We start from the raw sequence: 56,642 nt of genomic DNA, 5'->3' as shown, positions 1-56,642 counted from the left end.
TCGGACCGACGGCTGTCCGGCCAGCCAAGACCGCAAGACGCGACTGGCACAACCGTCACCTCCTTCGTCGCCGCCTGGCTCGCTCCGGCGCGCGACCCGCTACCACCCGAACCAATGTTGCAGGCGGCTCGACCTTACCGTGCCCGACGGTCACAAGCTCGGCCGTTCGGGCCCCGCAGGCCCGCAATTGGGACTCCGCCTCGGCGAGCTCGCCGGCGGCTCGCTCCCCCTTCATGGCTATCAGTTCGCCGCCCTCGCGCAGAAGAGGCATGGCCCATTTCAGCAGCCGGTCGAGCGGCGCGACCGCCCGAGCACTGGCGACGTCGAACTCCCGCTCCCCCGCCAGATCCTCCGCCCGCCCGCGCAGCACCTCGACGTTGTCCAGCTTGAGCGCCTCGACGCACTCCTCCAGGAACACCGTACGGCGAAGCAACGGCTCCAGCAGCGTGACCTCGATGTCCTGGCGGACGATGGCCAGCACCAGCCCCGGCAGGCCCGCCCCGGAGCCGATGTCCACCAGCCGCACCTCCGGCGGCACGGCCTCGGCGACCACGGCGCAGTTGAGCAGGTGGCGATCCCAGATACGCGGCACCTCACGCGGCCCCAGCAGTCCCCGGACGACGCCCGGGCCCGCCAGCAGCGCGGCGAACGCGTTCGCGCGATCCCATGCCTCCCCGGCGAAGACGTCCCGCGCTATGTCCGGCGGCGCCGGAAGCTCTTCGCTCACTGGATGCTGGCCCTTTCTCGGTCTCAGGTGGTGTTCGTACTCAGGTTGCCTGCTCGGCGGTGATGCCGGTGGGCTTTCGACGGTGGGTGTCTCGACGTTCTAGGGGCGGTGTCCACCCAAGGCTAGATGTGAGATCACACTGGAAGACTAGCGGGCTGGCATGTGGGTGACGGTCGAGCACGCCGCCGCGTACCCCTCCCGATCCACCCTGGACACCAAATCCCCCATAAACGACATAAAGCGCATATCGCCCGATAGGGCCACTCGGAGTCGCTTTCCCGGATGAATGCCAAGGCCAGCGCACAAAACCGCACGCTCCCCCACTAACAGCGCCGAACCAAAACGCCAGCGCACGAAGACGCCGGAAAACGCTCCAACAACAAGGAACAGGGATTGATGCGCGCAAGCATGGAGGCCAGCCCGCAAACCCGCTAGTGGCCCACTAAGGTCCCGCATCCCGTACGTACAGCTATAGATACGGAAACGGCCGCCCATCAGCGCACCCAAGCGCCGACAGACGGCCGAACCGGCTCACCATGCACGTATCAGGCGGGCAGGACCACCACGTACCGCTGCGGCTCCTCACCCTCGGACTCGCTGCGCAGCCCGGCGGCCGCCACCGCGTCGTGGACGATCTTCCGCTCGAACGGCGTCATAGGGTGCAGCGCCTTCGGCTCACCCTTCTCCTTGACCTGGATCGCAACCTCGGTGCCGAGCTTGCTCAGCTCGGCCCGGCGCCGCTCGCGGTAGCCGGCGACGTCGAGCATGAGCCGCGAACGCTCCCCGGTCTGCCGGTGGACGGCCAGCCGGGTCAGCTCCTGCAGCGCCTCCAGGACCTCTCCCGCGGGCCCCACCAGCTCGTTGCCCTTGAGCCCCACGACGGAGACCATGGCGCGGTCGCCCTCGACATCCATGTCGATGTCGCCGTCGATGTCGGCGATGTCGAGAAGGCCCTCGACGTAGTCGGCAGCGATCTCGCCTTCCTGCTCAAGCGCGTTGAGATCAGGAGCCTTCTCCTGCTCGGCCTCGGTCATCGCCGGCCTCTCCTTCGTGTTCAAGACTTCTTGCTGCCGGTGCGCTTGCTGCGGGACTGGCGGCTGGGCTGCTGCCTAATGATCTTAGGCTCCGGGGCGGCGGGAGGGGCCTCCTCTTCCGGAGTGGTCTTGCGCATCTTGGCCACAAGGCCGGGCTTGGGCGTCACGGGGATGGCGTTGCCCTTGGCGTCGAACTGCGGCATCGGGTGCCGGCTGTAGAACCAGTGCTGCTGGCCCAGAGTCCACAGGTTGGTGGTGACCCAGTAGAGGATCAGGCCCAGCGGGAAGTTGAGGCTGAAGAAGGCGAACAGCGGCGAGATGTACATCAGGATCTTCTGCTGCTGCGCCATGGGGTTGTCCGGCATCTGCGCCATCGAGCGGGTCACGCTCTGCCGGACGGTGAGGAACGTGGTCAGCGAGCTGATCGCCACGAAGAAGCCGATGACGACCTTCTGGGCGATGTCAGGGGCCTCGAAGAACGTGGCGGGCAGGGGAGCGTTGATGATCAGCGCGTGCTTGGCGCTGTCGACCAGTTCCTGCGACATGCCGAACTTGGCCTGGTCGGCGGCGATGGCCCGCAGCACGGTGAACATCGAGATGAAGATCGGGAACTGCGCCACGACAGGGAGGCAGCCACCGAGGGGGTTGGCGCCCGCACCCTGGTACAGCGCCATGACCTCCTGGTTCATGCGCTGCTTGTCGTTCTTGTAGCGCTTGCGGAGCTCCTGGACCTTCGGTGCCAGCTCCTGCATCTTCCGCGACGACCGCATCTGCTTGAGGAACAGCGGGAAGATGAGGATCCGCATGCAGACGGTCAGCGTGACGATGGTCAGCGCCCAGGTCAACCCGCTGTTGGGGTCGAGGAAAGTGCTGTAGACCTGGTGGATCCAGGTGATGACTTGGGCGACGGCCGTGTACAGCCAATTGAGCCAGGACAGCTCCACCGAGCTAGCTCCCTTGCGTTTCGTGGGACCGGACCGGGCGTGGGGGCACCGGGTCTATACCTCCGGGATGGAATGGGTGGCACCGCCCGATGCGCCGGACAGTCAGCCATGTGCCGCGCAATGCCCCATGTACGGCAATCGCCTCGAGCCCATACGCGCTGCACGACGGGTAGAACCGGCAGCGTGGACCGAGCATCGGGCTGATGAAGGCCCGGTAGAACCGAATGGGGATGATCAGCGCCCGGGCGGCGAGGCCCGGCATCCCTTGCGGCTGCTCCGTCATCTGTGTCCACCCGTCGAGGACTCGCGCCGCCTGAGCAAACGATCCAGCGCGGCGTCGAGATCGGCGGCCAGTTGCTCGACGCACGCGGACGCGGCCGGTGGATTGGCGCGTACCACCAGCAGGCTACCTCGCGGCAGCCGGTCGAGACGGTCGCGCATCAGGTGTCGGAGCCGTCGTTTGACCTTGTTCCGGGTCACCGCGCCACCAACGGCCTTGCTCACCACGAAACCAACCAGAGGTGTCTCTTCCCCAGAAAAGTTGAGATGCACCACCAGAGTGGGGCGTCCGGCGCGTTTGCCACGCCGGACGGCCGCTTCGAACTCGTCCCCGCGCCGCATGCGGGATTGACGGGACAGCACCGTATACGCCTAACGCCCGTCGGCGAGGTACACCGACGGGCCGGACTTCGGGCGCGGGTCGATCAGGCCGACAGCTTCTCGCGGCCCTTGCGGCGGCGGGCGGCGAGGATGGCGCGACCGGCCCGGGTGCGCATCCGCAGCCGGAAGCCGTGGGTCTTCGCGCGGCGACGGTTGTTCGGCTGGAAAGTACGCTTGCTCACGGGTGGGCTCCAGGCTTGAAGGTGCGCCCAGGGGCGCTTATACACACATGGCTGGCCTGCCGTGGGAGCGAGGGCACGCGAAATAGCCGTCGCGTGGCAAGCCGACCGTCGTACGTTACGGGCCAACGGCGTCTCAGGTCAAACTGAACGGGTTATCCACTGATCCACAGGCGACTTTTCCACCGCCGGGCCCACGTCCACAGTTTGTGCATCCAGGTGCCACTACGCTGTGGACAACGTCTTGAACACAGCTGTGCACATGGATACTGTCGGCCCTTCTGGACCACCGGAAACACCGTGCACAGCCTGTGGATCTCCTGTGGAGGACCTGGGTACGAAGCCCTGCCGCCACGCTGTGGACGAAGGGGTCGCCGACCGCTCGGGGCGGCCACGGTCATGTGGATAAACGATCGCGGGGGGCCGCGAGAGGAAGGAGGGGAGCCGCACCATGAGTGGTGTCGACCTCGGCACGGTATGGGCGAGGGCCCTGGGCAACTTCCTCAACGAGAACGTGCCCATCCAGCAGCGCACCTGGCTGTCGATGGTCCGTCCGATCGCTCTCGCGGACGACACGATCGTGCTCGGCGTCCCCAACGACTTCCTCAAGGACCTCATCGAGGGCAAGTTGCGCCCGCTGGTGGCCCACGCGCTGTCCCAGGAACTCGGGATGACGATGCGGCTGGCCGTGATGATCGACACCACGGCTCCCGAGCAGCCTTTGCCGGACGCCCATCAACAGCCTGTGAATGTGCCTTATCCCCAGAGTGTGGATAGCCAGCCGCGTTACACACAGCCGGTGCAACCCCAGCACTACCAGGCATCCGAGCCCCCGCAGTTCTATTCTCCACAGCCTGAGCAGCCTCCGGCGTCCACCGAATATCCACAGCCTTCGTTCTCTTTTGAACAGGTGCAGCCGTACACACCGCCTGTGGAGAAAGCGCCGGAGCCGGCGCCGAATCGGTGGGAAGCGAAGAGCAACAAGCCGAGCGAGCCGGCCCGGCTCAACCAGAAGTACACATTTGAGACATTCGTCATCGGTGCCAGCAACCGGTTCGCGCACGCCGCGGCCGTGGCGGTGGCCGAATCCCCCGCGAAGGCGTACAACCCGCTCTTCATTTACGGCGACTCCGGCCTGGGGAAGACGCACCTGCTGCACGCGATCGGGCATTACGCGCAGAGCCTGTACGACGGCGCCCGGGTGAGGTACGTGAGCTCGGAGGAGTTCACCAACGACTTCATCAACAGCATCCGCGACCACAAGGCCGACGGCTTCCGCGGCCGCTACCGGGCGATCGACATCCTGCTTGTGGACGACATCCAGTTCCTGGAGGGCAAGGAGCAGACGCAGGAGGAGTTCTTCCACACCTTCAACACCCTGCACAACGCCAACAAGCAGATCGTCATCTCCAGCGACCGCGCGCCCAAGCAGCTCATCACGCTGGAGGACCGGCTGCGCAACCGGTTCGAGTGGGGCCTGATCACCGACGTCCAGCCGCCCGAGCTGGAGACCCGCATCGCGATCCTGCGGAAGAAGGCCATCCAGGAGGGCCTGGCCGCGCCGCCCGAGGTGCTGGAGTACATCGCGAGCCGGATCTCCACCAACATCCGCGAGCTGGAGGGCGCCCTGATCAGGGTGACCGCGTTCGCCAGCCTCAACAGGCAGGGTGTGGACCTGCAGCTCGCCGAGGTCGTGCTGAAGGACCTGATCACCTCGGAGTCCGACACCGAGATCACGATCGCGGCCATCATGACCGAGACCGCCAACTACTTCGGCATCAGCATCGAAGACCTGTGCGGCACCTCGCGCAGCCGCGCGCTCGTCAACGCCCGGCAGATCGCCATGTACCTGGCGCGCGAGCTGACCGAGCTGTCGCTGCCGAAGATCGGCCAGCAGTTCGGCGGCCGTGACCACACCACCGTGATGCACGCCGAGCGCAAGATCCGGTCGCTCATCGCCGAGCGCAGGTCGATGTACAACCAGGTCAACGAGCTGACAATGCGTATCAAACAGAGCAAGCGTGGATCTTGATGGTCGTACACAGCCTGTGGAAAACACTGTGGACCAGCGGAAACGCGAAAACGGCGCGTCGGTACGACCACCAATGCCGGGAAAAATCCACCCACAAGGGCTGGGGACGAATCTGGGGACATCCTGAGGAGAACCTGGGGATGACTCGTGGATAACGTGTGGACGGCCTGTGAACAGTCGATCTGGGACTCCAGAAGGCCCCCTCTTACCCCGTGGACAACCTGTGGAAACCTCGTGGATAACCGGTGGATGAACACACCATGATCTGGGGACGGCCTGTGGGCGACGAAACTTCATCCCCAGGCGGCGAAGTTTCCCCCAGGCGTCACCCACACCCTCGGTGGATGAAAACAGGGGCACTGAGCTGCGAGAACTTCAGTTGTCCACAGTTCCCACAGCCCCTAGTGTGATGACCTCTTATCTCTCTTACTAAGAAAATCAAAGACCCATAGAGGGGTTCTCCCCGAACCGCGGTGCGGGAGAGTGAACACTTGAATCAACGACGAACCCAGGAGGCTGATCACCGTGATGTTCCGAATCGAGCGAGACGTCCTCGCTGAGGCGGTGGCATGGACGGCACGCAGTCTCCCGGCGCGCCCGTCGGTGCCCGTGCTCGCCGGCATGCGGCTGGAGGTGACGGAGGGCCAGCAGCTCAAGCTGTCGGGGTTCGACTACGAGGTCTCCGCCGAGGTCACGCTCGAACTCCACACCGGTGAGGCGGGGGTCGTCCTGGTCTCGGGCAAGCTGCTCGCCGAGATCACGCGCGCGCTTCCCGCACAGCCTGTGGACTTCGTGGTGGAGGGCGCCAAGGCCGTCGTCACGTGCGGCAGCGCGCGGTTCACCCTGCTGACCATGCCTGTGGAGGACTACCCGTCGCTCCCGGCCATGCCGCCGGCCGCCGGGCGGGTGGGCAGCGACGTGTTCGCCTCCGCCGTCAGCCAGGTCGCCGTCGCGGCGGGTCGTGACGACACGCTGCCGATGCTCACGGGCGTGCGCATGGAGATCGAGGGCGACACCGTCACCCTCGCCGCCACCGACCGCTACCGGCTCGCCGTGCGCGAGCTGAAGTGGCAGCCGGGCCAGCCGGACTTCGCCGCGATCGCGATGATCCCCGGCAAGACGCTCGCCGACACCGCCAAGGCCCTCGGCACCACCGGCGCCGAGGTGGAGATCGCGCTCAGCTCGGCCGGCGGCACCGGCGAGGGCATGATCGGCTTCTCCAGCGCGGGCCGGCGCACGACGACGCGGCTGCTCGACCCCGAGTTCCCCAAGTACCGCTCGCTGCTGCCCACGGAGTTCTCCGCGCGCGCCGACCTGTCCACAGGCCCGTTCGTCGAGGCGGTCAAGCGCGTGGCCCTGGTCGCCGAGCGCAACACCCCCGTGCGCCTGGCGTTCAAGAGCGGCGAGGTCGTCCTCGAGGCCGGCAGCGGCGACGAGGCGCAGGCCGTCGAGGCACTGCCTGTGGATTACGAGGGCGAGGAGATGAACATCGCCTTCAACCACCAGTTCCTGCTTGAGGGGTTGGGGGCCATAGACTCCGACATCGCGCGCCTGCAGATGACGACCTCGACCAAGCCCGCCATCCTCACCGGAGGCAAGCCTGTGGACGAAGGCGCAGGTACGGACTACCGTTACCTGATCATGCCCATCCGCCTGTCGGGCTGATCCCGTCATCGGGGATGATGGAAGCCTGACAAGGGGGTAGAGGAGCGTCATGCAGATCGGCATGGTGGGACTGGGCAAGATGGGCGGCAACATGGCCGAGCGGCTTCGCCGCGGCGGCCATGAGGTGGTCGGTTACGACCGCGACCCCGGCATCAGCGACGTGGCCAGCCTGAAGGAGCTGGTCGAACGGCTGTCCGCGCCGCGCGCGGTCTGGGTCATGGTTCCCGCGGGCAAGCCCACCCAGCAGACGGTCGACGAGCTCGGCGAGCTGCTCGACGAGGGCGACATCGTCGTCGACGGCGGTAATTCACACTATGTGGACGACCAGAAGCACGCCGCCGAGCTGCGCGAGAAGGGCATCGGCTTCGTCGACTGCGGCGTGAGCGGCGGCGTGTGGGGGCTCCAGAACGGCTACGCCCTCATGTGCGGCGGCGAGCAGGCCGACGTCGACCGGCTCATGCCGATCTTCGAGACGCTCAAGCCCGAGGGCGAGGACGGCTTCGTCCACGCCGGTGACGTCGGTGCGGGCCACTTCGCGAAGATGGTCCACAACGGCATCGAGTACGGCATGATGCAGGCGTTCGCGGAGGGCTGGGAGCTTCTGGAGGCGTCCGACGTCGTCAAGGACGTCAGGGGCTCCTTCAGCAGCTGGCGCACCGGCACCGTCATCCGCTCCTGGCTGCTCGACCTGATGGTGCGGGCGCTCGACGACGACGAGCACCTCGACCAGCTCCGCGGTTACGCCCAGGACTCCGGCGAGGGCCGCTGGACGGTCCAGGCGGCCGTCGACCACGCCGTGCCGCTGCCGGTGATCACCGCCGCCCTCTACGCGCGGTTCGCCTCGCGCCAGGACGACTCCCCCGCGATGAAGGTCGTCGCCGCGCTGCGCAACCAGTTCGGCGGCCACGCGATCACCTCGACCGAGGGCAGCACCGGCAAGGGCGCCGACTCGCCCGGCGCCGACGTGACCCCGCCGCGCGAAGCCGAGTAGTCCGGCCGGGTGGTCCACAGGCCGTCCGGGGAAGCCCGAGGTTTTCCACAGGACGGCAAGCCGGTGACACAGGCGGCCCCCGCGGCGGACTAACCTTCGTGGGGTGCATGTCGCCCACCTCTCGCTGACCGACTTCAGGTCCTACGCGTCCGTGGAGCTCGGTCTGGAACCGGGCGTCACGGCTCTCGTCGGGCCCAACGGCCAGGGCAAGACCAACCTGGTCGAGGCCCTCGGCTATGTCGCGACGCACTCCAGTCACCGCGTGGCCAACGACGCGCCGCTGGTGCGCCAGGGGGCCGCGCGGGCCATCGTGCGCTGCGCCGTCCACAGGGACGACCGGCGGGCGCTGGTGGAGCTGGAGATCAACCCGGGGAAGGCCAACCGGGCGCGGCTCAACCGCTCCCCCGTGTCCAGGCCGCGCGACGTCATCGGCCTGCTGCGCACGGTGCTGTTCGCGCCGGAGGACCTGGCGCTGTCCAAGGGCGACCCGTCGGAGCGCCGCCGTTTCCTCGACGACCTGCTCGTGGCCAGGGCCCCGCGGTTCGCCGGGGTCCGGGCCGACTACGACCGGGTGCTCAAGCAGCGCGGCGCGCTGCTGCGCACGGCCGCGCAGGCCCGCAGGGGCAGCAGGAGCGCCCGGCGGGCCGAGAGTGACACCGCGTTCACCGCTGCGGGCGCCGGCGACGTCCTGAGCACGCTGGAGGTGTGGGACGCCCACCTCGCCAGGCACGGCGCGGAGCTGTTGCGGGCGCGGCTGGAACTCATCGAGGCGCTGCGCCCGCTGGTGGCCGGGGCCTACGCCGCGCTGGCCCCCACGAGCGCCCCCGCGACGCTGGCCTACCGCAGCACGTTGTCCACAGGTGGGGACGGCGCGGAGGACGAAGTCGCCGGTGAGCGGGGATCTCCCGATGCGCAGACGTTATCCACAGACTTGGGGAAAACCCTTGAACAGCAGCTCCGCGACCGGCTGTCGGAGGTCCGCCAGGCCGAGCTGGAACGGGGCGTCACCCTCGTCGGCCCACACCGCGACGACCTGATCCTGGGCCTCGGCGACCTGCCCGCCCGCGGTTACGCCAGCCACGGCGAGTCGTGGTCGTTCGCGCTGGCGCTGCGGCTGGCCGCCTACGACCTGCTGCGGGCCGACGGCGGCGACCCGGTGCTGATCCTCGACGACGTGTTCGCCGAGCTCGACAGCCAGCGCCGGCGCAGGCTGGCCGAGATCGTCGCGCCGGCCGAACAGGTGCTGATCACCGCCGCCGTGCCCGACGACGTGCCGAAGGAGCTGGCGGGGGCCCGTTTCGACGTCGCTGAGGGGAGCGTGACCCGTGTCCGATGAGCAGCACAACGCGGCGGCCAGGGGGGCCGCCATGGCGAGGGAGAAGCTCGCGCAGGCGAAGGCCGACGCGGCCAAGCGCGGCCAGCTCCCGCGCCGCGAGCCCAGGCGCAAGGCCGGCCCGCGCAGGGAGGCCGGCGATCCCCAGCTGTTCGGCCGGGCCATCGCCGACCTGCTGGCCGACCGCGGCTGGGAGCGCTCGGCGGCCGTCGGCGCGGTGTTCGGCCGGTGGAAGGAGATCGTCGGCCCCGACCTGGCCGCCCACACCCGGCCGGAGTCCTTCGACGAGGGCGAGGTGCTCATCGCGGCCGATTCCACGGCCTGGGCGACGCAGGTCAGGCTGCTTGCGCGCACCCTCATCCGCAGGCTCAACGAGGAGCTGGGTGACGGTTCCGTGACAAAGGTCAAGGTCAGGGGGCCGCAGAACGCACCCCGGCCCACGGGGGGTTTGCGGGTGACCGGAAGCAGGGGCCCCGGCGACACCTATGGTTAGGCGCCGAGGGCGATCAGACAGCCGCAGACGCGATAGGCCCCCTTTCCGAAGGGGGGATGCTTGAGTGGGGGGCAAATCGAGCTAGGGAGCATCACAGGCGCGTGTATTGCCACCACGGGCTCCGGGAAGCGGTAGAATGAAAAAGGATTCCGGACACGTCCGCTTGCGTGTCACCCCGGCAGCAAGCCGACTCCCCCGGGTGACCGCGCATCGGGGCACTCACGACGGTGACGGGCACGGTAGGGGCAGCATGAAGTTGATGGCCTCCCCCGCCGCGTGTCCGCGGCAGGAGGATTTCGCAGTTGTCCTACGACGCTAGCTCAATCACCGTACTCGAAGGACTTGAGGCGGTTCGCAAACGCCCGGGTATGTATATCGGCTCCACCGGTGAGCGCGGCCTGCACCACCTCGTCTACGAGATCGTGGACAACGCGGTGGACGAGGCGCTGGCCGGTTTCGCCACCAGGATCGACATCACGCTGCTGGCCGACGGCGGCGTGCGCGTCGTCGACAACGGCCGCGGCATCCCCACGGGCATCCACCCTGTGGAGAAGCGCTCGGCCGTCGAGGTCGTGCTGACCACGCTCCACGCGGGCGGCAAGTTCGACAGCCAGTCCTACGCGGTCTCCGGCGGCCTGCACGGCGTCGGCTCGGCCGTCGTCAACGCGCTGTCCACCGCCATGGACGTCGAGGTCAAGCAGAACGGCCACTACTGGCGGCTGAACCTCGTCAACTCCAAGGCGCTGGCCCCGCTGGCCAAGGGCGAGGAGACCGACGAGACCGGCACCACGATCACGTTCTGGCCCGATCCCGAGATCTTCGAGACCACCACCTGGAACTACGAGACGCTCTCGCGCCGCTTCCAGGAGATGGCCTTCCTCAACAAGGGCCTGACGATCACGCTCGCCGACGAGCGTCCCGACCACGTCAACGGCGAGCCCCGCACGGTCGAATACCACTACGAGGGCGGCCTGGCCGACTTCGTCAAGCACCTCAACGCCAAGAAGGAGCCGGCGCACGCGTCGATCGTCGCCTTCGAGGAGGAGGGCGACGGCATCGCGGTGGAGATCGCGATGCAGTGGAACAACTCCTACGCGGAGTCGGTGTACACCTTCGCCAACACGATCAACACCGCCGAGGGCGGCACTCACGAGGAGGGCTTCCGCGCGGCGCTGACGTCCATCGTCAACCGCTACGCGCGCGAGCAGAAGTTCCTCAAGGAGGGCAAGGACGACAACCTCTCCGGCGAGGACGTCCGCGAGGGCCTGACCGCGATCATCTCGGTCAAGCTGTCCGACCCGCAGTTCGAGGGCCAGACCAAGACCAAGCTGGGCAACACCGAGGCCAAGTCGTTCGTGCAGAAGGCCTGCAACGACCACCTGCGCGACTGGTTCGAGCGCAACCCCGGCGAGGCCAAGGACATCATCAACAAGTCGCTCCAGGCCAGCCGCGCCCGCCTGGCGGCCCGCCAGGCCCGCGACCTGACCCGGCGCAAGTCGCTCCTGGAGTCCGGCAGCGGCCTTCCCGGCAAGCTGGCCGACTGCCAGTGGAACGACCCGGAGAAGTGCGAGCTGTTCATCGTCGAGGGCGACTCGGCCGGCGGCTCGGCCAAGGGCGGCCGCGACTCGCGATTCCAGGCGATCCTGCCCATCCGCGGCAAGATCCTCAACGTGGAGAAGGCGCGGATCGACAAGGTCCTGAAGAACAACGAGGTCCAGGCGCTCATCACCGCCCTGGGCACCGGCGTGCACGACGAGTTCGACATCGCCAAGCTGCGTTACCACAAGGTGATCCTGATGGCCGACGCCGACGTCGACGGCCAGCACATCAACACCCTGCTGCTGACGCTGCTGTTCAGGTTCATGCGGCCGCTGATCGAGGCCGGACACGTCTACCTGTCGTGCCCGCCGCTCTACAAGATCAAGTGGGACCGGAAGGGCGAGGACGCCTCCTACGCCTACTCCGACTCCGAGCGCGACGCCGTCATCAACGACGGCATCGCGCAGGGCAAGGCCGACCCGCGGCCGCGCGACAACGTCCAGCGCTTCAAGGGCCTCGGCGAGATGAACGCCGGCCAGCTCTGGGAGACCACCATGAACCCGGCGACGCGACTGCTGCGCCTGGTCACGCTCGACGACGCGGCCCAGGCCGACGACCTGTTCAGCGTGCTCATGGGCGAGGACGTCGAAGCGCGGCGCGACTTCATCATCCGCAACGCGCGCGACGTTCGCTTCCTCGACGTTTAAGAAGGACCTGAACCTGTGACGGACGTGAACACCACTCCCCCGGCTGAGCGCATCGAGCCGGTGGACATCCAGTCGGAGATGCAGCGCAGCTACATGGACTACGCGATGTCCGTCATCGTGTCCAGGGCGCTGCCTGATGTGCGCGACGGTCTCAAGCCGGTGCACCGGCGGGTGCTCTACGCGATGTACGACGGTGGCTACCGTCCCGACCGCGGCTACTTCAAGTGCGCCCGCGTCGTCGGCGACGTGATGGGCACCTACCACCCCCACGGCGACACCTCGATCTACGACGCCCTGGTCCGCCTGGCCCAGCCGTGGTCGCTGCGCTATCCCCTGGTCGACGGGCAGGGCAACTTCGGCTCGCCGGGCAACGACCCGGCGGCCGCGATGCGGTACACCGAGTGCAAGCTCGCGCCCATCGCCATGGAGATGCTGCGCGACATCGACAAGGACACCGTCGACTTCCGCCCCAACTACGACGGCAAGTCGCAGGAGCCCGACGTCCTGCCGGCGCGGTTCCCGCAGCTGCTGGTCAACGGCTCGGGCGGCATCGCGGTCGGCATGGCCACCAACATCCCGCCGCACAACCTGCGCGAGGTCTCGGCCGCGGTCCGGTGGTACCTGGAGAACCCGGAGACCGACGACGAGGAGCTGCTGGAAGCCTCGATCAGGCTGGTCAAGGGGCCCGACTTCCCGACCAAGGCGCTGATCGTCGGACGCCGGGGCATCGAGGACGCGTACCGCACCGGGCGCGGCTCGATCACCATGCGCGCGGTGGTCGAGGTCGAGGAGGACAAGGGGCGGCAGGCGCTCGTCGTCACCGAGCTGCCGTACCAGGTCAACCCGGACAACCTGGCGCTGAAGATCGCCGAGCTGGTGCGCGAGGGCAAGCTCTCGGGCATCGCCGACGTACGCGACGAGAGCTCCTCGCGGGTCGGGCAGCGCCTGGTGATCGTGCTCAAGCGCGACGCGGTCGCCAAGGTCGTGCTCAACAACCTGTACAAGCACACCCAGCTCCAGGACACCTTCGGCGCCAACATGCTGGCGCTGGTCGACGGCGTGCCGCGCACGCTGCGGCTCGACCAGTTCATCCGCCACTACGTGGCCCACCAGGTCGAGGTCATCGTCCGCCGGACGCGTTACCTGCTGCGCAAGGCCGAGGAGCGCGCCCACATCCTGCGCGGGCTGCTGAGGGCCCTTGAGCGGCTCGACGACGTCATCGCCCTCATCCGGGCCTCGGAGTCGGCCTCGCACGCCCAGCAGGGCCTCATGGGGCTCCTGGAGATCGACGAGATCCAGGCTCAGGCCATCCTGGACATGCAGCTACGCAAGCTGGCCGCCCTGGAGCGGCAGGCCATCCAGGACGAGTACGACGGCCTGATGGCCCAGATCGCCGAGTACAACTCGATCCTGGCCAGCGAGGCCCGCCAGCGCGAGATCATCGGCGACGAGCTGGCCGAGGTCGTCAACCGCTACGGCGACGAGCGCAAGACCGAGATCATCGCCTACGACGGCGACATGTCGATCGAGGACCTCATCGCCGAGGAGGAGATCGTCGTCACGATCACCCGCGGCGGTTATGCCAAGCGCACCCGTACCGACCTCTACCGGGCGCAGAAGCGGGGCGGCAAGGGCGTTCGCGGCGCCCAGCTGCGCCAGGACGACATCGTCGACCACTTCTTCGTCACCACGACGCACCACTGGCTGCTGTTCTTCACGAACAAGGGCCGGGTGTACCGGGTCAAGGCGTACGAGCTGCCTGATGCCGGGCGTGACGCCCGTGGCATGCATCTCGCGAACCTTTTGGCCATGCAGCCCGACGAAACAGTCATGGAAGTTCTCGACCTCCGCGACTACGACGTCGCCCCCTACCTGGTGCTCGCCACGCGCAGCGGCCTGGTCAAGAAGACACGCCTGTCCGAGTACGACTCCCCCAGGTCGGGCGGTCTGATCGCGATCAACCTGCGTGAGGACGACGAGGTCATCGGCGCCCGTCTGGTCTCCGAGACCGACGATCTGCTGCTCGTCTCCAAGGGCGCACAGTCGATCAGGTTCACCGCCTCCGACGAGGCACTGCGGCCCATGGGCCGCGCGACCAGCGGTGTCATCGGCATGAGGTTCCTCGAAGGAGACGAACTTCTCGCCATGAATCGGATCGCCGACGGTCAAGATGTGCTTATCGCCACGAAGGCTGGGTACGCAAAACGGACGCCAGTGGAGCAGTATCCAGTTCAAGGACGTGGCGGTAGGGGCGTGCTGACTGCGAAAATCGTGAGTTCCCGTGGCAAGCTGGTCGGAGCCGTCATGGTCAACCCAGAGGACGAGGTCTTCGCGATCACGTCCGCCGGCGGGGTGATCCGGACGAGTGCCGGCGAGATCAAGCAGTCCGGCCGCCAGACCATGGGAGTGCGATTGATGAACCTCGCCGAAGGCGACAGCGTGGTTGCCCTCGCCCGGAACGCGGAGTCGATGGAGACTCCGGTGGAGAATGAGGAAGACGGGGGAGGAGAGTAAATCATGAGCGCCCAGGGTGGCACCGCCAGAGCCCAGGCGGCGTCGGGTAACGGACATCAGCCGAAGAAGTCCACTGAGCCGGAAATCTTCAATTCGGTCGACGGCGAGCAGGACAGGACGCCCGCGAAGGGCGCCGCCGCTCAGCCTCGTTCCAAGGACGAGCCGCAGGCGGAGGGCAACGAGACGGTGCGCATCCGTCCGTCGCTCACCAGTGAGGCACCTCCGCCCGTCGAGATGCCCAAGAAGAAGTCGTCGAACAACGCGGGGTCCAGGCTGCCCCGCAAGGCACACCTGGTGCTGCGCCGCATCGAGCCGTGGTCGGCCATGAAGTTCAGCTTCGTGGTGTCCCTGGTCTGCTTCGTGGTGCTCTTCGTGGCAGTGGCCGTCCTGTACGGCGTGCTGTCCGCCTTGGGGGTGTTCGACTCACTCGTCGACCTGGTCAACCAGCTCGGCAAGGGTGAGCAGGGACAGAGCTCGATCCCGATCAACATCGCCTCGTGGTTCGAGCCGGTGCGCATCCTCGGGTACACCGCGCTGATCGGCGCCGTGAACGTGGTGCTGATCACCGCTCTGTCCACGCTGGGCGCGGTCATCTACAACATCGCTTCCGACCTGGTCGGGGGCGTTGAGGTGACGTTCAGCGAGGCCGAATAGCAGGTTCGGGCGGGGGCTCGTGCCGTACCGGGGTGGCTGGTGCGGCACGAGCAGCCCGTCGGACACGGTAAGCTTTTCTCGTCCGAACAACTGGTTCGCCTCCAACAGGCAAATGCGATACCGTTCGGTGTGCGCGGGGCTATAGCTCAGACGGTTAGAGCGCTTCCCTGATAAGGAAGAGGTCCCAGGTTCAAGTCCTGGTAGCCCCACAGTGTTTTCCCAGTTCAAAGGCCATTTCCCGGAAATCGGGAAATGGCCTTTTGATCGTTTGCCATCAATTTGCCATCAAGATCGTCTGTCATCAGGTGACAGAGATCAGTCCACATCGACAGCAGCTGGATTGTCGACCGTGGTCGGGTGACGGCGGCTTGAACGCGGCGACAGTGACTGGGGCGGCGCCGGGTCAGATGGCGCAGGTGAGGCTTGAGGCCCTGTCGACGGCCTGCGCGGGGATGGCTTGACGATCGTGTTCGACAGCTCCGCCCGTGGGGTGCCGAGCGGCACGCCACCACACAGGCTGCCCGGACCGCGGCATGGCGCACGCTGGGACGCCTGGAGGAGCGTGGCCTGCTCCCTCGGCTCCGACAGAGAGGCGCTCGCCGGATCACCGCCACCCTGCTGCGTGAGGACGCCAGCGGAGAGCCCTACACGCGGCCGGACGGCACCGAGATCTCCGATCGGTTCTTGCGGCTGCTCACGGTCTTGTGGAAGCACGGCCTCGACGAACGGCTGACCCTCCCGGCTTCGGCAGACTGTTTGTAATCGCGGCCGAGAAGCCGTGGTCGTCCTTTCCGCTGACCGCCTAGAAGAGTGGTACGGCTGGTTGCCCGACACCACCCAACGCGGCGTGAAACGTGCTCTCTTTCGACCTCGCCGAACGCCGCGAGGCCCATAAGAAGGGGCCCCTGTCGCCCACAAGATCCACCCTGCTCTACCAGTACCGCCTGGTGAGCTGGATGCGACCCAAGCCGGCACCCGCTCAGACGGGGTCTAGAAGCAACGCCGTTCAGTTAAGGCTCGGGTAGCAGCGTCAAGGGCTGGCCCGGGATCATGTCGATGAGGGGCCACGGTGATTCCGGACAGCCGTCTTATGGTCGTAGAGCCTATGCGGCTGTTGGGGTTGAAAGGGACTCGTTGAGCACCTCGAAGGGTGTCCGGTAGCCGAGCGCCGAGTGCAGGCGCCGGTGGTTGTAGAACCCTTCGATGTAGCGGATGACCTGGCTTTTCGCCTTGGCTCGGGTGGTGAAAACGAAGCGGTGCAGCCATTCGTTCTTGAGGGCGCTGAAGAACGATTCGGCCATCGCGTTGTCGTAGCAGACGCCGGTGCGGCCGACCGAGCGGCGGATGTCCCGGCCGGTCAGAAAGCGGCCGAACTCGTCGCTGGTGTAGTTCGAGCCGCGGTCGGTGTGGAACACGGCGCCACCCTGGAGCACGCCGGTGCCGGCGGCCATCCGGATCGCGTCGGTGACCAGTTCGGTGCGGTAGTGGTCGGCCATCGCCCAGCCCAGCACCGCCTTGCTGTGGCAGTCGATCACGGTGGCCAGGTAGAGGAAGCCCTCCCAGGTGCGGACGTAGGTGATGCGCCGATCAGTTTGGTGCCCGGACGGGCGGCGGTGAAGTCACGGCTGACCAGGTCGGGGATGCCGCGGAAGTCGCCCTGCACCGTTGTGACGGGCCGGAACGCCCGCACCTGAGCCGGGACCAGGCCCTGCTCCCGCATCAGGGCACGCACCAGCTCGGCCGAGCAGTGCTCACCGCGGCGGGCCAGGGCGGCGTGCACCCGCCGGTAGCCGTAGGTCTCGTGCGAGCCGGCGAATATCTCGGCGACCGATGCGGCCAGCAGCGTCCGGCGTTGTGCGGTGGCCGAGGCCGGCCTCTCGCGCCATTCGTAGTAGCCCGAGCGGGACACACCCAGCCACGCACACATCCGCGCGATCGGGTGATGCGCCTTCTCCGCGTCGATGAGCTCGTACTTGGCGAGCGTCATCGAGTCTCGGACGCGAAGAAGGCGGCCTTAGATTCAAACGATCAACTTCTCGCGGAGCTCGGCGTTCTCCCGCTCCAGCTCCCGGATCCGGCCCGATCCGGCCCGGAGACCGGCGGCCGCTTCTCCTGCTGGGCGTTCACGATCCGGTGCCGGTTCACCCAGTTGCCCAGGGTGCTGGCGTTGATGTCGAACTCGCGCGCCACCGACGCGACCGTTCGCTCGCCCTCCAGCACCATGCGGACGGCTTCGTCCTTGAACTCCGGCGAGAACTGCCTGCGACGCCTCGTCACGTACCTACCTCTTCCAGACTTCTGTCAGCTTATGTAGCTGACTGTCCGGAACCTGCTGGGCACCTCAGTTCGGGGACGTCCACCACCGCCACCGCGGCAGCCACGCCGACGGTTCACCTACACCCTTTGAGGAACGCAGCACTCGGCCGAGCTGCTCATCACTCTACCGAGCTGTTCAGCTAGGTAGAGTGATCGTCTCTGCTGTGGATTGACCGGAAATGGGTGGGCATGGCCGAAGACCTGCGTTTTTCGTTGCTCGGCCCGGTGCGGGCCTGGTGCGGCGGGCAGGAGCTGGAGCTCGGCTCGCCGCAACAGCGCCTGGTGCTGGCCGTACTTCTGCTGGCAGAGGGCAGGACCGTGAGCGGCGAGCAGATCATGGACGCGATGTGGGGTCAGACGCGGCCGCGTACCGCGCTCCAGATCTTGCGCACCTACGTCTCGCGGCTGCGCGCGGTGCTCGGCACGGACGCTCTCAGGTCCATCGGCGACGGCTACGCGCTGCGGGGCGGGGCGAGCGACCTCGCCGAGCTTCACGAGTTGTACGGCGAAGGCCGCTACGCCGAGGCGCTGGCCCTGTGGCAGGGCGAGCCGCTGGCAGGGCTCTCCGGACTGTTCGTCGAATCCCAGCGCGTCCGCCTGAGTGAGCAACGACTCGCCGCGCTCCAACACCGCCTCGACGCCGACCTCGACGAAGGCAGGCACGTCGAGGCCGTCAGCGAGCTGACCGCCCTGTGCGCGGAACATCCAACCAGGGAGCGCCTGCGCGGCCTGCTCATGCTGGCGCTGTATCGGGCCGGACGGCAGGCCGAGGCGATCGGCGTCTACACCGACACCCGCAGGCTGCTGGCCGACGAACTCGGCGTGGACCCCTCGCCGGAGTTGGCCGAGCTGTACCAGCGCATCATCAGCGCCGACCCCGAGCTCGGCCGCGCCCCTGCCCGCCCCGCCGCCGCCCACGCGCCGATCACGCACGCGCCACGGCAGTTACCTGCCGACTCGGCCGACTTCACCGGCCGCGCGTGCGAGATAGAGGAGATGGTGACCGCGCTGCGCTCCGGCGAGACCTCCGCCCTGGTCGTCACGGCGGTCGCCGGGGCGGGTGGGGTCGGCAAGACCACGCTGGCCGTGCACGTCGCCCACCAGCTCGCCGGCTACTACCCCGACGGGCAGCTCTTCGTGGACCTGCGCGGATGGGGTGCCGAGCCGCTGGAACCCGCGACGGTGCTCGGCTCGTTCCTGCGCGCGCTCGGCCTGGATGAGGCGCCGGAAGACCTCGCCGAGCGGGCCGCGCTCTACCGCTCGGTGCTCGCCGACCGGCGGATGCTGGTCGTGCTCGACAACGCCTCGGACGCCGGACAGGTCCGGCCGCTCATGCCGGGCTCGTCACTCTGCGGCGTGATCGTCACCAGCCGGGCCAGGCTGACCGGCCTCAGCGACGCCCGCCATATGAACCTGGAGGTGCTCGGCCCCGTCGAAGCGCTGCGTCTGCTGGGCAGGATCGCCGGGGAAGCGCGTGTGGCGGCCGAGCGGCCCGCTGCCATGGACCTTGTCGCCGCCTGCGGCTTCCTGCCGCTGGCCATCAGGATCGCCGCCGCCAGACTCGCCGCCAGGCCGAACTGGAGCGTGGCCGACATGCGCGACCGGCTCTCCGACGAGCGGCGCAGGCTGGCTGAGCTGCGTGCGGGCGACCTGGCAATCGAGGCCACGTTCGCACTGGGATACGAGCAGCTCGACGACACCCACGTGCGGGCCTTTCGGCTGCTGGCCGTACCGGATGGAGGGGATCTGCCGCTCGCGGCCGCCGCGGCGCTCCTCGACCTGCCCGAGCACGACGCGGAGGACGTCTGCGAGGGGCTGGTCGACGTCAGCATGCTCCAGTCACCCTCGCCCGGCCGTTACTGCTTCCACGACCTGCTGAAGATCTACGCCCGTTCCCGCTGTGACGATCCAGAGGTACGGCGGGCCACCCTCGACCGGCTGCTCGACTTCTACCTGGCCTCGGTGTGCGCGGCGATGGGACTGATCATTCCCGGCGACAACCGCCCGGCATCGGCGGCCGCCCGCTCGGCGGGAATGCCCTTCGCTGACGCCACCGCCGCCATCGACTGGATCAACGAGGAAGAACAGGGCCTGCTCGGTTGCGTCGAGCAGGCCGCCCGCACCCCCGGGTGCGACCTGCGCCAGGCCGTAGCCCTGTTCGACATGGGCATCGACGGCCTCGGCTTCGACTCCGACCACGCCCGCATCGACCGGATCGGCGATCTGCTCGTGGGCGCGGCAGAGGAACGCGGCGACCAGGTTCTGCTCGCTCGCGCCCGGGTCACGCGCGGCCTCACCCGGGTGGACCGCAACCACCATGACGCCGCCATGGCCGACGGCATGGCCGGCCGCGACCTCAGCCTCGAGCACGGCGACCTGGCAACCTACGCGAAAGCGCTCAACCTGTTGGCGCTTTGCGCGAATGAACGACGCGAGAGGTCCACCGCGGTGACCTGCTACCTGCAGGCGGTCGAGACATCGCGATCGATCGGCGACCTGGCCTACCTCGCCACCGGGCTCGGCAATCTGGCCCGCGCTCTGTCCGCCGTGGGCCATCACGACGAGGCGCTCGAAGCCGCCGGCGAAGCCGAGCGGATCATGCTCGACCTCAGGGACGGGCAATACGACGCCGACGCCACCTACCAGTACGGCATCGTGCTGTGCCAGGCAGGGCGGCCGGAGGAGGCGGTGCTCAAGCTGGAGACGGCGATCACCGAGTACGGACGGATGAAGATGCCCGCCTTCCAGGGAAGCGCGCTTTTCCGGACCGGGGAGGCGTACCTGGCGGCCGGGATGGCCGAGCGGGCGGTGGAATGCGCGGAAGAGGCGCTGACGATGCTCGTGGAGTCGGGCGATGAGTGGGGGCAGGGCATGGCGCTGACCGTCCTGGGTCGGGCGCTGTGGGAACTGGGGCAGCCGGGCCGCTCCCAAGCCTGCCTGACAGAGGCACTGTCCATCTTCGAACGGCTCTCGCTGTCCGAGGCGGCCGACGTCCGCGCCCTCCTGACGAAGGTGAACGCCTAGTGCTGCGTTCCTCAAAGGTGTGGATTGCCCCTGGCCAAGAGCCTTGAGCAGGAGGATTCTCATGGCAGGAGGGTTCCGCCATGCCGAAGGCTACTGTTCGCGCACGTACGGCGTCCAGCCACGCCGTGACGATCGTAGGACTGCATCCGCGCGGCGGCGGGGCAACCCCGGCCGGTGCGTTCGGTTGGTACGGCGGGGCCAGCGTGCGGTGCCCGGCCCGGTGTCCCGCCGCCGTCCGGGACCGCGTTCGGGAACGGAGGGCCTTCACCCATCCACCGCCACTTCACCGTCGCTGAATCTCATCAACATCACTGCCTCGGCGGACCCCCGACCGTCGCTCAAACCGACGCACAAACGTTCCTGCTTCTCACGGCCGCAACCAGACCGTGGCACGTCACACACCTGCCCTGGCGGGTCAGGCCGTTGGGCTGGCCAGGTCGTCGTCCTCCAGCCCCCGGTACAACGTCGACCGACCCACGCCGAGCTCGCGGGCGCTCTGGGTGACCGGCTGGCCGCGTCCGCGCCGGGCCCGCGCGGCGGCGAGCACGTCGTCGGTGACCGTGGCCGGGCGGCCGCCGATGCGGCCGGCGGCGCGGGCGGCGTCCAGGCCCTCGTTGGTGCGCTCGGGGATGAGATCGCGCTCCATCTCCGCCGCCGTCGCGGCGACCAGGAACAGCATCTTGTCGGCGATGGACTGCCCGGCCGGGCGGTGGATGCCGGCGCAGAGGCCGGTCAGGATGTGCAGGTTGACGCCGCGCGGCGCGAGCTCGTCCTCCAGAAACACCAGCAGCTCCTTGACGCTGCGCGCGACCCGGTCGGGCTTGGCGATGACCAGCGTGTCGCCCGGCTTCAACGCGCTCACGGTAACCTGGAGCGCCGTCTCGCTCGTCCATGTTCCCGAGGTCCTGGTCGAGGCGGCGTTCGAGGATGGTCAGCTGCTGCTCGGCCAGCCGGACCCGCTGGGCCTGCGCGTAGAAGCCCTCAAGCCCGGCGAGCGGCTCGCCCTGCCAGAGCGCCAGCGCCTCGCCGTACCGCATCTCGCCGTGGAGTCGCTCCACCTCCGCGACGTCACGCAGGCCGCCGTGCAGTGCGTAGCCGTCCCCGATGGAGAACACGACGCCGTCGCCGGGCACGCGGCGAAGCCTTGAGACGTAGGTGCGCAGCGTGCTGAGCGCGGTGCGCGGCTGTTCCCGGCCCCAGACGGCGTCCACGAGCTGGTCGTTGCCGACCGCCCGGCCTCCGGCCAGCAGGAGCATGGCCAGGACCAGACGCTGCTGCGGCGAGCCCAGATCCAGCTCCTGGTCGCCGCGCCAGGCGCGCACCGGGCCCAGCAGGGAGAATCTCAGGTCCTGCGCCACGTCGTCCGCTCCCCGTCAGTCCGCTGTCAGTCCTCGGAGAGGACGATCACTCTGTCGCCCGGCTGGAACGCCAGCGGGGCTGATTTGTCGGGGTTGAGGGTGACTCCGTGCTGACGCGCCTGGCCGGCGGCGGCCGTCAGGCGGTAGCCGATCGCGGTCTCGCCGCGGCGCCTGGCCGCCTCGATCACGGTGGCGAACGTGGCGGTGGCGCCCGGGACGATGTAGTCGTTCGCCGGCTTGAGGTAGATCTCCGAGCCCTCGTGGGAGAAGAGCTGGTCGAAGACCTGGCCCAGGTGCCGGTTCTCGGCGAGCTGGGTGAGCAGCAGGCTGACCAGTTTGCCGCCGACCACGAAGTCGTCGGCCTCGGCGATCTCGGCGAGCTTCCTGTTGCGCTCGTCGTTCATCTCGCTGACGATCGCCACGCCGGTCCGCATGTCCCGCAGGTGCAGCAGGGTCACCAGGGTCCTGGCATCGGCCTTCTGAGCGTCGTAGGCGCCGTCGGAGAGCACGATCGCGTGGTCGTAGCCGCCGATGCCGAGCGACTCCAGCGCGGTGCGGCTGGTGACGTCGACTTCCTTGGCGGAGACGAGCACACCGGGTGGCAGTGGCTGGTCGGCCAGGTCGGGCCCGGCGAGATGGATCTCGGAACCGGTCAGCAGGTAGGGCGTCAGGTCGCGCAGGATCCTGGACCGCCGGTGGTTCGAGCCCATGATCAACGTCCTGGTCGGCTCCCGCCGCGGGGCGCCGGGGCGGGCGATCGCCTCCTGACGCACCACGGCCGGCGCCGCCGCCAGGCGGATGGCCGAGTCGTCGGGGGCGATGAGGATGAGCTGATCGCTGTGCCTGATCACGCTCTGGCTCGGCGGGTTGAGGACCACGGAGCCGTCGCCGTGGCGCAGGCCGATCGGCACCGCGCTGGCGTAGGCGAACAGCGCCTCGCCGTACATCCTGCCGACGAGGGCTGGCTCGGCCTGGATGTAGATCTCCTCGCCGTCGAAGTCCAGCAGGTCGCTGTAGACGGTGGACAGTCCTGGTTGACGGCATGACTGCGCCACCAGGCGGGCGCCGAGATCCTGCGAGTCGACGATCTCGACGTGCGTCCCGCCGGCCAGCCGGGCGGCGGGCAGATTGCCGCTCTCGGTCACGGCGGCCACAGTCGGCGGTCGCGTGCCGGCCCAGGGGCGGTTGCCCAGCGCGAGCAGGATCTTGATCAGCTCGGCGTCATCGGTGGGCAGCACCAGGATCGAGTGCGCCGTGTCCGGGCTCACCAGTTCCAGGGCCGTCGGCTCCGCCGGATCGCCGCTGCGCGCCACGATCCGGGTACGCCCCACGTCACCGAGCCGGTCGCGTAGCTCTTCCTCCATCTCGACCTTGTCCCGGTCCGCCAGGACGGCCACGACCGGGCGCTTCTCGCTCTCCTTGGCCTTGGCCAGCTCGGAGACGATCGCGAAGACCTCCTCCGACCAGCCGAGGACGACGCTGTGCCCGCTCTCGACCACGCGGGACCGGCCCTTGCGCAGGTTCTCCAGCTTCGCGTCCAGGCCCGCGGTGAGCACGCCGACCAGGGAGCTGACGATGAAGATCCCGCCGATGGTGACGAAGAGCATCATGAAGACGAAGAACGGGCTGCCCTCGTCGCCGCCCATGGTGCCCGGATCGAGGGTGCGGAGCAGGCTCATCCAGGCGACGTTCCACCAGGGCCCGTTCGTGCCCGCGATGGGCGCGGCGATCACGGTGACGACGCCGACGAGCACCGCCGATGCCACGGCCAACCAGCCGATCAGGGCGGGCGTGCCCTTGGACATCGTGTTGTCGAACCAGTAACGCAGTCGCTCACGGAACACTGCTACTGCTCCCCGGTTGCGGGATCCTGCGCCTCCAGGGCGTAGCCGCAGGCCTTGACCTCGCCGGTCTCGGGGTCAGCGAAGTCCGGGTCGAACTCGATCCTGCCCAGCGTGGTGCCCTCGATGGAGCGGCGGAAGGTCTCCTGCTTGCCGCAGTCGTAGAGCACGTAGGCGCCCTCCTTCTCGCCCAGGAGCAGGAATCTCTCGTCCGGGTTGTCCTTGTTCAGCGGCTTGCCGTCGCCGTCGCCCACGGTGGCCCACTGGTTCTGGAAGCCGACGGTCTGCAGCAGGGCGTTGCCATTGCCGTTGGCAGCGATGTCCACGGCCCCGTGGACCATCTGGGCGACCAGGATCAGCCCCAGCCCGATGCCGAACAGCGCGCCGGTGAGCACCTTCATGCCGGCCCGGCCCGTGTTGCGGGTCCGCATCAGGCGGAACGGCACCAGCAGTCCGAAGACCGCGACGAGGACGACGGCCACCAGGAGCCGGCCGCCGGACAGGTCCCACAGCGTGCCGAAGTAGGCCCAGTAGGCGACGACCGAGACCAGAGCGCCCATCGTGGCCGCGATCCAGGGTTGTTCCCTGAGCCGGCGCGTCAGCCGGCCGACGGATCCGCGGGTGGCCAGGTTGAGCAGCCAGCCCAGCGCGACGAGCAACCCGACTCCGGGCAGGGCCACCAGGAAGAGCTCGATCAGCGTGCCGATGAGCCGGCCGAAGATCGTCGCCTGGTCGAGGCCGGCCTGCTCGGGGGTGATGCCGAACACCACGTAGACCTGGGCCAGGCCCAGGTACAGCATGGCGTACATGCCCACGGCGACCGGCACGGCGACCGATCCGATCTTCTCGAAGACCTCGAGCACGCTGCCCTTGGCCGTCGCCTGCTCGGGGGCGGGGGCCGCGGGAGGTGCCGGGGGCGGAGGAGCCAGGGTCTGTTCTGGCGGAAGAGGCTGATAAGTCATGAGAGGAGAGAATGGGTGGTGCACCTCTACACCTGGTTGACGGGAGATGTACGTCTTCGTTCATCGGGTGTCCACGCGGGTGGCCGTACTCGGGTCCGTGCGCGTCCGGCGGGACGGGGAGGTGCCGGCGGGACACACGAGAACGGCCGACGGCAGATACGATCTGCCGCCGGCCGTGTGCCCGGATGGATTGACGTGCCTGGCTCAGCCCGCCCGGCAGGCGGAGTTCAGCGCTGTCGTCTTCGCGTCCGTGCCCTTCTGCGCGGCGTCGATGCCCGCTTCGTCACCCGCGTCGATGGCGGCGTCGGCGGCGTCGAGCGAGGCGGCCATGTCGTTCATGGCCGACCTGACCGCGCCGTCCGCCTTGCCCGCCTGCTCGGTCAGCACCGCCTTATACGCGGCGTTGACCTTCTTGACCGCCTCCGCACCCTGCGCGGAGCGGAGTTCCTTCTCCCAGGTCGCGCTGGCCGCCGCCGCTGCGTTGCACGCGTCGACGGAGGTGGAGCCGCAACCGGTCAGGAAGGGTACGGCGGTCATCAGGGCGATGGTCATCACGATCTTCATGGCGCCAGATCCTGCGGGACCCACCTTGACGGCTGATGGACGGTCCGTCCACGCGGGGCTCTGCCGCAGGCGGAGCAGGCGCTCGGCGTCCGTCAGGCGGCGCAGGCGGAGTTGAGCTTCGACACGGTCTCACTGGCCTGAGCGGTGTGCTCGTCCGCCTCCTCCGGCGCGCCGATCGCGGCCAGCTCCTCGTACAGGGAGACGGCCGCGTCCTGGGCCTCCTTGACCTTCTCGTCGACGTTCAGCCCCTTGAGCTTCTGCGCGCTCTCGCTGTAGAGCTGTTTCATCGCCTCAAGGTCCCCGGCCTTGTTCTGCAGCTCGGTCAGCGTGGTCGCCATGACGGCTCGCAGTTCCTTGCACCCCTTGGTGTCGGCCACGGCGGCGCTCTCGCCGCCGGAGCCGCAGGCCACTGCACCCAGGGTCAGGAAAGCGAGGGCGGAGACGCTCAGTGCGAGTCTGTGGCTGGACATGTCTTTTCCTCCGTACTGTCGCTATGGGTCACGACAGCCTTCGCCGCGGCCATGGACAGCTGGTCATCAACCGGTGAACCCCTCCCGTCAGTCGATCCCGAGACGGCGGCGGACGGCTCGTCCCTCGGCCATGTCGTAGGGGCCGAGGATCGCGTCGACCTCCTGCCAGCAGCGCCGGGCCCGTTCCGGTTCCCCGAGGTCGGTCCACGCCTGTCCGAGACGCGCCGCGCACCCGCAGCGCGCCCAGCCCAGCGCGTGCAGGACGGCGCCGAGGATAAGGCGACAAAGAGCTCAACCTCGGCTCGCCGCAGCAGCACGCGGCGCTCGGCGCGCTGCTCCTGCACGAGGGCAGGGCGATCACCTGCGACGCGCTCATCGCCGCGATCCGGGGGCAGGACCCGCCGTTGCGCACCCTCAGCACCCTGCGCACCTACGCATACCTCCTGCGCAAGGTGCTGGAAGCCGACAGGTCGAGGCCGGGCGTGGTCGTCTCCGCGGGCACCGGCTACGCCCTGTCCGTCCCCAGGGACGCGCTGGACGTCGCCGTCTTCGAGGACAGGTACGCCGAGGCCGAGAGGGCCTGCGCGGAAGGCGACCTCACCCGTGCCCGCACGCTGATGTCAGCGGCCCTCGGGCTGTGGCAGGGCGACGCCATGGACGGTGCGGCCGGGCCGTACGCCGAGGCTCAGCGCGACCGGCTCGGCGATCGCCGCCTGAGCACCCTGCAGGTCAAGCTCGAACTCGACATCGAGCTCGGACGGGCCACGGAGGCCGCGGCGGAGCTGGCCGTGCTGTCCGCCGCGCACCTCCTTCGGGAGTCGCTGAGCGCTCTGCTGATGCTGGCCCTGTGCCGCTGCGGCCGGCAGGCGAAGGCGCTGGAGGTCTTCGACGGCACCAGGCGTCTGCTCGCCGAGGAACTCGGCATCGACCCGGGAGGCGAGCTCGGGGAGCCGCATCAACGCATCCTCACGTCGGACCCTCAACTGCTGCCCGCCCGGGTCGACCCAGGGCCGTCGCCGGCCCGCCACGAGGACGAGGCACTCCCCGGGTGGCCCAGCTGCCGGCCGACCTGTCCGACTTCACCGGCAGGGACGACGAGGTCGCCCTGCTCGGCGAGGTGCTGCAGGAGCCTCGTCGACCTGGGCATGCTCGACTCGCCCAGCCCGGGTCACTATCGCTTCCACACGCTGCTGTGGCTCTACGGCCGCACCCTCACCGAACCGTCGGACAGGCTCGTCGTGCCACTGGTCATGACCTGAGACGATGGCCCGTCATCGTCGACAGCCGATCGACGGCACATTGACGGAACCGCCGGTGGCGCACGCCGGTCGCGGAGACCATCCGTCCATCGGACACCAAGATCGTGGCTGCAGGATCCGAGGGTCAACTCAGACCTGGAGACATGATGAAGTGGAATCAGCTCACGATGGGCGCCGGCGTGCTGCTCCTCACCGCCATGCTGTCCGCCTGCGGCAGCACGGACCAGCCGGTGGCGGCCAAGGAGGAGGCCCCCAAGGCGACCCAAGCCGCCGGGGGGAAGTTCGTCGCCGAGTACGGCGAGGCCGACACCGACCTCGCCACCGAGGGGCTGCGGCTGCTGAAGCCGGGCAAGGTGCTCGAAGGCTTCGCCACCAGCCTCAACGGCATGCTCATCCTGCCGTACGACGTCACACTGGCCGGTGAGCAGTGCGGCGAGGTGAACGCCTACTACAGCCCGGACGAGAAGAAGATCACCATGTGCTACGAGCTCGTGGCCGACGGCTTCACCCGGTATCGCGACAAGGCCGGTTCGGAGGCGGAGAACGACGAGCACGGCCAGGCCAACCTCGTCGACACGCTGTACCACGAACTCGGCCACGCCGTGATCGACCTCTACGACCTGCCCGCCCTCGGCAAGGAGGACGATGCGGCCGACCAGTTGTCCGCGTTCATGATGTCCCAGAACGACGACGACGACTCCGCGAGCGTCCAGACGATCAACTACTACTTCTCGTCGGCCGGCGACCAGGACCGGGCCGCGCTGCCGTTCTACGACGAGCACTCGATGGACGAGCAGCGGGCCTTCAACTACATGTGCTGGATCTACGGCTCCGACCCCAAGGCCTACGCCGACTGGGTCGGGGAGGACGGCCTGCCGGAAGGCCGCGCCGCGAAGTGCCCGGCCGAGTACGAGAAGCTCGCCGACTCATGGATGAAGCTGCTGGAGCCGCACATCAAGGACTGAGGGCGAACTGCGGGACACCGGCCCGCACGCCTTCGAGCACGGCCCGCCGCACGACGGGCTGGGTGAACCGCAGCGGCGACCCGTCGCCCAGGATCCCCATGCCGACCAGCGCCGACAGGGCGGCGGCCGCCTGGCTGTCCGGCAGACCGGCCAGGTCGGCCACAGCGTGGAACTCCGCGTCGTGGTCGAGTGCCGCGACCGCCTCGGCCAGCGCGGCGGCCCCGGGCCCCGCGTGGCGCAGCTGGCCGGCCACCCACCGCTCGATGGACGTGGACCGCTCCCCCGTCCCCTGCGCCCGCATGTGCTCGGTGAGCAGGAACGTGTTGCCGCCCGTCGCACGCAGGCACGAGGAGATGAACGCGGGCTCCGGTTCCGCGCCGAGCAACTCGCCGGCAAGGGCCTCCGCCGCCTCGCGGGGCAGACCGCCCAGGCGCACGAGCCCGAAGATCGAGCAGAGCGACTCCAGCAGCTGACCGTCGCCGGACGGGACGCCGGTCGCCCTGCTCGCGGCGACCAGGAGGGGCACCCGCTCGATGCGCCTGGCCAGGTAGGCCAGCCAGCGCAACGAGCCGGGGTCGCACCACTGCAGGTCATCGATGAGGATCAGCAGCGGCACCCGCTCCGCCAGCCGCACGGCCAGCCGGTAGAGCGCGTGCAGCGCGTCGGGGCCACCCGACGACGGCCGGTTGTGCCAGACGATGTCGGCCGCAGGCTCGACCGTTCCGCTGAGCAGTTGCCGCCGCTCCTCCGCCGGCAGGGCGTACAGGATGGGCTCGAAGATCTGCCGGGCCACGCCGTAGTCGTACTCGCTCTCCAGCGGATGAGCCTGCGCCTGCGCCACCTGGAATCCGCGCATGTCGGCCAGGGCCTCCACCCCCCTCAGGAGCTGGGTCTTGCCAGCGCCCGGCACGCCGTCGAACAGCAGGCTGCCGCCGGTGCCGGACTCGGCGGCGGCCATGGCCGCCCCGGCGGCCGCGAGCTGGTCGTCCCTGCCGAGGCAGCGCAGGCGGGTGACCGGCTTCCTGGTCGCCACCGGCGCCGGCGGCAGGTCGAGCTCGGAGGTCTGCGCGAGGATGTCAGTCTCAAGTTTGCGCAGCTCAGGCCCCGGATCGACACCGAGCTCGCCGGCCAGGTAGCGGCGCGCCTCGGCCAGTACGGCCAGGGCGTCGCCCTGCCTGGACGAGCGGTAGAGGCCCAGAGCGAGCAGCCGCCAGCCCTCCTCGCGGGTGGGCTGGGCGCGCGCGTGCGCCTCCAGCGCGGGCACGGCCTCGGCGTGCCGGCCCAGGGCGAGCAGGGTGTCGAGTCTGCGTTCCGTCGCCCCGAGCTGGAGTTCCTGGAGCCTGGTCGCCTCTCCCCGCGCCCACAGGGTGTGCGCGAACTCGACGTAGGCCGGACCCCGCCACAGGCCGAGTGCCTCGTCGACCAGGTCGAGGGCGGTACGTGGATCGGCGGCCGCCCTGGCCTGCCGCAGCAGCCGTTCGAACCTGGCCGAGTCGAGTGCCGCCTCCTCCACGCGCAGGACGTAGCCGCGCGGCTCGGTGATCAGCACGGACGGCCTGCCGGGTTCCTGGGCGGGCGGCTCGAGCACGCGACGCAGCCGGCAGACGAACGTCCGCAACGAGGACAGCGCCTGCGGTGGCGGGCACCCTTCCCATAGGTCGTCCAGCAGCTGGTCGACGGGGATGATCCTCCCGGGCGACAGCAGCAGCCGGGCGAGCACCGCCCTGTTGCGTGGCGTGCCCACCTCCAGTCGTTCGTTCCCCCGCCACACCTCGACAGTTCCGAGCACGCCGAAACGCATCGACCGCATCGTTGACCCCCAACGGTTCCGATCTGAACGCAGGCAATGGTGAGGGCGGCCGGTAGACGTTTCATGGACGAAGAATCGACGACCCGTCGATCGCCCGGATCGCCGTCCCATGCCTCAGGTTGCTGCCGTGGCAGGTTCCTGCCGTCTGCTTTTCGTGGCGAATTCCCGGAATGCCGTGCAGAGTGGCTCCCGTCCCCCGGAATTACCGAAAGGAGGAACCATGGACCACTCCATGGGCACGGCCCCGGAACTGACGATCGAGGACCTGAGCCAGGACGTCGACACGGCGCCGTCGTCACTCAGCTCCGTTTTCTGCGTGGGCTGCGACTGATTAACGAAAGGATGAATATGGAAGACACCAGGATGGCCGCGATGGACATCACCATCGAGGAACTCTCGGACGCCGAAGGAATCGCACGGGGCTGCACCAGCACCGTCCTGTGCTTCACCCTTCCGCCGACGTAAACAGCTGTTGATCTGAACGACAGCCGATTCGGCCCCCACGCGGGGGCCGAATCATTTTTCACCCGAAGGAGCGAAATTGCCGGTCGCCATTGGATTCACCAGGTTCGCCGCGGCGCATGTGGTGCCGGAGCACGGCGTGTTTCTCATGTCCGAACACCGTCAGCTCCTTCTGCGCGGCGCGTTGATCGAGAAGATGGCGCCTCTGCTGGACGGATCCCGCACCCGCGCCGAGGTCGTCGGCGAGCTGGCCGCGGCGTACGGGGCGGAGGCCGTGGAGCGGGCGCTCGGGCTGCTGGCCGAGGCCGGGCACGTCGTCGAGATGGATCCGGGCACCGATCGGCGGGCGGCGGGGTACTGGGAGCGTGCCGGGCTGAACGGCGACACGGCCTGCGAGTCGGTGCGCGCCGGCAGTGTGCGGGTGCTCGCGCTGGGCGGCACCCGGCGCGAGTGGTTCACCGGCGCGGCCGACGAGGCGGGGCTGCGCCTGGGCGGCGCCGAGGCCGGCCTCACCGTCGTGCTGACCGACCACTACCTGCACTCCGGGCTGGCCGGCATCAACCGGGCCTGCCTGCGCGAGGGCCGCCCGTGGCTGCTGGCCAAGCCGACGGGCACCACGATCTGGATCGGCCCGCTGTTCCGGCCCGGACGGTCCGCGTGCTGGGCCTGCCTGGAGCACCGCCTGCGCGGCCACCACCCGGTCGCCTCCTTCGTACGACGGGCCGGCGGCCTGCCCGAGTTGCCGCTGGCGGCCACGGACGTCCCCGCCGGCGTGGCCGTCGCGGTCCGGCTGGCCGCGCTGGAGGCGCACAAGTGGCTGGCCGGCGTGCGTACGGAGGAAGAGGCCGTGATCACGCTCGACACCCTCATGTTGACGCCGGAGCGGCACGCGGTGCAGGCGAGACCGCAGTGCCCCGAATGCGGCACCGCCGACACCAGACCCGAGCGCGTCCCCGACGCCGTGCGGTTCACCGACCGCGTCAAGGCGGCCACGTCGGACGGCGGGCACCGGGCCCGTGATCCCGAGCGGTTCCTCGCCGACCACCAGCATCTGGTCAGCCCGGTCACCGGCCTCGTCCCCCGCCTGGTGAAACAGGAGACCGACACGGACCTGCTGCACACCTACACCGCGGGACACAACTTCGCCGCCCGCGCGCGCGACCTGGACGGGCTGCGGACCGGCCTGCGCATGAGCAGCGGCGGCAAGGGCCGCAGCGACGTGCAGGCCAAGGCCGGCGCGCTGGCCGAAGCCGTCGAACGCTACTCGGGGGTCTTCCAGGGGGACGAGCCCCGCGTCACCGGCTCGTTGCGCTCGCTCGGGGACCGGGCCGTCCACCCCAATGCCGTCTGCCGCTACAGCGACCGGCAGATCAGCGAACGCGATTCCTGGAACGCCGGGGACTGCCTGTTCCATTGGGTGCCCGAGGCGTTCGACGAGAACGCCACGATGGAATGGAGCCCGGTGTGGTCGCTGACCGAACAGCGCCACAAATATCTGCCGACCGGCTCGCTGTACTACCAATACCCCGGCGGCGGCGGTGTCGTGAAGGCCGATTCCAACGGCGCCGCCGCGGGATCGAGCACGGAGGACGCCGCACTGCAGGGATTCCTGGAACTCGTCGAACGCGACAGCGTCGCCATCTGGTGGTACAACCGAATTTCCCGGCCGGGCGTGGAGCTGGCCGGATTCGGTGACGACTATTTCGACCGATGGCAGCACGAGTACCATCGGATGAACCGCGAGACGTGGATTCTCGACCTCACCACCGATCTCGACGTCCCGGTCGCCGCGGCCGTTTCCCGGCGATATGACAAACCGGCGGAAGACATTCTCGTCGCGTTCGGCGCGCATTTCGACATGCGCATCGCCATTTCGCGGGCCATGACCGAGATGAACCAGTTCCTGCCCGCGGTGCTACCCATGCGGGCCGACGGCACGGGTTCCTACGCCTATGACGATCCGTACCAGGTGCGGTGGTGGCGTACGGCGACCGTCGCGAACCAGCCCTACCTGCTGCCCCACGCGAGCCTGCCCGCGCGGACGGCCGCCGGCCATCCCTGCGTCTTCCGTCCCAACCTCCGCGACGACCTGCTGGAGGCGCAGCGGATCGTGGAGAGCAAGGGGATGGAGATGCTGGTGCTCGATCAGACCCGGCCGGACACCGGGCTGCCCGTGGTGAAGGTCATCGTGCCCGGGATGCGGCATTTCTGGCCCCGCTACGCGCCCGGACGCCTCTACGACGTGCCCGTGGAGCTGGGCTGGCTGTCTGAGCCGCTCACTGAGGATCAGCTGAACCCCATCGGCGTCTTCGTCTGAGGAGTGGTGAGATGAACCCGGAGCTGTCACCGCGCCTCGCCTTCAGGGAAGGCGTGCAGGTGCTGCCGGAAGGCTCGGTCACGCACGTACGGCACGCCATGGCGGCCTTCCGCCTCCGTGGCGTGCCGCCCGCGCTGCGGGCCGCGCTCCACCGCCTCGTGGGCGAGCGCGTCACCTGCGCCCCGGAGCTCGACCGGCTGTGCGCCCGGCTGTCACCGCTGGTCACCAGCTTCCTCGTCGACGCGGAGGAGCGCCCCGTGCTGAGCGTCGAGCGGCTGACGCGCACCGCGACGTTCGCGCCGGTCCCCCTCGCCGCCGGAACGCGGGTCCGGCTCTCCCGGTTCGCGATGTCCCGCCCGCACCAGGGAGATCTCGTCCTGGAGTCGCCGCTGTCGATGGTCCGCCTGCGCTGGCACTCGGACGAGGGCTGGCCGCTCATGGCGGGCCTGTCGGCCGGCCGGGCGGCGTCCGGGCCGGCCGACGCCTTCCTGCACGCCGCCGGGCTGCTGGAGCTCGACACCGGCGGCGGATTCCACGAGCCGGACGTCCTGCGCCAGTGGGAGTTCCACGATCTGCTCTTCCACTCGCGCAGCAGGCTGGGACGGCACGGCGAGCCGTTCGGGGCCACGTACCCGTTCAGGGGGAGATCCCGCCGCGGCCCGCCGTGAAACGGCCGCCCGCGGGGCCGGTCGTCGAGCTCCCCGCCCCCGACCTGAACGCCGTCTCCGAGCGCGACCCTGCCTTCACCGACGTACTGGAGCAGCGGCACTCGATCCGCGAGTACGGACAGCGGCCGCCGCGGGCGGACCAGCTGGCGGAGTTCCTGTACCGGGTGGCGCGGGTGCGTTCGCTCTCAGAGGCCGAGGGGCTGCCCTACCAGGCCAGCTCGCGGCCCTATCCGTCCGGCGGCGCCTGCTACGACCTGGAGCTCTACCCGCTCGTCGAGAGGTGCGACGGCCTGGCCCCCGGGATCTACCACTACGACCCGCTGGGTCACCGGCTGACCGGCATCGAGGCCCGCCCCGCCGACCTCGCGAGGATCCTGGGCGACGCCCGCTCGGCCGCCGGGCTGGCCCGTTCCCCCGACGTCATGTTCGTGATCACCTCGCGGTTCCAGCGCCTGTCCTGGAAGTACCGGGGCCTGGCGTACGCGGCCACGCTCAAGAACGTCGGGGTGCTCTACCAGACGATGTACCTGGTGGCGACCGCCATGGGGCTCGCGCCGTGCGCGCTCGGGTCGGGCGACTCCGACCTGTCGGGCCGGGTGCTCGGCCTCGACCGTCTCGAGGAGTCGGCCGTGGGCGAGTTCATGCTGGGCAGCCGTCCCTCATGACGCCGGTCGTGGCCGTGGTGCTGATGAGGGTGGCCGGACTGCCGGTGGGGGATCTCGACGTGCTGGTCGCCCCAGAGCTCGGCGGCCTGCTGGAGCGGGCCGCCACACAGCGCGACCGCTCCGAGGAACTCGGCCGCCGGGTCGCCGACGCCCTGCACGACGTCGTCCCCCGCCTGGCGGAGGAGGAGCGGCGGGAGGCGCTCAGGCTGCGGCGTGACGCCCACAACGGCCGCTGCTCCGACCGCACGCGCGCCGCCGCCGACGCCGTGGCACGGCACCTCGATCGTGAGCTTCGCGATCTCGTCGGCTCCTGGCTCCGCTCGGTCACCGCGCTGCGGGAGAGCCTGGCCGAGACGGACCGGGCGGCGGCCTCGCACGTCGCGGCGGCCGGCCGCCAGGTGTTCGGCCTGCTGACCCGGCCCGACATCATGAGCACGCTCGCGCTGGCGAGCCCCGCCTTCACGCGCGTCCTGCTCGGCCCCGGATCCGCCCGGACGTACCCGCCGGACAGCAGGACGTGCAGGACCGCCGTGTCGTACGCCACCAGGGCGGCGCTGAAGCCGAGCCCGTTCGGGTCGCTGGGCCGTACCGTCCCCTCGACCGCGGCGGTGAGCTCTCCCCTTCATCTGGCGGTCGCCCTCGTCCGGGCCTGCGCGCAGCACCCGCGCCTGTCGTCGCGGTTCCCCTCCCGGGTCAACCCGAGCCTGCGCGATGTCGCGGGAACCTGGTACGCGATGCTGCCCTGCTACGACGTGCCCGCCGGGCTCCTGGCGCATCGCTGGGACGAGTTGACGGACGCCTCCCTCTACGTGCCTGGACACCTCGCCCCTGACCGCCCGGACAGTGCCCGGCCTCTCGACGCGCGACCTCTCGACGCGCGACCTCTCGACGCCTGGCCCGGAGCCGGGACGGAGCTGGCCGGCAGATGGGTGGAGATGGGGCTCCTCCTCCCCGATGTCCCGTGGCGATCCGGCGAACGCGACTGTCTGGCCCGGATCGCCGACCGCGTGCCCGCGGGCCCCCTGTCCGACGCCCTCGCCGAGTTGAAGCGGGCCGAACAGCGGATGCCGGCCGCCGACGCCGCCGAACGGGTACGGCTCGACGCCCGGGTGCGGCAGGCCGCCGCAGACGCCTTCGAACGCCTGGAGACCTCCCCGCCCGCCTGGCTCCGGAACGCGCCCCTGTTCCACGAGACCCGGCCCGCCGACGACGTGCCGCTGCCCGCCCTCCCCCCACAGGTGACCGAGGATCTGGGCGTCGTGGCTGCGCGGATCCGGGCCGGGCTCGGCCGAACGCGCCTGTACGAGGGTCTGGTCCGGCACTTCGTCGCCCGGTACGGCTCCGGTGGACGCTGCGACGACCTTCTGGAGTTCCTCTACACCTACCCGTGGACCCCCGCCCCCTCCCCGGCGCACCCGCCGCAGCCCGGCGGCACGCTGGGATTCCCCGCCGCCACGGTGTTCTACCAGCTCGCCGCGGACGGCCGCGCGGCCCTCGACCGGGGCGACTACACCCTGGTGGTCAACCAGGTCTGCGTCGAGCCGGGCGGGCAGGCCGCGCGATGGGACGGCGCCCGCGGCACGGCGGAGACGCTGCAGGCCTGGATCTCCTCGCTGCATCCGGGCAGCACGGTGTACGAGCTGCTCGCCGGAGCCGACTTCGCCGCCGTGCAGATGCCGGCCGCCCGGCTCTTCGAGCGCGTCGCCTGGCCTTCTGATCTCGGCCCCCCGCAAGGCCGCGACCTGCGCGGCTTCGCGGTGACCCACGACCGCCGGACCGGCACGCTGCAGGTCCGTGACCCGGCGGGCGCCCTTGCCGCCTTCGTCTACCTGGGCGCCATGCCGCTGCCCCTGCTCCGCGGGCCGGTGCGGCTGCTGGCCACGCTGACCCACCCCTGGATCCCGGCGCTCCCCGAGACGTCGGCAACGGCGGCCGCGAGGGTGCGGCAGGGCAGGGTGGTCATGAGCCGGGCGCGGTGGCGCCTGCCCGCCGGCGCCGTCCCGCGGCGTACCGGCTCGTGGGCCCGGCACCTGGCCGACCTCGCCGTCTGGCGGGCCGCTCATGCCATCCCGCGCCAGGTGTTCGTACGGCGCGGCGGGCGTAAACCGTTCTGGGTGGACTTCCACGCGCCGCACACCGTCGCGCTGCTCGACCACGTGCTGACTGGCGGGGAGATCGAACTGACCGAGGCTCTGCCCACCCGTGAGCAGCACTGGGTGCGCGACGGCTCCGGCCGCGCCCGTGCCGCCGAGTTCGTCGCCCTCGTCCGGCTGGACGGCGGCGCATGAGGCGGGACTGGCTCTACTACCGGCTGGTCGTCCAGTCGGGAGACCACCTCCAGGACGTGGTGGAGCACCCGCTGAGCCGGCTGATCGAGGCGGCCGAAGGGATCGAGCGCTGGTTCTTCCTTCGGTTCACCGACCAGTGGGGCCCGCACGTCCGGCTGCGCCTGGCGGCGGCGCCGGACCGCATCTGCGAGGTACGGCGGCTCGCCCGGCAGGTGTTCGAGGTCCGGGACGCGTGGCCGAACCGCCTGACCGAGTCCTGGCGCGGTGCGGCACTGTCTCTCTACGAGCCCGAGCTGGCCAAGTACGGCGGCGTCGCCGGCGTGGCGAGCGCCGAGCGGGTCTTCCAGGCATCCAGCGAGCTCGCCCTGTCCCTCACCGGGCCCGGCCGGCGGGAACGGCGGCTGGCCACCGCGCTGGCCGTCACGCGGACGGCGGTCGAGCTGCTGCCGCCGGCGGGCCGCAGATCCTTCCTCTACCACATGGCGTGGTACTGGACCGGCCACGACCAGGAGCGGCGGGCCAGGATCCGCCTGCTCGCCGGCCGCCGCCCGGTGGAGCCGGCCCCCCTGAGCGGCCCGGCGTCCGACCTGTACGGCCACCACCTGGAACGGGGCCTGGCCGAGGGGCCTCGGACGGCCCCGCACCTGCTGTTCCACTTCGTCCACACCACGAACAACCGGCTCGGCCTGAACGTGCTGGAGGAGGCGCTGATCGCCGAGCAGTTACTCCTCGGCTGACGGAGTCAGCTCCTTGGCCAGGTATCCGGCCTGGAAACGGCTCTGTGCGCCCAGCGTCTTCATGATCTCGGCGATGTGCCGGCGGCACGACCTGACCGACAGCCCGATCGCGCGGGCGATGAACTCGTCCTTGGCGCCCTCCGCCAGCATGGCCAGGATGGTCGACCGCAGGTCGTCCAGCACCGGCGCGCTGTACTCTGCGGCGAACTGCTCCCCCGACGTCCAGTACGACTCGAAGACCCGGTGCACGAGCGCCACCAGCGTCGGCTCCCGGACCAGCAGCATCGTCGCCGGCTCGCCGGACGCCGGGACGAGCGCGACCCTGGCGTCCAGGACGAAGACGCGCGCGGGCACCTCGGCGACGCTGCGCACCTGCGCGCCCATCCCGGACAGGTCGAGCACGTCCTGCCGCGACCTCGCGATGCGCCGGTGCGCGTGCGGGCACAGCAGCCGGACCGCGACACCGCGCTCCAGCGCGCGGGAAAGCCCGGGGGCAACCGATTCCTCCCCCGGCTGCGCCACGGCCACCTCCTCGGCGCAGGCGGACAGCTCGCTGTCGAGCAGCGCCTCCGCCTCCGCCATGGGGATGACGGTGACGGCCTGCTCCCGCCACCCGTCGAGCGCCTGCACGTACAGCGGCCCGAACTCGGCCAGCACGCTGCGGGTACGTTCCAGCCGCAGCTGTTCCAGGCGGAGCCGGGCCTCCTCCTGGAGAGTCCCGGCCGCCACCAGGGCCGGCCCGATCGCGTGCAGGCGGCCTCCGGAGTCCTCGCGCAGCAGGCCCATGCCGGTGAGCCAGGTGGTGGCCCGCGCGGGGGGCTCCCGGAGGCGGAGCCCCTCCCGCAGTTCGGCCATGGTGGTCCCGCCATGCCGGACCACGTGCAGATAGATCTGCACGGCCTCGTCGCTCAGCTCGGACATCGGTGCTCGTCCCACACCACGGGCAGTTGCTCGAAGTCCTCGGTCGTGGTGCCTCCCACCTGGCGGAGCTCCGCCACCGGGACGGCCAGCCGCAGGCCGGGGAAGCGGCGCAGGATCGCGCTCACCGCCTCGGTGAGCTCGACCCTGGCCAGCCCGGCGCCCACGCAGTGGCGCGGCCCGCGGCCGAAGGCGAGATGCGCGGCCGGAGAGTCTCGGGTGACCACGAAACCGCCCGCGTCGGGGAAGACGCCGGGATCCCGGTTGGCCGCCGGTACGTTGAGCAGGATCCCGTCCCCCTCCCTGATCGTCACCCCGCCGATCCTGAGGTCGGTGTGCGCGTAGCGAGGTATCCCGTGGGTGTTGGCGGACGCCAGCCGCAGCCCCTCCTCCACCGCGGCCCCGACGAGATCCGGACTCTGCTGGACCAGCGCCCGCTGGTCGGGGCAGGCCAGCAGGAAGGCCATCACGAAGTCGACGCGCAGGGCCGTGGTGGCGTACCCGCCGAAGAGCACCGCCGCGCCGAGGCGCGCGAGCTCGGCGACGGAGAACGGGCTCTCGGCAACGACCAGGTCGCTCAGCAGGTCCCGTGCCGGTCGGCGGCGCTTGCTGCGGAGCAGCTCCTCCACGTACGCGACGAGCCTGCCCCAGGCCGCCCAGCTCCGCTCCGGCTCGCTCAGCAGACTCGCCTCGTCGGCCCAGGCGGCGAAGTCGTCACGGTCGGCGTACGGCACGCCGAGCAGCTCGCAGATGACCCGCCCGGCCAGCGGACGGGAGAAGCAGACCCGCAGGTCCGCCGGCGGACCGTGGGCGGCCACGCCGTCCAGCACCTCCTCCACCGTGTGCCGGACGAACCCGCGGAGCGCGGCCGTCCTCCTGGCGGAGAAGGCCGGATTGAGCAGCCGCCGCATGGCGGCATGATCTGCCCACTCGCTCGCGTGTCCGCCCGCCGGGCCGCCCAGCCTGATCGAGCCGGACAGGCGGGCGGCACGTTCGGGGCACGGGTGCGATCTCCCCAGCCGCCGGTCCGACAGCAGGTCGCGAACCTCGGCGTAGCCCGTCACCAGCCAGGCAGGGTCCCCTGCCTGGGTCGTCACCCTGCGGACGGCCGGACCTTCCAGGTAGCCGACGGCCAGTTCGAACGGATGGAGTCCGGGAAACGGAAGCCGCGGTGGTTCTTGCACAAGTCATCCCCCAGGTCGTTACGATCACCCGATCCAAGAACTCGCTGATCGACAGCCGGTTGACACAGGGTTGACGGCTAAACCTCAGCGGCCTCGCCAGAGCCGGCCCTCCCAGGTCTTGATCGCCTGAGCGGCGTCGTAGAGCTCATCATGAAAGGCGTCGAAGTCGGGCGAGCCGGACTCCTCGCACCTGTTGAAGGTCGCGCACAGCGCGATCCCGTTGTGGGCCCTGCTCAGCACGGCGAAGGCCCCGGGCATCGAACCCGCATGCCACAGGTTGAGCCCGCTGCCCACGGATCGGACGTACCAGCCGCCGCTGTACCAGGATCCGCTCTCGAACGCGCCGGTCTCCGACTTGGCCAGCAACGCGGAGACCGAGGCCGGGGTGAGCACCGCGCGTCATCGCGTTCGTCTTCTTCGCGGTCAGTTCGGCCACGGGCAGGCCGAGGATGTCGGCGAGGGCATTGACCACGGTGTGGTTGTCCACGGCGCGCTGCCCACACTCCACCTGGCTCAGCCAGCTCTCGGAACGGCCGACGAGACCGGAGAGGACCGCCTGGGACAGTCCACGGCGACGGCGTGCCCGAGCGATTCGCTGGCCGATCTCCTTGTGGGCGTCCATGCCATCACCTCTGCGTTTGTCGCTCCCCGACAACGGCGTCTAGCTCCTGCATGATGCGTTCCCAGGATGGCATGCGGGACTGCGGCGGAGCGGCTGGATCGAACAGGACCCGCACCTCCATCTATCGAAGCGTGTCCAGGCTCCGCGGGAAGGCGAGGTGTCGGGCGAGTGCGTCCTTCAGCAGCGGAACGGCCAGGATCGGGACGCCGAACCCCATCACCTCGCACAGCAGGCTGACGGCGAAGGTGTCGGCGATGCCGTTCGCCCATTTGTTGATCGTGTTGAACGTGGCCGGAGCGACGATCACGGCGTCGGCGGGAGGGAGCCCCTTGGGGTCCTGCGGCAAGCGGTACGTGCTGCGGACCAGGTCACCGGTCAGGCACTCCAGCTCTGGAACATTGACGAAGCGTTCGCCCATCGGCGTGGTGATCACGTGCACCCGCCATCCGGCCGCCTGAGCCATGGGGACCAGGCGGTGGAGGTCGGCGGCGGCAGGTGCGGCACATGCGATCACGTAGAGAACGCCGCGCGTGCCCTCGTGGGGTTCCATGCTCGTGATCCTAATGAGAGGCTGATATCCACTCACAGCGACTAGCCTGTGATGGGCCCTGACCAGCGGGAATAGGCTCGCCGGTGAGTGACGAACTGAGTGACAATCGCCCTGGACGAGCTCGGACGACACGGGATCTCAGCGGACTGATTTCCCAGGTAGGAGCAGGAATCGGCCGCCGTCCCTGACTGGGCTGAAGGTCGTTCCCCCCATTGGGGAGCTCCGGCCTTGAGTCCAGGGCCTTGGCGTGCTTGCCCCTTGGGTGGGCGAGGCAGGCGGAATGATCCGGCGAACGTGGCTGGTGCGGAGCGTTTTGCTGCCGGAGCCTTGTTGATCAACTGGGGGGTGATATGCGCAGATATGTTGCGGCCATTGCCGTCGCCTCGCTCCTGAGTGGTTGTGCGATTTCGCTTCCAGGACAGCAGAGCTCAGAAAGGGAATCGCCGCCTCGGGCTTTGATCGATCCACCCGCTGTCAATCGCGCGCTCGCGGATCTTTCGAAAGGCGTCAAAGGCAAGGTCTGGCTTCATCATGTCGATGAGAAGGGGCAGAACCGCCGCTGGACCACGAGGGTCAAGATGGGCACGTCGTTTCGCCTCGAGGTCGACTGCGTCGGAGCAAGCGGGACGATGACGGTCCGCATAGACGGATCTCAGCTCCCTCATCAGTGCTCCATCGGGCCCAACGGTGTGCGCATCAGCACGATCCCCGACAACGTGGCTGTCCGGAGCATCAAGGTCGAGGCGCCCGAGGGTGCCAGATGGGCCGTTCTCATCTGGAAGCCACCGCAGAGTTAGGCATCGGCGGCGGCAGGGGGGCGGTCCACAGGGTGTTCGTAGGATCGGGGCATGGGGATGTACGTCTCGGTCAGAGGGTGGCTTGAGCTGGGCTTCGCTCACAAGCCGGACGCCGAGCGCATCATCGGGGACGACGACCCCTACTCCGGCGGCTGGGCGTGGCCGGCGAAGCCCTTCAACTGGACGCTCTACCTGTTCTACGGGGGCGACGTCAGAGAGGGCGCGCTGCACGAGATCCGGGCCCGGGTCGAGCAACTGGCCGTCCTCCCGCCGGTCGACGAGGACGGGGACCGGCCGCGGGGAGTCTTCGTGGTCACCGACGAGCGCGGTCAGGCGCGATGCTGGCACATCCGTGAAGGGGCGGTCCTCGACGTCCCGGCGCCGGACCTCGGGTGGCTGGCGAGTTAGCACCGGAAACGGCCTTCGCCGCGACGGGCGTGCGGTGGCAGAATGTCGCGGATGTCGAGGGCGGGGTCGTTGTGGCGGCAGCGGGATTTCGTGCTCCTGTGGAGCAGCCAGACCACCAGTTCGCTCGGCAACGAGATCTCCTATCTGGCGTTACCCCTGGTCGCCGGGCTCATGCTGGAGGCCTCGCCGGTGGAGCTCGGGCTGCTGACGGCGGCGCGGCGGTTGCCGGTGCTGTTCGCGTCGTTGCCGGCGGGGGCCCTGAGCGATCGGTGGCGCAAGCGGCCGGTGATGATCGTCGCGTTCCTGGTGTCGGGGTGTGCGATGGGGACGGTGCCCTTGGCGGCCGTGGCCGGAACGCTCACGCCCGGGCAGCTCTACGCCGTGGCGCTGGTGGTCGCGACGTGTGAGGTGTTCTTCACGCCCGCCTACCAGACGTACCCGCTGACGTTGCTCGGGCCCGAGCGGTTGATGGCGGGGAACGCCAAGCTCACCAGCACGGTCACGGTGGCGGGGATGGCGGGGCAGCCGGTCGGCGGGGTGCTGATCTCGTTGTTCGGGCCGGCCAAGGCGGTGCTCGCCGACGCGCTGTCCTACCTGGGAGGCGCGCTCGCACTCGCGCTGATCCGGTCGCCGGAGGCCAGACCGGAGCGGAAGGAGCGGGCCCCTCGGCTGCGCGAGCAGATCGGGGAGGGGCTGCGGTACGTCGTCCGCCATCGTGTGATCGGGCCGTTGGTGCTCTACATGGCCACGGTCAGCTTCTGCATCGCCGGGCTGAGCGCGCTGGAGGTCAACTACGTCGTACGGGAGCTCGGCTGGTCGGGGCTGGCCACCGGCCTGGTGTTCGGGGTGAGCATGGCCGGCGGGCTGGCGGCCGGGGCGGTCGCGGGGCCGCTCACCGACCGGTACGGCATGCCGTGCGTGCTGCTCGGGGCCGCCTTCGCGTACCCGTTGTGCAGCGGGTCGATCGGGCTGGTGGGGCCGGGCCTGGCCGGGCAGGTCGTGGTGGGCGTCTCGTGGACGTTGATGATCATCGTCACGCTCGTCTTCCAGAGCACCCAGCGCAGTCTGCGGCAGCTCCTGACGCCCAAGGACATGCAGGGCCGGCTGGCGGCCACGTCCCGCTGGCTCACCTGGGCCGCCACGCCGGTCGGCGCGGTCCTCGCCGGGGCGCTGGCCGGCGGGATCGGCATGCGCGGCACGCTTCTCGTGTTCTCGGCCGGGATGCTGGCCGGTCCGGTGGTCATGTGGTTCTCGCCGTTGCGCACGTCCCGGCGGGAGATCGAGCGGGACGTACGGACGGCGACGGCGGGGTAGCTCCGGGACCGCCGGGTCACACGGCGAAGAGCAGGGCGGCGTTGACGAGGAGGGCGACGGCGGTCGCGAAGTGCACGCCGAAGGCGACCGCCTTGGTGCCGCCGTTGCGGAGCACGATCAGGGTGTCGCCCAGGGGGAGCAGCGCGACGATCAGCATGAACCAGGCTTCGGCCTGGGCGCCGACGAAGGCCAGCAGGGCCAGGCCGAGCAGCCCGTACGTGCCGTCGCGCAGCCCCTTGATGGTCAGGTAGGCCCGGTCGCCGTCCTGCTTGGCGGGGACGCCGTAGCCGGCGGCCGCGGCGACCGGGACGAACAGGAAGCGCGCGCCGATGAACACGACCATCAGGTTGAGGGCGATGGCGAGGCCGTAGGCAATGGTGGTGAGCATGTCCGTCTCCAAGAGCTAGCGTTGCTAGGAACGAGGACGACGCTAGCAGAACGATGACAGAAGCGCTAGCGGTGCTAGAATTCAGAGCATGTCGATCCATGCGCGCCGGGAGCGCGAACGTGCCGAACGCGAGAAGCTGATCATCACGGCCGCCTGCGAGCTGGCCGAGGCCGAGGGCTGGGAGGCGGTGACGACGCGGCGGCTGGCCGAGCGCATCGAGTACAGCCAGCCGGTGCTGTACAGCCACTTCAAGGGCAAGGGCGCGATCATGGCGGCCGTGGCCGTGGAGGGCTGCGTGATCCTCGCGGACGAGCTGCGCGCGGCCCGTACCGCGGCTCCCGACGCCGGCAGCGCCCTGGCGGCCGTCGGTGCGGCCTACACGGCGTTCGCCGAGCGGCGTCCGGCGCTCTACGACGTCATCTTCAGCCAGAACGTCGACCTGCCGTTCGCCACGCCGGAGGCTCCCGCGGCCCTGCACGCGGCGTTCGGCGAGCTGGTCGAGGGGCTGCGCCCGCACGTCGGCGAGGGGGAGGACCTGCCGCTGCTCACCGAGACCTACTGGGCCGCCCTGCACGGGCTGGTCACGCTCATGCGCGGCAGGCGGCTGCCGGCCGAGCAGCACGAACGCCGGCTGGAGCTGCTGCTGAAGCGGTTCGCGGCCTGACGGTTTGACCTTGTCACCGGCGTCAACGTCTACCCTCGTTGCCCGCACATCGACGAGAACGGACGACGCCCGTGAGCACCCACCGCACCACCCTGGTCGAACTGGACCAGAGCTTCTTCGACGCCCTGGTGGCCAACGACCACGACCACCTGAAGGACCTGCTGACGGACGACTTCGTCCTGGTGGGGGTCGAGGACGGGACGGTCGCCGGCAAGGACGTCCTGCTCGACCTGGTGACGTCGGGAAGCCTGCAGTTCCCGAAGATCGACTCGTTCCCGGACGAGGCCATCGTGCGGGTGATCGGGGACGTCGGGATCGTCGTGGGGCGTACGGGGATGAACTTCACGAACCCCGATGGCAGCACGTTCAGTGCCGGGAGCCGGTACACGCACGTGTACGCCGCCGGCCCCGACGGAAACTGGCGGCTGGTCTCGGCGCAGGGCACGGCCATCAAGGCGTGACCCGCGCACGCTCCACGGAAGGCCGGATCAGCCGCCTTCCGGTCTCCGCCACTCCGCGGTGACCTTGAGGTGGGCCTCCCCCGTCGATTCGGCGACGACCACCCCGGCCTTGGCGGTCAGCTTCATCCCGAACTCGACCGCGACCACGTCCGGCGGCTCCGGGCATGATCGCATGCGGCGCAAAACGTCGGTGGCGAAGGCCTGGACGCGCTGGAGGCCCGCGCCCAGAGCCTCCGGCATACGTTCGACGGCCGCGCGGGCCCGTCCGGCGGGGAGCGGCTCGTCGCCGGGCCGCTCGTTGACCTCCACGAGCACGGTGCCGCCGTCGTCGAGGGGGACCTCGAGGAAGTAGCGCATGGTTGCCCTCCTGTCCTGGGACAGGTGCAAGCATGGTGGACCGGCCCGCCCGGCGGAGGCGCTTTCGCCGCGGCGATGAGCCCGGCCCGCGCGAAGGGCTCCCGCGCAAAGGGCTCCCGCGCGGACTGCCACACAAATGGCGCGAAGTTATCCACAGGATGGGGATGGTTGTCCACAGTGGTGGACAAGTCTGAAATCATTGACACGATGTCTAGATTGTTTTACCTTTCCTGCTTGTGATGTCGTACGAGGAAAAGGGCGCCTGGGTCTATCTCGTGGCGACGGTCGGCAGTTATGTGGCCTACGTCATCGTCATTCTGGGCCGGGCCGGCGATGGCCCGCTCAGCGCCGTCCCCTATGTCGCGCCGATGGCGTGGGCGATCGGGATCAGCATCGTCCTGTCGATCGCGGGCCGTATCGTGGTCGAGATCGTGAAGCCCAGCGAGAGTCACAAGAGCGACGTGCGAGACAGGGAAATCAACCGTGCCGCCCAACATGTCGGAGGCGTCGTCCTCGCTGCCTCCCTGGTGGTCCCCCTTGGCCTGACCATGGCGGAAGCCGACCATTTCTGGATCGCCAACGCCATCTACGCCGCACTCGTCCTGTCCACTCTGGTGGCCACCCCGCTGCGGCTCGTCGCCTACCGGAGGGGCCTGTAGGCATGGGCAAACCGACCAAGGTCACCAACTCCATCAGGGCTCTGCGGTTCGCGCACGGGGAGATGACGCAGGCCGAGCTGGCCCAGCGGGTCGGCGTCACGCGGCAGACCGTCATCGCCATCGAGCAGGGCCGGTATTCACCCTCTCTTGAGGTGGCCTTTCAGATCGCCCGGGTGTTCCGGGTGCCCCTGGACGACGTCTTCCAGTATCCGGACGCCGAAGGCTAGTTATCCACAGGCCCGTCAGTTTTCCACAGGCTGTCGAGAGCGGTGGCGACAGCCGCTATGGAGTCGTGCGCGGAGCGGATGCGGGCGGTCTGGGCCTCGTCCGTCCAGCCGAGCCGCAGACCCTCCTCGGCGAGCGCGTCGAAGGCCGTGAACGCGGCCAGTTTCTGGCGCAGGACCTTCGACCAGGCGTCGTCCTCGATCCGGTAGTAGACGTTGCGCTCCCCCGGCCTGCGCAACTTGTGGACGAGCCGGATCGACGTCAGGAGCTGCATGGTCGTCGTCAGCGACGCGCGGCTCGCGCCGATGGCGTCGGCGATGTCGGACGCCGTCTGCGCGGGCGGGTCGCAGACCATGAGCCAGCCAAGGACGCGGCCGGTGATCGGAGCCAGCCCCCACTCCTCGGAGACGAAGTCCGCCACCCGCTCGACCCAGTCGAGCAGCTGCTCCCGGCCCGGACCGCCCGGCGACTGCATGTGGGACCCTCTCCATCGACATCGCTCTGTGTGAGTCGTCAAATACTAGGAGCAACCAGGGGTGGGCTGCTAATGCTGGATCCATGATCGTCGTCATGTGGCCGCTGCTGCTCCTCCCCCTGGTCCTGCCCGAGCCGACCTCGGTCGTCCGCGCCCGGGGCGAGTTGCGGGAGCTGGTGGTCGCCGAGGCGCGTTCGCTGAGGGGGGTATTCGCACGAGCGGTTCATGCCTCTGGGTCTCCGGCGCGAACGCCTGGACCGACGAACGGCGGCAGGCGTTCGCCAACGATCTCACCAGGCCCGAGCTCATCGCCGTCAGCGAGTCGGTCAACCTGGACAAGGCCGGCAGCAGCCCGGCGACCTGGCGGCCGCCGCGCAGGTCGTACTGGTGCACGTACGCGCGGGCCTGGATCACCGTGAAGCACCACTACGGGCTGACCATCACCTACCGGGAGAAACGGGCCCTCATCCGCATGTTGCGCACCTGCTTCAGCGCTCAGCCATCCGCCTGAGCTGCTGCTCCCTGGCTCCGGCGTCGCCCGGCAGGCCGCGCTCGGCCAGCAGGCCGGCGACGCGCTCGCGGGCCTCGACGGGGTGGCGGCCGTCGTACTTGAACTTCGCGCGCGCCTCCACCACCGACAGCCGCAGCCCGCGCAGGCCGGGCAGCTGCCGGTGGTAGGGCCCATCTCCGGCCGCCACGACGCCGTGCGCGCCGTCGGGCTGGAAGTGGGCGAGCTGGCGGCGCAGGATCTCGGCCTTGCCCTCGGCGTCGTCCACCACCTCGGCCCGGCAGGTGAGCTGGACGGAGGCGTAATAGCTGGTGGGCACGCCGGTCTCGGGGTCGCCCGTCCGCCATCCGCCGGGGATGTAGGCGTAGTCGTCGTGCACGCTCAGCAGGACCGCCGGATCGCGCTCGATCGCCGCCCACACCGGGTTGGGCCTGGCCAGGTGGAGCAGCACCTCCGCGGCGCCGTCGAAGAGGAAGTGGGTGGGGACGACGACGGGCGGACCGCCGTCGGGGCCGTTCGCGGCCAGCTGGCCGAAGTCGCGGGTGGCCAGCCAGGCGCGCCACTCGTCGTCGTCCCGTGCCGCGTCCCAGGGATGAATGAGCACGTGAAATCCTCCCGGCGGGCTTTGTATTAGTACATAATGTATTTTGTGTCAGAAACATACAGGATCGTCGGTGGGACGGCCAGCGAGATCGCGGCCGGCGTCGAGGCCGCCGTGTCCGCGGGCCTGCTGCCTCCCGGGATGCACCTGCCGCCGGTGCGCGAGGTGGCCGCCACGGCCGAGGTCAGCCCGAACACCGCCGCGGCCGCGTACCGGCTGCTGCGGGAGCGCGGGATCGTCGAGACGGCGGGCCGGCGCGGCACGCGGGTCCGGCCGCGCCCGGCCACCACGACCCGCGAGGAGATCCGCATCGAGGTGCCGCCGGGCGTGCGCGACCTGTCGCACGGCAACCCCGACCCGGCCCTGCTGCCGCCGCTGCACGAGGCGCTCGCCGCCGCCGCCAGGGCGCACGAGCAGCGCCCGGCCATGTACGGCACGGGCGACGACGAGGAGCTGCTCTTCCTGGCCGCCGCCCGCCTGCGTGCGGACGGCGTGCCCGCCGCGCCGCTGGCGATCACCTCCGGCACCCTCGACGCGGTGGAACGAGTCCTGAACGCCCACCTTCGTCCCGGCGACGCGATCGGCGTCGAGGATCCCGGCTGGACGGCCCTGCTCGACCTGGTCGCCGCTCTGGGGCTGCGGCCGGTCCCGATGCGGCTGGACGACGAGGGCCCGCTGCCGGACGAGCTCGACCGGGCGTTGCGGGCGGGCGTACGAGCGGTGGTGATCACCGCCCGCGCCCAGAACCCCACCGGCGCGGCCGTCACCGCCCGGCGGGCCGCTGACCTGCGTGCCCTGCTCGCCACCCGCCCCGACGTGGTGCTGATCGAGGACGACCACGGCGCGAGCCTGGTGGACCTCCCCCTCCATCCCCTGGCCGGCGTGACCACCTGCTGGCTGCTCACCCGCTCGACGGCCAAGGCGTTCGGCCCCGATCTGCGGCTGGCGCTGGTCACCGGCGATCCCGTCACGCTCGACCGGCTGCGCGGCCGGCAGCGGCTGGCCGCGGGCTGGGTCAGCCATCTGCTGCAGCGCGCGGTCGCCCACCTGTGGCGTGCACAGGCTGTGGACACCGCGGCCGTCGCCGCCGCGTACGCCGGGCGGCGGGACGGCCTGATCGACGCGCTGGCCGCGCGTGGCCTGCGGGCGCACGGCCGCAGCGGGCTCAACGTCTGGGTCCCGGTCGCCGACGAGACCACCGCCGTCACCCGGCTGCTGGCCCTCGGCTGGGCCGCCGCGCCCGGCGCCCGCAACCGCGTCCGCACGCCGCCCGCGCTGCGGCTGACGGTCTCCACGCTGAGGCCCGACGAGCTGCCGGGCCTGGCCGACGACCTGGCCGCCGCCCTGCGTCCGCCCACGGCCGGCCGGTACGGCTGACGGCCTGGACGGGCCCCGCGATCAGCGGTTCGGCTCCAGGGACATCGCCGGGCACGGCTCGGGGCGGCGCGGGCGGCGTACCGAGTGGGCCAGCACGCCCAGCGCACCCACGATGAGCACGAGCAGGGCCGCCCTGGTGGCCGCGGGCCAGCCGGCGTCCAGGGAGCCGAAGAACACCGCGCCGGTGACCGTGCCGCCGAGCACGCCGCCGGTCTCCTGGACGGTCCCCAGCACCCCGGCCGCCGCACCCGCGCGCTCCCGGCGTACGGACGCGAGGACCGAGGACAGCAGCGGCGACATGATCAGCCCCATCCCCGCCCCCGCCACCAGCAGCGCGCCCGCCACCAGGTACGGCGACTCCCCCGCCTGGAGGAGCAGCCCGAGCCCGAGCAGCAGCGCCAGCGGGCCGGCCGGGCGCGGCACCCGGGCCGAGCGCGGCGAGGCCAGGAAGAAACCGGCGTTCAGCGCCGTGCACACCGCCCCGGCGGCCAGGGGGCCGAGGCCGAGGCCGTCCTGGAGGTGGAGGGCGAGCACGAACGACAGGCCCGCGGAGGTGCCGAACAGCAGCGCGACCGCCGCCAGCCCGGCCGTGAACCCCTTCTCGCCGAACACCTCCAGGTCCAGCAGCGGTTCCCGGCCGGTCGCCGCCAGCCGCCGCTGCCGCCGGACGAACGCCGCCAGCGTGAGCGCCGCGCCGCCCAGGCACGGCCACGTCCACTCCGGCCAGCCCTCCTCGCGGCCCTGGACCAGCGGTAGCACGACGCCCGCCAGCCCCGCCGCGACCAGCGCCGCCCCCGGCAGGTCCAGCCCCGCACGCGACCCGGCCCCGGCGACGCGGGGGACCAGCCGCCCGGTCAGCGCCAGCGCCGCCAGGCCGATCGGCACGTTGACCAGGAAGCACGCCCGCCAGCCGAGCCCGAGGGGATCGGCGGCCACCACCAGCCCGCCCACGACCTGGCCGCTCATCCCGGCCAGGCCCACCACCGTGCCGTACCAGCCGAACGCCCTGGCCCGGCCCGCGCCCGGGAACAGCGTCCCGATCAGCGTCAGGACCTGCGGCGCGAGCAGCGCCGCCGCGACGCCCTGCGCCACCCGGGCGAGCACGAGCGCGGCGGCGTCCGGCGCGCCGCCGCAGGCCGCCGAGGCGAGCGTGAACAGGGCCAGCCCGGTGGCGAAGAGGCGGCGCGGCCCGTACAGGTCGCCGAGCCGTCCCGAGACGATCAGGCCCGCGGCGTACGCCAGCCCGTACCCCGCCACCACGAACTGGCTCGCCGCGTCGCCCGCTCCCAGGTCGGCGCGGATCGAGGGCACGGCCACGTTCGCGACGAAGAAGTCCAGCGTGGTCATGAACACCGCGACCAGCACCACGGGCAGGGCCGCCCAGCGAGGACGGAGGGACATCAGGGACTCCAGGGGAGAGGAACCGGGCGGTGGAAGAACACCGGCGGACGCCGGACGGTTGACCTCACCCTGGAGCCCGGCGATTACGGTTTCCTGCTGATGGGCTACGGATTGAGCGCCATAATGACGCTCAATGCCGAAATTTCAGGGGTTGGGGGAGTTTGCCGCGGCGATCGCCCCCGTCGTCGACGCGGCCCACGTCGACGTGCACGCCGCCGCCCGCGGAGCCGTCCTGGACCTGGCCGAGCGCTCCGGCCTGACCTGCGGCCTCCTCAACGACCTGCGCTTCGTGCTTCCCCTGCGCCCGGTGACCACGGCCGCGCTCGCCGCCGTCTACCGGTACGGCGACGTCACCGAAGGCGTCGGCGTCCACCTGCGCGAGGGCACGCTTGAACGGGACTCCGCCGGGGCGTTGCGGCTCACCTCCGAGGGGCGGGCGTTCGTGGACGGCCTGTACGCCGCGCACGCCGAGGCGGCCGGCCGCGTCTGGGCGGGCCATGACGTGGCCGGTCTCGCCGTGTCGGTGGGCGGGGTGCTCGACCGGGCCGTACGCGTGCCGGGCGGCGCCCTGGAGGTGATGGCGCCGCCGTACGAGCCGGACGCCGCCCCCGCCGGCCTGCTGCTGTTCAACCGGCTCGCCGCGCTGCGCTACCACCGGGCCGACGCGCACGCCGAGTCCTGGCGCGCGGCCGGGCTGACCGCGGCCGGGATCGTCGCGCTGAAGGACGGTCCCGTGCGGGCCGCGATCGAGGCCGACACGAACCGGCGGGCGGCCGAGCCGTACCGGGCCATGACGGGCGGCGACCGCCAGGCCCTGTACGCCGGCCTCCTCGGCCTGATCTAAAGCGCCGCCAGCAGGCGGCCCACCTGCGTGCGGTCGTTGACCCCCAGCTTCTCGTAGGCGGCCTGCAGATGGTTGGCCGCCGTACGGGTGGACAGCGTCAGCCGGTCGGCGATCTGGCGGTTCGTCAGCCCGGCCGCAGCCAGCTTGACGATCTCCCGCTGGCGCGGCGTGAGCTCCGGCGTGGCCAGCTCGACCAGCGCGGGCGTCGAGACCCCCGGGCATCGCCTGGCCAGCGCCCATGCCCTGGTCTGAGCCCCTTTGGCCAGCGTGCCCCGGCCGTCCCGGCGGTGGGCCGCCGACTCCTGGGCGAGGGCCTCGGCGGCGTACAGGATCAGGCCGAGCCGTTCGAACTCGGCGGCGACGTCCCGCAGCTCGGCGGGGTCGCCCGCGGCCCGCGCGTGCCGGGCGAACAGCCCGGCCAGCGGCCCGTCCACCCGTTCGGCGAGCGCGGCCAGCCGCCGGGCCGCCAGGGCGGGCGCGCCCAGCCGCACCAGGTCGTGCAGCGCGAACATCAGGTGCCCGAACTGCTCGTGCCGCTCGGCCAGCCCGGCGGCCGTCAGGCACAGGCTCACCGCCTGGTCCAGGTCGCCCGCCGAGGCCGTCACCCAGACCGCGGCCTGCAACACCGGCTGCCGGGTGAACGCCCACCGCGAGGCCGGCCCCTCGGCCTCGGCCAGCGCGGCCCGCGCCGCCGCCGTCTCCCCCAGCAGCGCCCGCGCGTGGGCCAGCTCGGCCAGGCACCGCCCCCGGTACGGCGTCCCGGGCGGCAACCGGGCCGCGTCCTCCCTGGCCCAGCGGGCCGCGCCGGCCGCGTCGCCGCGCAGCCTGCCGACCATCGCCCGGTACGCCCCGAACCCCGACACCGACAGCTCGGCCGCCGCCGGCTCCATGCCCTCCATGCCCTCCGTGGCCGTCCGCGCCGCCGCGTCCAGGCGGCCGGAGAACACCTGGGCGGCGCAGCGCGCGTCCAGCAGCGCCGGCAGCGCGTGCGGGGCGTCGTCGTCCCAGTCGTTCCTGCCCGCCAGGGCCCGCCCGGCCACGGCGAGTGCGCTCTCCGTACGCCCGGAGTAGGCGTCGGTCCAGGACTCCAGCGCGGCCGCGTGCGCCGCGCCGCGCACGGTCATCGGCTCGCACGCGCGCGCCCGCGTCAGCGCCTCCGCGGCCCCGGCCAGCCGACCGGCGAAGAAGTCGGCGACGCCCCGGTAGACGTGCGCCTCCTGCCGCCAGGCCGGATCGGTCAGGGACTCGGCCGCCCGGTCGAGCACCCGGCACGCCTCGGCGTCCGTGCCCGCCCAGGCGAGGTTCATGCCCAGGCTGAAGGCGTGCTGGGCGCGCTCGCCCTCGGTGACGGCGTTCCTGGCCGCCTGCCGCAACGCCGCCAGCGCCGCGTCCTGGTCGCCCAGCACCATCAGCACCTGGCCGAGCAGCGCGACCGCCGGCACGCCCGCGCCCGCCTCGATCGCGGCCCTGGCCAGCCGGGCGGCCAACCGCGGGTCACGCCTGGCCCAGGCCAGGCCCGCGGCCGACAACAACATCTCCGGCGCGGCGGCCGACCCGCTGTCCAGCCGCCAGACGGCCGCGCGCAGCTCGTCCTCGCGCCGTCGCAGGCCGCTGGCCTCCAGGGCCTCGGCCAGCGTCCGCAGCCGCCGCCTGGCCCGCAGGGTGCCGCAGTCGCCGCGGACCACCTCGCCGTACAGGGGGTGGCCGAGGCGTACCTGCTCGCGCCTGCCGTCGCCGGTGACCGTGACCAGGCCGCGGGCCTCGACCCGCTCGACCGCGCGCGGCGAGGTCAGCGCGACCAGCAGCTCCGCGCCCACCGGCGCGCCGAACGCCACCAGCTCCAGCACCTCCCGCTCGTCCTGGTCCAGGTGGCCGATCCGGGCGCCGACCAGCTCGCGCAGCCGGGTCGTCATCGACAGCTCGCCCCGCCAGCGCCACTCGCCGCCGCTCTCGGCCAGGCAGCCGGACGTGCGTCCGGCGTGCACGACCTCGCGCAGGTAGAGCACGTTCCCGCCGGTGACGGCCGCCAGATGACGGACGGTCCCCGCCGCCACCTCGCCGCCGAGCGCGCCCGCCAGCACCTGGCCGACCTCGTCGCGGCCGAGCGGCGGCAGCTCGACCCTGGTCAGCAGCTCGTCCTTCCACAGCGCGGCCACCGGCGCGGGCAGCGGGCCGCCCGTACGCACCGTGACCAGCACCCTGGCCTCCCCACCCGCGGCCAGGTAGTGCACCAGCGCCGCCGACGCCGCGTCGAGCCGGTGGGCGTCGTCCACGCTCACCAGCAGTTCTCCCTCTCCCCTGCGCAGGTGCCGCGCGGCCCAGCGCAGCAGGTTCTCGCCGCCCTGCGGCGGACCCGTCAACACATGGGCGAACGCCCCGAACGGGATCATCGACGCGGCCTCCGTGCCCAGCACGCGCACGACCTCGTACCCGTCGAGCCCGGCCAGCGCCTGCGCGGCCAGCCTGCTCTTGCCGACGCCCGCCTCACCGGCGATCATCGCGCCTGCTCCCGACCGCAGCGCCGCGCGCACGGTCGCGATCGATCCCCCTCGCCCGACGAACGGCCATCCACTCCCCAGTTGCTCGCTCATCGTGCCTCCTCTCACCACAGATGGTGGCGAGCCGAGGTTCGCGCGAGGTTCAGGCGGGATCGCGGTTCAGGCCGGCCGCGTTCAGCAACAGGGTGATCACGGCGTCGGCCCCGCTGAACGGCACCGGCTCGCCCCCCACCTCTTCGAGCAGCCCGCGGAGCTGGCCGCCGGATTGCTCGGGCTCGACCAGCCGTACGATGACCGTCCTCATCGGATCACCATCACCCCGGACGGTTCAGGTCTGGTTCAGGTGGGGTAGGGCGCGGGTTCGACCTCCAGCTCCCGCATGCGCTCGGCGTAGAGGTGGTAACGCCTGCGGGCGTCGCCGCGCCGGCCCGCCAGGTCGAGCACGCGCACCAGGCCCAGGTGGGCGCGCTCGTCGTAGCCGTCGCGCTCCAGCAGGCGCAGCCAGTAGCGGGCGGCCTCGTCGTAGCGCCGTTCGCGGGTGCGCGCCGCGGCCAGCCGGGCGGCCGCCTGCACGTAGGCCAGCCGCGCCTGTTCGCGCAGGCCCACCGCCCAGTCGGCGTAGGGGTCCTCCTCGCAGAACTCGCCGCCGTACGCGCTCTCGGCCGCCGTCCAACGCTCCAGCGCCTCGGCGGCGCGGCCGGCCTGCTCCAGGCCTACGGCTCCGGCGGTCAGGTCGAGGAAGCGCTCCACGTCGACGTCGGCGTGCGCCAGGTCCAGGCGCAGCGCGCCCTCCTCGGAGACCACGACGTCGTCGGCGGGCCGTTCGTGGGCCGGGTCGAGCACCGCGCGCAGCGTGGACACCATGACGTTGAGCCGCCGCAGCCCGACCGCGTCGTCCCGCTGCTCGGGCCACAGGATCTCCACCAGCCGCTCCCTGCTGATCGCGCCGCCCCGGCGGCTGACCAGGATCTTCAGCAGGTCGCGGGCCTTACGTGACTGCCAGGCCGTACGCGGGACCGGCACCGCGCCGCGCAGCACCCGGAACGTTCCCATGGTCTCGATCACCACCGCCGCCCCCGGCGCGGGCGCCGCGCGGGCGATCAGCTCGTCGATCCGGTCGTCGAGCGCCCGGCAGCCGATCGCGTGCATCCGCTCGCGCACCCGTACGGCCACCTCACCCCCGCTCACCGGGTCGGACAGGGCCGCCCGCACCAGCTCGGCCCTGGCCCGCCCGATCGGGTCGCCGAGTGCTGCCCACCTGCGCACCGCCTCGTCGGCCTGCGCCGGATCGCCGTCGAGCCGGGCGCGCAGCTCGTGCAGCACGGCCTGGGCCGCGTGGTCCCTGCGCTCCACGGCGATCGGCAAGGTCTCGCCGACCAGCCGGGCGGCCTCCTCGCGACGGCCGGCGGCCAGGGCCACGTGCGCCGCGGCCACCCGCGCGGAGACCCCGGCGATGCCGCCGGCGTGCGCGAGCGCCTGCTCGGCCACCTCGGACGCCTCCTCGGGATCGTCCTCGGCCAGCAGCTCGGCCAGCGCGTTGAGCGCGTTGGAGCGGGTCTGCACCTCGCCCAGCGGGCCGGTCTCGGCGATCACCCGGCGGTAGACGGCGGCCGCCTGCCCGCGGTCGCCGCGCAGCGCGTGGATCTCGCCCAGCCGGACCAGCCCGACGCTGACCAGCCGCGACCCCATCGCCTCCCACCTGGCCACCGCGTCGGCGGCGTCGATCGCCGACTCCTCCAGCCGGCCGAGCCCGACCAGCGCCTTGGCCCGGTTGGCCACGTTGAGCGCGGCGTACGGCGCGAACGACACCAGGTCGCACAGCCTGCTCGCGGCCTCCGTCTCGGCCAGCGCCTCGGCGTAGGCGCCCTCGTCCAGATGGCGGGAGGCCCGGTTGGCCCGGATCCTGATGAGCTGGACGACGTCGCCGGCGCGTTCGGCGTACTCCAGCGCGCGCAGGTAATAGGCGTCGTTGGCGCGGCGGTCGCCGTCGAGGGCGGCGAGCATGGCCAGCACCGTGTTGGTCATCGCCAGCGCGCCGGGGTCGCCGAGGCCGCCGGCCTGCTCCAGCGCCCGGTCGGCCAGCTCGGCGCAGCCCGCCCGGTCGCCCTTCAGCCACAGCACCGAGGCCATGGAGGCGGCGCACATGGCGGCGTCGGCGGGCGGCGAGCCGTAGGCGTGACCCTTGGCGTACATCGTCATGGCGGCGTCGAGGTCGCCGCGCAGGTGGTCGATGAAGCCGAGCCGCCTGGCCACGAACGCGTCGAAGGCGGGGCCGTCGGCGACGCGGGCCAGCAGGTCGTGGGCGCGGGTCCAGTGGCCGCGGTTCTGCTCGGCGATGCCGGCCAGCCTGAGCATCGGCGGCGAGCCTCTGGCCTGCTCGGGCAGCAGGTCGAGCGCCGCGATCACGTCGCCGCGTTCGGCCAGGCGGGGGCCGTGGGAGTTGAGCAGCGACGCGGCGAGGTCGGGGTGGGCGGTCGCGACGGCGGCGCGCAGGGCCAGCTCGGGCTGGTCGTGCTCGACGTACCAGCGGGCGGCGACCGCGGCCACGTCGTGGGCCTCGTGCCGGTCGAGCGGGGCGTGCCTGGCCAGGACGTGCCTGCTGGTGGAGGTCAGCCGGTGGCCGTCCTGGTCGGCCTCGATGAACAGGCCGCGGCTGGTCAGGGCCGCGAGCGTGTCGGGCGGCGCGCCGAGCGTGGCGGCCAGGCCGGCGGTCAGCACCGGCAGGACGGTCGCCGCGCGCAGCAGCTCCCGCATGCCCGCCGGCAGGTCCTTGAACGCGGCGAGCGTCAGGTGTTCGAGCGTGGCCGAGTTGGCGGCCAGGCTCGCCGCGGTACGCGGCCAGCTCGCCGGCTCCTCGCGGGCCAGCGTGTCAAGGGCGGCCTGGACGGCGGCCGGCCACCCCGCGCACGCCTCGTGCAGCCTGGCGGCGATGCCGGCCCCCTGCTCGCCCAGCCGCTCCCTGGCCCAGGCGGCGGTCTCGGACGGGGTGAGCGCGAGGTCGGTGGCGTCGAGGTCGAGCACCTCGTGGTCCTGGCGCAGCCGGGCCGTCGGGAACGGCAGCGGCGCCCGTGAGGCGGTGACCAGGTGCAGGTGCCGGGGCGCGGCGCGGACCAGCGTCTCGACGTAACGCACCGAGCCGGGCGCGCCGGTGATCGCGTCGACGCCGTCGAAGACCAGCGCCAGCCCCCTGGTCAGCCGCCGGGCCAGCGCCTC

The 56,642-nt window shown here is 70.7% G+C and carries 49 protein-coding genes, 1 tRNA gene and 4 pseudogenes (1 of these 54 only partly in view); 27 read left to right on the top strand and 27 right to left on the bottom strand.

Going from position 1 to position 56,642, the window contains the following annotated elements; genetic code table 11:
- Positions 1-55: 55 nt before the first annotated feature.
- The 6 genes from rsmG to rpmH all read right to left on the bottom strand — a co-directional run bounded on the left by rsmG (position 56) and on the right by rpmH (position 3,547).
- Positions 56-727, bottom strand: a complete 672-nt coding sequence (rsmG, locus tag ACNF49_RS04770; protein WP_352322967.1) for a 16S rRNA (guanine(527)-N(7))-methyltransferase RsmG — start codon at positions 725-727, stop codon at positions 56-58.
- 545 nt (positions 728-1,272) lie between these two features.
- Positions 1,273-1,761, bottom strand: a complete 489-nt coding sequence (locus tag ACNF49_RS04765) for a Jag family protein (RefSeq protein WP_357974044.1) — start codon at positions 1,759-1,761, stop codon at positions 1,273-1,275.
- 20 nt (positions 1,762-1,781) lie between these two features.
- Positions 1,782-2,705 carry a membrane protein insertase YidC gene (yidC, locus tag ACNF49_RS04760; RefSeq protein WP_357974047.1) on the bottom strand — a complete coding sequence of 308 codons (924 nt, stop codon included), beginning with the start codon at positions 2,703-2,705 and terminating at the stop codon, positions 1,782-1,784.
- Between the two features lie 4 nt (positions 2,706-2,709).
- On the bottom strand, positions 2,710-2,967 hold the full coding sequence (gene yidD, locus ACNF49_RS04755; protein WP_352322972.1) for a membrane protein insertion efficiency factor YidD: 258 nt from the start codon (positions 2,965-2,967) through the stop codon (positions 2,710-2,712).
- Between the two features lie 17 nt (positions 2,968-2,984).
- Positions 2,985-3,326, bottom strand: a complete 342-nt coding sequence (gene rnpA, locus ACNF49_RS04750; RefSeq protein ID WP_482942918.1) for a ribonuclease P protein component — start codon at positions 3,324-3,326, stop codon at positions 2,985-2,987.
- 83 nt (positions 3,327-3,409) lie between these two features.
- The gene (rpmH, locus tag ACNF49_RS04745; RefSeq protein ID WP_043614899.1) at positions 3,410-3,547 is read right to left on the bottom strand and encodes a 50S ribosomal protein L34; all 138 of its coding nucleotides are present in this window, start codon (positions 3,545-3,547) and stop codon (positions 3,410-3,412) included.
- A gap of 448 nt (positions 3,548-3,995) precedes the next feature.
- On the opposite strand from rpmH, the gene dnaA reads away from it, so the two are divergent.
- From dnaA to ACNF49_RS04700, 9 genes are all read left to right on the top strand, one after another.
- On the top strand, positions 3,996-5,576 hold the full coding sequence (gene dnaA / locus ACNF49_RS04740; RefSeq protein WP_357974053.1) for a chromosomal replication initiator protein DnaA: 1,581 nt from the start codon (positions 3,996-3,998) through the stop codon (positions 5,574-5,576).
- A gap of 525 nt (positions 5,577-6,101) precedes the next feature.
- Positions 6,102-7,241 (top strand): DNA polymerase III subunit beta, encoded by a 1,140-nt coding sequence (gene dnaN / locus ACNF49_RS04735; protein ID WP_482942917.1) that lies wholly within the window; start codon positions 6,102-6,104, stop codon positions 7,239-7,241.
- A gap of 49 nt (positions 7,242-7,290) precedes the next feature.
- Entirely contained in the window at positions 7,291-8,232 is a 942-nt protein-coding gene (gene gnd / locus ACNF49_RS04730; protein WP_357974059.1) for a phosphogluconate dehydrogenase (NAD(+)-dependent, decarboxylating), read from the top strand.
- 103 nt (positions 8,233-8,335) lie between these two features.
- Complete coding sequence (recF, locus tag ACNF49_RS04725) at positions 8,336-9,568, top strand: DNA replication/repair protein RecF (RefSeq protein WP_357974062.1); 1,233 nt, start codon at positions 8,336-8,338, stop codon at positions 9,566-9,568.
- Entirely contained in the window at positions 9,558-10,058 is a 501-nt protein-coding gene (locus ACNF49_RS04720; RefSeq protein ID WP_352324557.1) for a DciA family protein, read from the top strand. Before recF ends, ACNF49_RS04720 begins: the two co-directional genes overlap by 11 nt.
- A 302-nt stretch (positions 10,059-10,360) precedes the next feature.
- Complete coding sequence (gene gyrB / locus ACNF49_RS04715; RefSeq protein WP_357974068.1) at positions 10,361-12,304, top strand: DNA topoisomerase (ATP-hydrolyzing) subunit B; 1,944 nt, start codon at positions 10,361-10,363, stop codon at positions 12,302-12,304.
- Positions 12,305-12,319: 15 nt separating this feature from the next.
- Positions 12,320-14,818 carry a DNA gyrase subunit A gene (gene gyrA / locus ACNF49_RS04710; RefSeq protein ID WP_357974071.1) on the top strand — a complete coding sequence of 833 codons (2,499 nt, stop codon included), beginning with the start codon at positions 12,320-12,322 and terminating at the stop codon, positions 14,816-14,818.
- A 3-nt stretch (positions 14,819-14,821) separates the two neighbouring features.
- Complete coding sequence (locus ACNF49_RS04705) at positions 14,822-15,472, top strand: DUF3566 domain-containing protein (RefSeq protein WP_357974074.1); 651 nt, start codon at positions 14,822-14,824, stop codon at positions 15,470-15,472.
- A gap of 135 nt (positions 15,473-15,607) precedes the next feature.
- A tRNA-Ile gene (locus ACNF49_RS04700) sits at positions 15,608-15,681 on the top strand.
- Between the two features lie 894 nt (positions 15,682-16,575).
- Here ACNF49_RS04700 and ACNF49_RS04695 read toward each other — a convergent pair.
- Positions 16,576-17,749 (bottom strand): annotated as a pseudogene (locus ACNF49_RS04695) (IS3 family transposase).
- A gap of 228 nt (positions 17,750-17,977) precedes the next feature.
- On the opposite strand from ACNF49_RS04695, the gene ACNF49_RS04690 reads away from it, so the two are divergent.
- Complete coding sequence (locus ACNF49_RS04690; RefSeq protein ID WP_482942916.1) at positions 17,978-20,812, top strand: AfsR/SARP family transcriptional regulator; 2,835 nt, start codon at positions 17,978-17,980, stop codon at positions 20,810-20,812.
- A 415-nt stretch (positions 20,813-21,227) separates the two neighbouring features.
- Here the strand turns inward: ACNF49_RS04690 and ACNF49_RS04685 are convergent, their stop codons facing one another.
- From ACNF49_RS04685 to ACNF49_RS04660, 6 genes and pseudogenes are all read right to left on the bottom strand, one after another.
- Positions 21,228-21,665, bottom strand: coding sequence for a recombinase family protein (locus tag ACNF49_RS04685; protein ID WP_482942915.1), 438 nt, complete (start codon positions 21,663-21,665; stop codon positions 21,228-21,230).
- A 97-nt stretch (positions 21,666-21,762) separates the two neighbouring features.
- Positions 21,763-22,068: pseudogene (locus ACNF49_RS04680) on the bottom strand (AfsR/SARP family transcriptional regulator); the annotation flags it as partial.
- A gap of 128 nt (positions 22,069-22,196) precedes the next feature.
- Entirely contained in the window at positions 22,197-24,014 is a 1,818-nt protein-coding gene (locus ACNF49_RS04675; protein WP_482942914.1) for a CASTOR/POLLUX-related putative ion channel, read from the bottom strand.
- Positions 24,015-24,016: 2 nt separating this feature from the next.
- The gene (locus ACNF49_RS04670; protein WP_482942913.1) at positions 24,017-24,973 is read right to left on the bottom strand and encodes a hypothetical protein; all 957 of its coding nucleotides are present in this window, start codon (positions 24,971-24,973) and stop codon (positions 24,017-24,019) included.
- A 204-nt stretch (positions 24,974-25,177) separates the two neighbouring features.
- On the bottom strand, positions 25,178-25,537 hold the full coding sequence (locus ACNF49_RS04665; protein ID WP_482942912.1) for a hypothetical protein: 360 nt from the start codon (positions 25,535-25,537) through the stop codon (positions 25,178-25,180).
- A gap of 92 nt (positions 25,538-25,629) precedes the next feature.
- Positions 25,630-26,007: a hypothetical protein gene (locus ACNF49_RS04660; RefSeq protein WP_482942911.1), complete on the bottom strand. Its 378-nt coding sequence runs from the start codon at positions 26,005-26,007 to the stop codon at positions 25,630-25,632.
- A gap of 314 nt (positions 26,008-26,321) precedes the next feature.
- Here ACNF49_RS04660 and ACNF49_RS04655 point away from each other — a divergent pair.
- The 3 genes and pseudogenes from ACNF49_RS04655 to ACNF49_RS04645 form a co-directional block, all read left to right on the top strand.
- A pseudogene (locus ACNF49_RS04655) lies at positions 26,322-26,510 on the top strand (hypothetical protein); the annotation flags it as partial.
- A complete protein-coding gene (locus tag ACNF49_RS04650) occupies positions 26,490-27,266 on the top strand; it encodes an AfsR/SARP family transcriptional regulator (RefSeq protein WP_498703792.1) in 777 nt (258 codons plus the stop codon). The pseudogene ACNF49_RS04655 and the gene ACNF49_RS04650, both read left to right, overlap by 21 nt.
- A 143-nt stretch (positions 27,267-27,409) precedes the next feature.
- Complete coding sequence (locus ACNF49_RS04645) at positions 27,410-28,231, top strand: DUF4344 domain-containing metallopeptidase (protein WP_125629905.1); 822 nt, start codon at positions 27,410-27,412, stop codon at positions 28,229-28,231.
- Here ACNF49_RS04645 and ACNF49_RS04640 read toward each other — a convergent pair.
- Positions 28,221-30,032 carry an ATP-binding protein gene (locus ACNF49_RS04640; protein WP_482942910.1) on the bottom strand — a complete coding sequence of 604 codons (1,812 nt, stop codon included), beginning with the start codon at positions 30,030-30,032 and terminating at the stop codon, positions 28,221-28,223. The genes ACNF49_RS04645 and ACNF49_RS04640 overlap by 11 nt on opposite strands.
- 550 nt (positions 30,033-30,582) lie before the next feature.
- On the opposite strand from ACNF49_RS04640, the gene ACNF49_RS04635 reads away from it, so the two are divergent.
- The 5 genes from ACNF49_RS04635 to ACNF49_RS04615 are packed head-to-tail and all read left to right on the top strand — an operon-like array spanning position 30,583 to position 37,178.
- A complete protein-coding gene (locus ACNF49_RS04635; protein ID WP_498702124.1) occupies positions 30,583-32,820 on the top strand; it encodes a TOMM precursor leader peptide-binding protein in 2,238 nt (745 codons plus the stop codon).
- A gap of 11 nt (positions 32,821-32,831) precedes the next feature.
- Entirely contained in the window at positions 32,832-33,488 is a 657-nt protein-coding gene (locus tag ACNF49_RS04630) for a hypothetical protein (protein ID WP_482942908.1), read from the top strand.
- Positions 33,485-34,153, top strand: a complete 669-nt coding sequence (locus ACNF49_RS04625; RefSeq protein WP_482942907.1) for a SagB/ThcOx family dehydrogenase — start codon at positions 33,485-33,487, stop codon at positions 34,151-34,153. The genes ACNF49_RS04630 and ACNF49_RS04625 overlap by 4 nt, the downstream gene beginning before the upstream one ends.
- Positions 34,150-36,441 (top strand): lantibiotic dehydratase, encoded by a 2,292-nt coding sequence (locus tag ACNF49_RS04620; protein WP_482942906.1) that lies wholly within the window; start codon positions 34,150-34,152, stop codon positions 36,439-36,441. The genes ACNF49_RS04625 and ACNF49_RS04620 overlap by 4 nt, the downstream gene beginning before the upstream one ends.
- Complete coding sequence (locus ACNF49_RS04615; protein ID WP_482942905.1) at positions 36,438-37,178, top strand: thiopeptide-type bacteriocin biosynthesis protein; 741 nt, start codon at positions 36,438-36,440, stop codon at positions 37,176-37,178. The genes ACNF49_RS04620 and ACNF49_RS04615 overlap by 4 nt, the downstream gene beginning before the upstream one ends.
- Here the strand turns inward: ACNF49_RS04615 and ACNF49_RS04610 are convergent.
- The 5 genes and pseudogenes from ACNF49_RS04610 to ACNF49_RS04590 form a co-directional block, all read right to left on the bottom strand.
- Positions 37,164-38,099 (bottom strand): LuxR C-terminal-related transcriptional regulator, encoded by a 936-nt coding sequence (locus tag ACNF49_RS04610; RefSeq protein ID WP_482942904.1) that lies wholly within the window; start codon positions 38,097-38,099, stop codon positions 37,164-37,166. The genes ACNF49_RS04615 and ACNF49_RS04610 overlap by 15 nt on opposite strands.
- Complete coding sequence (locus ACNF49_RS04605) at positions 38,087-39,193, bottom strand: cytochrome P450 (protein WP_482942903.1); 1,107 nt, start codon at positions 39,191-39,193, stop codon at positions 38,087-38,089. Before ACNF49_RS04605 ends, ACNF49_RS04610 begins: the two co-directional genes overlap by 13 nt.
- Positions 39,194-39,364: 171 nt before the next feature.
- Entirely contained in the window at positions 39,365-39,673 is a 309-nt protein-coding gene (locus ACNF49_RS04600) for a serine hydrolase domain-containing protein (RefSeq protein ID WP_482945735.1), read from the bottom strand.
- A gap of 43 nt (positions 39,674-39,716) precedes the next feature.
- Positions 39,717-39,902, bottom strand: a pseudogene (locus ACNF49_RS04595) (helix-turn-helix domain-containing protein); the annotation flags it as partial.
- 121 nt (positions 39,903-40,023) lie between these two features.
- Positions 40,024-40,452, bottom strand: coding sequence for a flavoprotein (locus tag ACNF49_RS04590; RefSeq protein WP_482942902.1), 429 nt, complete (start codon positions 40,450-40,452; stop codon positions 40,024-40,026).
- Positions 40,453-41,300: 848 nt separating this feature from the next.
- Between ACNF49_RS04590 and ACNF49_RS04585 the strand changes: the two genes are divergently transcribed.
- Together ACNF49_RS04585 and ACNF49_RS04580 are read left to right on the top strand one after the other, a co-directional pair.
- Positions 41,301-41,657: a hypothetical protein gene (locus tag ACNF49_RS04585; RefSeq protein WP_482942901.1), complete on the top strand. Its 357-nt coding sequence runs from the start codon at positions 41,301-41,303 to the stop codon at positions 41,655-41,657.
- 51 nt (positions 41,658-41,708) lie between these two features.
- Entirely contained in the window at positions 41,709-42,971 is a 1,263-nt protein-coding gene (locus ACNF49_RS04580) for an MFS transporter (RefSeq protein WP_482942900.1), read from the top strand.
- 16 nt (positions 42,972-42,987) lie between these two features.
- Here ACNF49_RS04580 and ACNF49_RS04575 read toward each other — a convergent pair whose 3' ends face one another.
- Positions 42,988-43,359, bottom strand: coding sequence for a DUF4267 domain-containing protein (locus tag ACNF49_RS04575; protein WP_357974132.1), 372 nt, complete (start codon positions 43,357-43,359; stop codon positions 42,988-42,990).
- Positions 43,360-43,447: 88 nt separating this feature from the next.
- Between ACNF49_RS04575 and ACNF49_RS04570 the strand changes: the two genes are divergently transcribed.
- Together ACNF49_RS04570 and ACNF49_RS04565 are read left to right on the top strand one after the other, a co-directional pair.
- Positions 43,448-44,023 (top strand): TetR/AcrR family transcriptional regulator, encoded by a 576-nt coding sequence (locus tag ACNF49_RS04570; protein WP_482942899.1) that lies wholly within the window; start codon positions 43,448-43,450, stop codon positions 44,021-44,023.
- Positions 44,024-44,094: 71 nt separating this feature from the next.
- Positions 44,095-44,484 (top strand): YybH family protein, encoded by a 390-nt coding sequence (locus tag ACNF49_RS04565; RefSeq protein ID WP_482942898.1) that lies wholly within the window; start codon positions 44,095-44,097, stop codon positions 44,482-44,484.
- A 27-nt stretch (positions 44,485-44,511) separates the two neighbouring features.
- Here the strand turns inward: ACNF49_RS04565 and ACNF49_RS04560 are convergent, their stop codons facing one another.
- Positions 44,512-44,841: a CU044_2847 family protein gene (locus ACNF49_RS04560; RefSeq protein WP_482942897.1), complete on the bottom strand. Its 330-nt coding sequence runs from the start codon at positions 44,839-44,841 to the stop codon at positions 44,512-44,514.
- Positions 44,842-45,080: 239 nt separating this feature from the next.
- Between ACNF49_RS04560 and ACNF49_RS04555 the strand changes: the two genes are divergently transcribed.
- Entirely contained in the window at positions 45,081-45,500 is a 420-nt protein-coding gene (locus ACNF49_RS04555) for a hypothetical protein (protein ID WP_482942896.1), read from the top strand.
- Positions 45,501-45,502: 2 nt separating this feature from the next.
- Complete coding sequence (locus tag ACNF49_RS04550) at positions 45,503-45,727, top strand: helix-turn-helix transcriptional regulator (protein WP_357974147.1); 225 nt, start codon at positions 45,503-45,505, stop codon at positions 45,725-45,727.
- On the opposite strand, the gene ACNF49_RS04545 is transcribed toward ACNF49_RS04550, so the two are convergent.
- Positions 45,724-46,200, bottom strand: a complete 477-nt coding sequence (locus ACNF49_RS04545) for a GbsR/MarR family transcriptional regulator (protein ID WP_357974151.1) — start codon at positions 46,198-46,200, stop codon at positions 45,724-45,726. The two genes, ACNF49_RS04550 and ACNF49_RS04545, sit on opposite strands and share 4 nt — an antisense overlap.
- Before the next feature lie 97 nt (positions 46,201-46,297).
- On the opposite strand from ACNF49_RS04545, the gene ACNF49_RS04540 reads away from it, so the two are divergent.
- A complete protein-coding gene (locus ACNF49_RS04540) occupies positions 46,298-46,711 on the top strand; it encodes a GmrSD restriction endonuclease domain-containing protein (RefSeq protein ID WP_482942895.1) in 414 nt (137 codons plus the stop codon).
- Here the strand turns inward: ACNF49_RS04540 and ACNF49_RS04535 are convergent.
- A complete protein-coding gene (locus ACNF49_RS04535; protein ID WP_482942894.1) occupies positions 46,689-47,312 on the bottom strand; it encodes an FMN-binding negative transcriptional regulator in 624 nt (207 codons plus the stop codon). The genes ACNF49_RS04540 and ACNF49_RS04535 overlap by 23 nt on opposite strands.
- Before the next feature lie 45 nt (positions 47,313-47,357).
- Here ACNF49_RS04535 and ACNF49_RS04530 point away from each other — a divergent pair, with 45 nt between their 5' ends.
- Positions 47,358-48,686, top strand: coding sequence for an aminotransferase class I/II-fold pyridoxal phosphate-dependent enzyme (locus ACNF49_RS04530; protein ID WP_482942893.1), 1,329 nt, complete (start codon positions 47,358-47,360; stop codon positions 48,684-48,686).
- A gap of 21 nt (positions 48,687-48,707) precedes the next feature.
- On the opposite strand, the gene ACNF49_RS04525 is transcribed toward ACNF49_RS04530, so the two are convergent.
- Entirely contained in the window at positions 48,708-50,087 is a 1,380-nt protein-coding gene (locus ACNF49_RS04525; RefSeq protein ID WP_482942892.1) for an MFS transporter, read from the bottom strand.
- A 151-nt stretch (positions 50,088-50,238) separates the two neighbouring features.
- On the opposite strand from ACNF49_RS04525, the gene ACNF49_RS04520 reads away from it, so the two are divergent.
- On the top strand, positions 50,239-50,931 hold the full coding sequence (locus tag ACNF49_RS04520) for a hypothetical protein (RefSeq protein WP_482942891.1): 693 nt from the start codon (positions 50,239-50,241) through the stop codon (positions 50,929-50,931).
- On the opposite strand, the gene ACNF49_RS04515 is transcribed toward ACNF49_RS04520, so the two are convergent.
- The 3 genes in view from ACNF49_RS04515 to ACNF49_RS04505 are tightly spaced (at most 49 nt apart) and all read right to left on the bottom strand, a layout consistent with a single transcriptional unit that may run on beyond the window.
- A complete protein-coding gene (locus ACNF49_RS04515) occupies positions 50,928-53,522 on the bottom strand; it encodes a LuxR C-terminal-related transcriptional regulator (RefSeq protein WP_482942890.1) in 2,595 nt (864 codons plus the stop codon). The genes ACNF49_RS04520 and ACNF49_RS04515 overlap by 4 nt on opposite strands.
- Positions 53,523-53,571: 49 nt before the next feature.
- Complete coding sequence (locus tag ACNF49_RS04510; protein ID WP_185844989.1) at positions 53,572-53,733, bottom strand: hypothetical protein; 162 nt, start codon at positions 53,731-53,733, stop codon at positions 53,572-53,574.
- Between the two features lie 35 nt (positions 53,734-53,768).
- Positions 53,769-56,642 carry the 3' portion of an AfsR/SARP family transcriptional regulator gene (locus ACNF49_RS04505; RefSeq protein ID WP_482942889.1) on the bottom strand. The gene runs 309 nt beyond the window's last position, so 2,874 of the gene's 3,183 nt are visible here — the last part of the coding sequence; its start codon lies off the right edge, out of view; it ends in the stop codon at positions 53,769-53,771.

Source organism: Actinomadura sp. ATCC 39365, from assembly GCF_054392275.1.
This window is presented reverse-complemented; position numbering and strand designations above follow the sequence as displayed.

Excerpts from the sequence above, each read along its gene's own strand:
- ACNF49_RS04620 (WP_482942906.1), top strand. The coding sequence starts at position 34,150 with ATGACGCCGGTCGTGGCCGTGGTGCTGATGAGGGTGGCCGGACTGCCG.
- ACNF49_RS04570 (WP_482942899.1), top strand. The coding sequence starts at position 43,448 with ATGTCGATCCATGCGCGCCGGGAGCGCGAACGTGCCGAACGCGAGAAG.
- ACNF49_RS04690 (WP_482942916.1), top strand. The coding sequence starts at position 17,978 with ATGGCCGAAGACCTGCGTTTTTCGTTGCTCGGCCCGGTGCGGGCCTGG.
- ACNF49_RS04575 (WP_357974132.1), bottom strand. The coding sequence starts at position 43,359 with ATGCTCACCACCATTGCCTACGGCCTCGCCATCGCCCTCAACCTGATG.
- ACNF49_RS04705 (WP_357974074.1), top strand. The coding sequence starts at position 14,822 with ATGAGCGCCCAGGGTGGCACCGCCAGAGCCCAGGCGGCGTCGGGTAAC.
- ACNF49_RS04525 (WP_482942892.1), bottom strand. The coding sequence starts at position 50,087 with ATGTCCCTCCGTCCTCGCTGGGCGGCCCTGCCCGTGGTGCTGGTCGCG.
- ACNF49_RS04585 (WP_482942901.1), top strand. The coding sequence starts at position 41,301 with ATGGGGATGTACGTCTCGGTCAGAGGGTGGCTTGAGCTGGGCTTCGCT.
- ACNF49_RS04665 (WP_482942912.1), bottom strand. The coding sequence starts at position 25,537 with ATGAAGATCGTGATGACCATCGCCCTGATGACCGCCGTACCCTTCCTG.
- ACNF49_RS04630 (WP_482942908.1), top strand. The coding sequence starts at position 32,832 with ATGAACCCGGAGCTGTCACCGCGCCTCGCCTTCAGGGAAGGCGTGCAG.
- ACNF49_RS04555 (WP_482942896.1), top strand. The coding sequence starts at position 45,081 with ATGTCGTACGAGGAAAAGGGCGCCTGGGTCTATCTCGTGGCGACGGTC.
- ACNF49_RS04545 (WP_357974151.1), bottom strand. The coding sequence starts at position 46,200 with ATGCAGTCGCCGGGCGGTCCGGGCCGGGAGCAGCTGCTCGACTGGGTC.
- ACNF49_RS04560 (WP_482942897.1), bottom strand. The coding sequence starts at position 44,841 with ATGCGCTACTTCCTCGAGGTCCCCCTCGACGACGGCGGCACCGTGCTC.
- yidD (WP_352322972.1), bottom strand. The coding sequence starts at position 2,967 with ATGCCGGGCCTCGCCGCCCGGGCGCTGATCATCCCCATTCGGTTCTAC.
- ACNF49_RS04660 (WP_482942911.1), bottom strand. The coding sequence starts at position 26,007 with ATGTCCAGCCACAGACTCGCACTGAGCGTCTCCGCCCTCGCTTTCCTG.
- ACNF49_RS04590 (WP_482942902.1), bottom strand. The coding sequence starts at position 40,452 with ATGGAACCCCACGAGGGCACGCGCGGCGTTCTCTACGTGATCGCATGT.
- ACNF49_RS04640 (WP_482942910.1), bottom strand. The coding sequence starts at position 30,032 with ATGCGTTTCGGCGTGCTCGGAACTGTCGAGGTGTGGCGGGGGAACGAA.
- ACNF49_RS04515 (WP_482942890.1), bottom strand. The coding sequence starts at position 53,522 with ATGAGCGAGCAACTGGGGAGTGGATGGCCGTTCGTCGGGCGAGGGGGA.
- ACNF49_RS04610 (WP_482942904.1), bottom strand. The coding sequence starts at position 38,099 with ATGTCCGAGCTGAGCGACGAGGCCGTGCAGATCTATCTGCACGTGGTC.
- ACNF49_RS04580 (WP_482942900.1), top strand. The coding sequence starts at position 41,709 with ATGTCGAGGGCGGGGTCGTTGTGGCGGCAGCGGGATTTCGTGCTCCTG.
- ACNF49_RS04550 (WP_357974147.1), top strand. The coding sequence starts at position 45,503 with ATGGGCAAACCGACCAAGGTCACCAACTCCATCAGGGCTCTGCGGTTC.
- gnd (WP_357974059.1), top strand. The coding sequence starts at position 7,291 with ATGCAGATCGGCATGGTGGGACTGGGCAAGATGGGCGGCAACATGGCC.
- dnaA (WP_357974053.1), top strand. The coding sequence starts at position 3,996 with ATGAGTGGTGTCGACCTCGGCACGGTATGGGCGAGGGCCCTGGGCAAC.
- ACNF49_RS04510 (WP_185844989.1), bottom strand. The coding sequence starts at position 53,733 with ATGAGGACGGTCATCGTACGGCTGGTCGAGCCCGAGCAATCCGGCGGC.
- ACNF49_RS04670 (WP_482942913.1), bottom strand. The coding sequence starts at position 24,973 with ATGACTTATCAGCCTCTTCCGCCAGAACAGACCCTGGCTCCTCCGCCC.
- rnpA (WP_482942918.1), bottom strand. The coding sequence starts at position 3,326 with ATGCGGCGCGGGGACGAGTTCGAAGCGGCCGTCCGGCGTGGCAAACGC.
- ACNF49_RS04645 (WP_125629905.1), top strand. The coding sequence starts at position 27,410 with ATGATGAAGTGGAATCAGCTCACGATGGGCGCCGGCGTGCTGCTCCTC.
- ACNF49_RS04765 (WP_357974044.1), bottom strand. The coding sequence starts at position 1,761 with ATGACCGAGGCCGAGCAGGAGAAGGCTCCTGATCTCAACGCGCTTGAG.
- ACNF49_RS04615 (WP_482942905.1), top strand. The coding sequence starts at position 36,438 with ATGAGGCGGGACTGGCTCTACTACCGGCTGGTCGTCCAGTCGGGAGAC.